The sequence below is a fragment of the Spirochaetota bacterium genome, from assembly GCA_017999915.1.
Classification (GTDB): Bacteria; Spirochaetota; UBA4802; order UBA4802; family UBA5550; genus RBG-16-49-21.
The window spans coordinates 230,686-288,356 of sequence record JAGNKX010000003.1; the positions used below are offsets into that span (position 1 = coordinate 230,686).

Here is a 57,671-nt window from a genome sequence, read left to right on the forward strand (position 1 = left end):
GCTGTCGCGGAAGGCAAGGTCCGTGGTGTAGAACCACCCGTCCGCATCGATGACCTTCGCCGTTTCTTCCGGCTTGTTGAAATATCCTTTCATGAGAAAGGGGCCCCGTACCGCGATCTCGCCGATCTCGCCGTCCGGCAGTTCCCGGCGGTCGCCATCGACGATCTTCAGCTCGAAGGGCGGGGCGATCTTCCCGGCGGTTTTGAGGAGCGTTTCCGTGTCCTCGCTCTTTTCGGTATAGGTGATGAACCCGCAGACCTCGGTGCTCCCGTAGCCGGTGAGGAGGAGGGCCCCCGTTTTCTGGCAGATCGGCGTCAGGATGTCGAGCATGATCTTCGGCGCCGCCGCGCCGGCCCACACGAAGGCCCGCACTGAGCTGAAATCGCACTTGAAGAATTCAGGCTGCCTGAATTCAAGGAGGAACATAACCGGGACCTGGCCGATATGGGTGATCTTTTCCTTTTCTATGACCGCCAGGGTCTGGAGCGGATCGAACTTGTCCATGCAGACGATGCAGCCGCCGGACATGATGGCGCCGAAGCCGATCTCGACGTCCGCGGCGACGTGGTTGATCGGGAAGTGAAGGATGCCCCGCGAATCCTCGTCGAAGTAGAACTTGCCCACCTCGACCTTGATGTTCGACACGATGCTTCGGTGGGTGTGGATGACGCCCTTCGGTTTTCCCGTCGAGCCGGAGGTGTAGAGCAGCAGCGCCTCGTCCTCCTCCCTTACCTCGGAGGCCCTCTGCGCCAGCGCGGCCTTCAGGTTTTCCCGCGGCCGGTTCATAAAGGAATGGAAGTTCTCGGTCCCATCGACCGCCTCGCCGATGACAAGGACCTTCTTGATAAAAGAAAATTCCCTGATGAGGGTCCTGATCGTGTCCGACAGGTCCGCGCCCATGTATTCTCTCACGGTCATGAGCACCGAGGGGCGGGAGTCTCCGATCTGGTAGCGCAGCTCATCGATGGTGAATTTCGGCGACAGGCCGAGCCATACCGCGCCGACCTTGCCTGCGGCCATGTAGGTCGTGAGGAACTCGTTGCGCGCCATGGAGAGCAGGGCGACACGGTCGCCCCTTTGCACGCCGAGCTCGAGGTAGGCCAGGGCCACGGCGTCCATGCTGTCCTTGAAATCGCGCCAGCTCAGCCTCTCATCGCCGAAGACCAGGGCCTCGGCGCCGGGCCGCTTATCCGCCCACTGTTCCACGAAATGCCAGGTTTGATTCAGCTTGTTCCAGGTCATGGTGACCTCCTTGTTTATTTCAGCCTGATATGGCCGTCGCTGATGGCGCGCTGATCCTGCGAATTCAGGACAACGAAAAAGATATCCGTTCCTTCGGCCCCGTTGATTTTCCCGGTGCAGCGGACCCTGATATCGGAGCCGGGCATCACCATCCCGGTGAAACGGCAATAGAGCGTGTCCAGCCGGGTGGAGTCGCCGCCCGCCTCGCGTGTCATGATTTTGCGCACCGCCAGGGCGAGGGTGGATGTGCCCTGGTGGATGATTCCCGGGAGCCCAACCTGGCGGGCGAATTTGACAGAGGTATGTATGGGAAAATGGATGTTGGTGCAGCCGTCATAGATAAACGGGGCCAGGGGATCGATGGGAACGACGGATTCCCATTCGGGCCGGCCCTCCTCGGGGCGGCGTGGGACCGGGGGAATGGCGTCCTTGCCCCTGCCGCCGTCGCCGCAGGTCACGCCGCGCATCATGGCCCCGATATGCTCCGTGAAGACGGCCTTGCCCGCCGCGTCCGACGCGTCGAACCGTATCACCACATGGGTCCCGGCCCTGTGGGGGAGTATGGTCACGATCGTTCCCTTGACGGCCAGATTGTCGCCGGGGACCACGGGCCTGTGGATGCGGAGGTGTTCGGTGTAATGGACCTGGGTGAACACCACTTCCTTCGGGAAGGTTTCCGCCTCGATGTAATCCGCGATCCTTTCTATCACCGGCCAGGTGACCGCCACGGGGAACACCGGAGGCGCGATGATGCCCCCGGATCGTTCATCGTTGAAATAGAGAGGATTGGGATCGCCGATGGCGGCCGCATAGTTCATGGTCCAGCGGGAGCTTATATTGCACGAATAGTCTTTCAGCCTGATGCCCACGAAATCGGAGTTGAGATTCATAGGTAGCCTCCATTGCGTACATTGAGGGAACCGACTGAATTGTAAAGAATAAAATGGAGGATTTGGGTATACTTCTGCCCCAGTATTTACCTGGCGGTAAATATACTTATTGACATAAGGCCTTTTCACGGCATATTCTTCTATTCGGGACGGCGTACAAATTTTCAATATGCGAGGATAGCCCCATGAAACGCGCGATACTGTTTTGCGTTATATCGATGCTGATGGCCGGTTCACCATCCCTCCATGCGGATCCCAACGGGGACCTTATCGGCTCGGCCGCCATGGGCAGCCTCGATGACATGAAATCGGCCCTGAAATCGGGAGCCGATATAAACTACCGGGACCCCTCCAACCAGGGAAGGACGGCCCTGATGATCGCGTGCCAGTTCGGGAACTTTGAAAAGGTGAAATTCCTCATCTCGGCGAAGGCGAACCTTAACCTTAGGTCGGAGGACGGGGCAAGCGCCCTGGCATACGCCATCGGCGGCGGGCACCTGGATGTGATGGAGGCCCTGGTTAAAGCCGGGGCCGATGTGAATGCCCGGGAAGGAAGCGGCATGACCATGCTGATGCTTATCCCCTGGATGAACGCGATGGAGGCGGACCGGTTCCTGAAGGCCGCCGGACTGCTCCTCGCGGCGAAAGCCGACGTGAACACCGCAGACTCAAAGGGGGATACCGCGCTGATCGCAGCTTCCCGGGCCGGCATGGTGGAGTTGGCCGGGTTACTGGTCAGGCATGGGGCGAAGGTCAACGCAAGGAACGCGGAAGGCCGCACCGCCCTCATGGAGGCCCGCCTGAGCGAGAATGCAGCCCTTGCTGATATGCTGATAGGATCCGGCGCCAAGGACATCGCCAACCGCGAGGATGAGCTCTTTCTCGCGGTGAAGCATGGCGATACTGCCGCGGCCAGGGAGGCCCTGAAAGCAGGGGCCTCGGTGAATAAGCCTGGGTACGATTATCTCCATCACGCCTGCGCCAATGGCAGCCTCGAAATGGCGAAGATACTGGTCGACGCGAAGATCGATGTGAACACGGCCGGCTCGTCCGGCGAGACCGCCATCATGTCCGTCCTTTCTCCAAAAGGCATTGACATACTCAAACTGCTCATAAAGGCCGGGGCCGATGTCAACAGGGCCAGCAAGGGCGGACAGACGCCCCTCATCCTGGCCTCCCAGAACATGTCCGGAGAGGACCAATACCGCGAGATCGTGTCGCTCCTTATAAAGGGAGGAGCGCGCCTGAATGATAAGGACGAGAAGGGAATGACCGCGCTTATGTGGGCGTCAGGGCAGGGCGGACCGATCGTGGCCCGTCAGCTGGTCTCGGCCGGAGCGGACGTGAACCTGAAAGACAAGAACGGGATGACTGCCCTGATGTTCGCAGCGAATTTTTCCCGGCCCGAGACTGTCGAAGCCCTTGTCAAGGCCGGCGCCCGCGTCAATGACGCCGATAATGCCGGCTGGACAGCGCTTTTTCACGCCATCAAGGGGGCCTTTGAGCCGGCCATGGCTGATCTGCTCATATCGAAGGGCTCCGATGTCAACAAGAAAGCGCAGGGCGGTTGGACCCCCCTCATGGAGGCTGCTTCAAAGGGAAAGCCTGACATAGTCAGGTCTCTCATCAAGGCCGGCGCCGATGTGAATGCAAGATCCGATGAAGGTATGACGGCCCTCAGGTATGCGGCATTCATGGTGATTGACGATCCTGAGTCGCCTTTTAAAAAGATTGTGGAGATACTCAAAAGAGCCGGATCCAAATAAACAGTAGACAATAAACAATATAACAGTCGACTGCCGACATGATTCATTGTGCTGTAAGTTATCCAAACTTTCCGCAAAAAATATTCCGCCTGAAAAAAAATTGTGAATATAATATTGACAGAATCGCATAACACAAAAAAGTTGTTAAATATTATATTTCATACAGGCGGAGCGATGAACGGAAAAATGAATTTGAAATTACCCACCTTCAAGGGTGAGATTAGCATACTGGATTTCGGATGCTGGCTGCCGGAAAATACGGTGGAAAGCCATGATCTCCAGGCCATCATAGATCATTTCCCTGAATACCGGCACTTCAACATCCGTGAAAAGGTCGGCGTCATCCAGCGGAGGATCTCGCCCCATGGTGTTACGGTTTTGGATATGGCGGAACGCGCCGCCCGGGATGTCATCGCCAGGGCCGGCGCCGGCTTCGACATTGGCGATATCGATACGATACTCTACTGCGCCGTCAGCCGAATGTATTCGGAGCCGTCCACGGCGGTTTTGCTCCAGAAGCGTCTCGGCATTCCTTCCGCCATGAGTCTTGACATCTCCAATGCGTGCCTCAGTTTTATAGACGGCCTGATCGTTGCCGATTCCATGATCAAGTCGGGAAGGTCGCGGTGCGCCCTTATCGTGAGCGCCGAGAAGGGAGGCACGGTGATGAGGAACAGCATGAGGGCGATGATCAACAGGGAAAAGGGCTCCGAATGTCTCGCGTCGCTGACCCTGGGCGACGGTTCCATGGCGGTCCTTGTATGTTCCCCCTCATTCAGGGCCGAGGCGCCGCTCCGTCTCAGGGCGTTTTCGCGGACGACCCTGAGCGAGTATGCCGAATGCTGCATTCTTCCCTCGGAGGATCACCCCATGAGCACCGATTCCCGCGCATTGTTCGAGGGAGCGCTCACCCATTTTCCTTCGATGGTGAAGAATTTGCTCAATGACCTTCAATGGAGTATCGATGATGTCGATGTCATAGTACCCCACCAGGCGAGCCTGAAAATAATAAAAAAGGGAATGGCCGCCATCGGGTTTCCAATGGAGAAATGCGCCGTATCCATTGACCGGTACGGCAACATGGCGTCGGTATCAATACCCTTTACGTTAAAGCAGGTCCTCGATGAGAGAGCCCTGAAAGAGGGCGACCGTATAGTCGTTCTCGGGTTCGGATCGGGTCTTTCCTTCTCGATGATGGCGCTCCAGGTGTTGAATGACGGAGCGTCAATCGCCAGGGCCATAGCATAATAACGCATAACGGCACGATTGCGTCACCCCGTAAAGTTCCCGCTCAATTCCGGCAAATTGGTGACCCATGTGCTGTTTCATGATGGAATATCCTGGGGCATCCTTGTTTTGGTCAACGACCAAGGCTGCGACAGCCGCAATGTGCAGTAAAACTGACCAAATGTTCAATTCGCGACATCAAGGATGAGAACCGGTTCTTGAATATTTACTCCCGGTCAATGGAATAATAATTGCTTTTATATTGACATCTCTAAAGATATCATTATAATAACGAAAATAATTCTTTCTAATACTCTTACAAATAATTAATTGCGGAAATATTTACCAGTGCGGGCATCCCTGTGTTCCGGCGCGGGAGCCAGCATAACAATAGTTGGGTTATAGTACCGAGTAGTAACCGTATGAAAACTGCGTCCGGCCTTCAGTCACTCCAGGAAAAATACGCCATCATTGATTTGACCGCGGAAAATCTGCACGAGATCAGCTATATCGGCACGGATAATTCGAACAGAAACGTAAGCATCAAGGCATACAAGACCGCAAATCTCACTTCTTTTGAATGGGTGCTATTCAAGCATGAATACGACATGATAAAGAAGCTTGATTGCGACGGCGTGATAAAGGTCTACGATATAGCCGACCATAACGGCATGCCGTCCGTCATCTATGAATTCATAGAGGGGACCTCTCTCCGGAACATCATGGACGGGGGGCGCATTGATCTCGCAAGGACGCTCAATATCGTCCTGCAGCTCGCGTCTTCCCTCGGCGTGCTCCATTCAAGCGACATCATACACCGCGACATCAGGCCGTCGAATATTGTCATAGCCGGCGAAAGCGCCAAGCTGATAGATTTCGGCATCTCCGTCATTTTTAACCGCATGATTGAAAAGATATACCTGCCCGCCGTCGCCAGTGAGATACTCCCGTTCATATCGCCGGAAATGACCGGCAGGATAAACAGGGACGTTGATTACCGGAGCGACCTGTATTCCCTCGGCCTGACAATGTACGAAATGCTGACCGGAGTCAACCCCTTGAAAAGGGATGATCCCCGGGAGGTCATCTACTGCCATATCGCCAGGAATCCCGAGCCTCCACACGTGATCAACCCGGACGTTCCGAGGGTGCTTTCCGCGATCGTCATGAAGCTCATAGCCAAGAATCCCGAAGACCGCTATCAGAACAGTTTCGGCCTCCATGCGGATATAATCAGGTGCATAAACGGCCTTGACGGCCTGGGGAGGATCCAGCCCTTCGCGATCGCCTCTGAAGACATTGCGAGCAGGTTCACGATGCCCCAGGTCTTCATCGGCCGCGAAAAAGAGCTCGAAACCCTCTTGACGGCTTTCGCGAAGGTGTGCTCCTCTTTCCGCCAGTCCGGGAAGAGTAACGGCGAGGGCGGCGTGGAGCTGGTGATGGTCCACGGACACCCCGGGATCGGGAAGTCGACGCTGATAGGCGAGATATCCAGGCGCATCATCGAAAAGAACGGTTATTTCATTTCCGGCAAGCATGATGAAATCAAGAGGAACGTCCCGTACAGCTCCATCATACAGGCCTTCCAGAGACTGGTCAGGGAGCTGCTGTCTGAAAGCGAGGATCGTATCGCGCGATGGAGGGATCTGCTCCGTGAAGCGCTGCACGATAACGGCCGGGTTATCACCGATGTCATTCCCGATGTTGAGCTTATAATCGGGAAGCAGCCTGAAGTGCTTGACCTGGGAGCCGAGGCCGCGATGAACAGGCTCAAGCTGATGTTCCTCGGTTTTATAAGAGCCCTTGCCACGGCGGATCATCCTCTGGTGCTTTTCATCGATGATTTCCAGTGGGCCGACTACGCGACCATGAATCTTGTCAAGTCGATCCTCGAGGACGACGAGATGCACAACCTGCTGATGATAATCTCCTACAGGGATAATGAGCCGGAAAAGCATCTTCCCCAGCATGAGGCCGTCAACTACATCAGCAACCTTGATGTTTCCATGCATTCCATCAAGGTGGAGCCCTTCGGTCTTGATGACACGATGCGGTATGTCGCGTGTTTCCTCAGGAAAGACGCGATCGAGGCCAGGACCCTGGGCGAGCTCGTGTATGAGAAGACGAGGGGCAATCCCTTCTTTATAAACCAGTTCATGAAATCCATTTTTGACGTCAATGTGCTGGCCTATGATCCGGCGGGCGGGTGGAAGTGCGATTTTGACGCGATACGGCAGATGCCGGTGACCAGTAACGTGAGCCATCTCATGATGCGGGATATCATGACGCTTCCGCCGGAGACGCTGCGGGTCCTGAAGATATGCTGCTGCATGGGGAGCAGATTCGAGCTTGAGATAGTCGCGGATGCCGCCGGCATTTCCCTTCAGGCCGTTCTCGCCGAAATGAGCCCCGTGATCAAGGGCGGGTATGTCACGATCGCCGGCACCACCTTCAAGTTCGCCCATGACCGCATTGTGGAAATGCTCTATTCCCTCATCCCGGAAGATGAACGGTGGAGAACCCACTACAGCATAGGTAACCTCATTCTACAGAGGACATCTGAAGACGATCTTGATGATTCCATCATAACCATCGTGAGTCAGCTGAACGCGGGCCTTCCCTGCATCGTGGCCGATGAAGAGCGCTACCGCGTGGCGAAGCTCAACCTGGCCGCGGCGCAGAAGGCGATGGCGTCCGCCGCCTACCAGTCGGCCCACATGTATTTAAAGACCGCGGCCGGCATCGTGGGAGACGATTGCTGGAATCGGGATTACGACTTCGCCCTTTCCCTGTTCACGAAGGGTGTCGAGGCGGCGTTCCTGGTGACGGATTTTGCGTACATGGATTCCCTGGCGAAAACCGTTCTCGCCAACGCGAGGGACATCCTTGATACCATCATCATACACGAGCGCGTTATCCAGATGCTTTATGCCCAGAACCGCCTTCGGGAGGGTCTGAGAGAAGGGCTCCAAGTTCTGACAAATCTCGGCATGCCGCTGCCGGACAATCCGACGAGGCTCCACATCCTGACGGCGCTGGTAAAGACGCGGCTTATGCTGAAATGGAAGCGGATCGAGGACCTGGAGAACATGAAGGAGATGGATGACCACAAGATGCTGGCGAGCGTCTATATCTTTAATTACCTGAGTGTCGCCATCTACAAGACCAAGCCCCGGATCCTCCAGTCCCTTTTGTTCAAAGCCCTCGAGGTTTCGCTCAGGCACGGTAATGCCCCGGAAACTGCCATGAGCTTCGCGGGATATGCCATGATCCTCTGCGGCGCCCTCGGGGACATAGACAACGGGTATGCCTACGGCCAGCTGGCGCTGGCGCTGAGCGAGCGTCCCGGCGGGAAAAAGCACAGTGCCCGGGTCCTGCATCTCGTCAAGAGCATGGTCTGGCACTGGAAAAATCATGTCCGGGAAAGCGTCGAATCTTTGACCGAGGCGTATCATCTGCAGCTTGAAATCGGCGATATCGAGCAGGCAACGTCGTCGGCGAACCTGTTCTGCCTCTACTCCTACCTGTCCGGCATGCCCCTTGACGCGGTGCGGCAGAGGATGGATTATTACTACCGGGTGATCAGGCAATTCAGGCAAACGACCAATTTCAATTATCTCGCCATATCGTACCAGGCGGTCTTGAACCTGTCTGGCGAATCGGGAGATCCCTGCTGCCTTCAGGGAGAGGCCTACAACGAGGAGACCATGGCGCCGGTCCATGAGGCCGCCAATGACCGTTCGGCCATCGCCCTTGTCCACATTCATGGGTTGATTGACAATTACCTGTTCCACAACTTCGAAGAAGCGATGCGGCATGCGAACGCGGCGCGGGAGAATCTCGACGGCCTGGTCGGAGTGTTCATCGTGCCTGTTTTTTATTTCTATGATTCACTGGCTCACCTGGCGGATTGCGAGAGGGCTTCAAGAATGGAACGCCGGCGCCGCCTGGCCCATGTAGCCGGGAATCAGAAAAAGATGCTGAAATGGGCGTCCCATGCCCCCATGAACCACCGCCACAAGTACTATCTCGTCGAGGCTGAGCGGTTAAGAGTGCGGGGAGACGCTATGGGGGCCATGCGCCATTATACAAAGGCGATCGAGGGGGCCCGGGAGCATGAATTCATGCAGGAGGAGGCGCTGGCCTTTGAGCTGGCGTCGCGATTCCATAGCGCCCAGGGGCAGGACCATGTCGCGGGGATATATCTCCGCGAAGCCCTGCGCCTCTATGACGCATGGGACGCCGCGGCCAAGGTACGGCATATGGGAGCCGCCTATCCGCAGCTTGCGTCCGCGGATACGGACAGCGACCGACGGCAGGATGCCCGTTCCTCCCTTGCGCGCGACCAGGATGGGAAAAAAATTGACGCAGCCGGCGCCCGCGCCCTCGACCTGGTAATGGTCGTCAACGCCCTGCAGGTCATCTCCCAGGAGATAGAGCTGGAAAAGCTCATAGAACGCGTTATGAGGCTCGCCATCGAAAATGCCGGGGCGCATCGAGGCGTCCTCATCATGCAGAGGGACGATGACCTGTATGTCGAAGCCGAGGGCCTCATGGGGGATACGCCCCGGATCCTGCTCAAATCGGAAGAATTGAAGAATTACAAGGCCATCCCGGTGTCGATTGTCAATTATGTAAAACGGACCGGCACTATCGTGGCCCTCAATGACGCTGCGCACCAGGGAGGCTATGAGCACGACCCGTATATCCGGGAGAATGAAACGCGGTCGGTCCTCTGCGTTCCGCTGATACGGCAGCAGGTCATGAAGGGCATCATTTACCTGGAAAACAATACGACCATCGGCGTATTTTCTCTGGAACGGATCGAGATGGTCAAGTTGTTCTCGACCCAGGCGGCGATTTCCCTTGAGAACGCGATCCTCTTTGAGAAAAGACATGTCGCGGAGAAGGTGCTCAGGGAAAGCGAGGAGAAATACCGGCTGCTGATTGAAACGATGAACGACGGCGTCGGCATCGTTGATGCCGGGGGGGTGTTCACCTATGCGAATAACACTTTCTGCGAGATGCTCAGGTATCCGCACGATGAGATTATAGGGAAGAAGCTCGACGATCTGCTTGATGGCGAGAACAGGATACTCCATGACAAGCAGATGGACCTGAGGCGTCAGGGCAAAAACAGGCCCTATGAGCTTAACTGGATCAGGAAGGACGGAGAGGTCATATCGACCATCGTCTCTCCCCGGGCGATCTTCGATGCGCGGGGCGGTTTTGCCGGCAGCTTCGGCGTGGTCACGGACGTTACCGAGAGAAAAAAACTACAGGAGCAGCTCCTGCAGTTTCAGAAGATGGAGGCCATCGGGACCCTCGCGGGCGGCATAGCGCACGATTTCAACAATCTTCTCACGACTATCATCGGTTACGGCGGCATGCTCCAGAAAAGGATCGACCCTTCCGATCCGCAGTACGAGATCGTCGACGAGATCCTTCAGGCCGCCAACAGGTCGGCATCGCTGACCCGGCAGCTCCTTGCCTTCAGCCGGAAGCAGATGCTGCAGCCTGTCCCGCTGGACCTGAACAGCGTGATCACCAACATGGAGAAGATGCTGCTTCGTATAATCGGCGAGGACATAACCTTCCATACGGACCTGGACAGGCGGGTCAAGATGGTAAAGGCGGACCTCGGGCAGATAGAGCAGGTAATCATGAACCTTGTCGTCAACGCGCGGGACGCCATGCCTTCCGGGGGAAGGCTGACGATCGATTCCAGGAATATCATGATAGAAAGCGGCGATGTCGGGGTCCCGGAAAACGTGTATCCCGGGGAATATGCCTGCCTTTCCATAAGGGACAACGGCGTCGGAATCGACAGCGCCATCATAAAGCAGATATTCGAGCCGTTTTTCAGCACCAAGGACGCCGGTGTCGGCACCGGCCTGGGGCTGTCGGTTGTATACGGTATCATCAACCAACATAAGGGCTGGATCGATGTCGCCAGCGTGCCGGGAACGGGGACGACATTCAGCATATATCTTCCCGTGTTCCATTCAAAGGCTGAAAAGGCCCATGATGAAGTGGGTGAAACGGCAGCCCGCGCCGCAGATTACAGGGGAATGGGCCAGAGGATCCTGCTGGTGGAAGACCAGGCCGATGTGCGGAAATTCATCATCACCGTACTGAAGGAAAGCAACTATATTGTTTTCCCCGCCGCCAGGGCCGGCGAAGCCATGGAGTTGTTCGAGAGGGAGAAGGGGAAGTTCGACCTGGTGATCAGCGATGTGGTGCTGCCGGACATCAGCGGACTCCGGCTCATTGAAAAGCTGCTGGCGATGAATCCGGGCCTAGCGGTCATCCTGAGCAGCGGTTATTCCGATCAAAAATCGGAATGGGAGCGCATTAATGATATCGGCTATGTTTTTTTGCAGAAGCCGTATGCCGCGGAAAAGCTCGTGTTGACGGTGCATGATGTGTTGAGGAATTCCCGGAGATAGGTATCGGATCGCGCTATTTGATCGTATATGACCTGAACAGGACTATGCCCTTTTCGTTCTTGAACTCGTACATCTTTTTGGTCTTCTTATCCTCATAGAGTATGCTCGTCAGGTTGTCGGTTAATTTCGACGATACCATGGTCAAGTAGTTCTTGCACTTGAATTTTTCCAGTATGAGCTTTCTCACCACGTCATTGTTGTATGACTGGTCGTTTTCCATTTTCACGATGTGCTTGAGGTATTTGGCGATTATCAGGTTCAGCACGATGCCGGTTTCGAACTTGAAAGCGAGGTCCTGCGCGGTTTCGCGTATCGTCACGTTGCATTGCTGGGTTTCGGCGCTGGCGCCATCCACGTTGTAATTGTAAATTATCTCCAAGGTGTAAAGGTTCCCCTGGTTCTGTGAAAGCCATGCCCGCAACGCGTCTTTTATTTCTTTTATTTCCCTGTCGGAGAAGTCAAAATCGAGGCGGAACCTGACTTCCTGCATCAATTCAGCCTTGACTTTGAGAAAAGTCCGCTTGTACATGGTGATGTTAAAGTCCATGGTAAAGACCTCCCTTGGAGCGCCGTCAGCTAACCTGTCCGATATTTAATACAGCCCGGTTAAGACTTTATATTATTTAAACTGAAATATAGGCAAGCAAAAAATGGATATGATGTCAGATAACATGGAGTATTCATGTGACCGCTCCGGTGTTAGAGCGGCGATAATAACGGGTAAATCTGGTTGACACGCAGCGAATTTGGCCGGATATGATATAAGGATAAGAGCCGGTTGGACAGGTCGCGCATGGCGCTGGAAGCTATTTTTCGGGGGTAGCCAATGGAAGGCTGGAACGAGGATGAATTCAGGAACAAATACCTGATGGCGCCGTGCGGCTTGTATTGCGGCACCTGCGGCGTGTACATAGCGACGCGTGACAATAATGAAAAGTTCAAGGGCGTCATGGGCGGCCTCTACGGTACAAAACCGGAAGATACCGAATGCCGGGGCTGCATGCAGCCGGAGCCGCCCGAAAAATTGTACGGCTTCTGCAGAATTTGCAAGATACGGCAGTGCGTGCGGTCCAGGGATTACTATTCCTGCCACCAGTGCGGGGAGTGGCCCTGCGCCATGATTAAAGAATTCGGATTCGCCACCGGCGTCAGGGTCATGAAAAGAACGATCCCGGTGTGGCGCCAGAAGGTCGCCGAGCTTGGCGATGAGAAGGGAAGCGTGGAATGGGCGCGATACGAGTGCGGCCGGTACCATTGTCCTTCATGCGGGAAGCCCCTCTTCCGGGGCGCCCAGAGATGCAGGGCCTGCGGCAGGTCCGTGGCTGACGAGCTGGACGGATCGCCCCGGCAGTGAGAGCGTAACGTGTCTTTTCCTCTTGAAATACCATATCTGGCAGAAGGGCTGGCGGCCGCCGTGTCGCTCCTCCTGGCGTTCCTGTATTACAGGGTAAGAAACCCGTGGTGGCGGAGGGTCATCAAAAGGGCCGTCGAATATCACCGGTACCACTTTTTGATCATCCGCAACGATAGGGACGCCAATGACAAGACCAGGGACCTGGCCTACGAAATGCTGATGGTCCTCGACAGGCAGTTCCGTGCGGACATGGAAGGCTCCCCGGGCATGAGGATGATCTTCAGGTCCCAGCTCGGGGAAAAATCGACCCTGCTGTCGCTGTATGAAATCTTTGAAAAGCTCTACCGTGACAGGGCCTTCACCGGCAGCTCCGAGCTCGACGGGAGGCTGGAGCGGCTCTTCCATACCATGTCGAGCATGATTTACCGCTACTACATGATGACGTCGGTTTTTGGGATAGTCGCGCTGCTCTACATGGACCTGGCGCTCCTCCTTTCCATAATCCGGGTGGATAGGCGCGGGTCGTCGCGCCTGTTCCGCGATATCGCCTCGGGCAAGGCCTGAAGCGTCATGGCATGGCGTTGACGTATTCGAGGATGATGTGCAGTATGGTCCACCGTTCGGGATAGTGGTCGTTGATCAGCACTGCCACGCTGAGGTCCTTCGCCGGAATGTGAAACACGAGGCTGTTGAAGCCCATGATGGTGCCGGTATGGCCCCACAGCTCCGCGCCGCTCCGGTGCCTCACGTACTCGATCCCGCACCCGAAGGTCCGTTCAGTGAAATAATCCGAGGAGACGGCGCCTGCCTTGAAAAAATCGGCGGCGAGATACCCTTTGGACCGCTGCAGCTGATAGTACTGCTTCACCCACCGCGCCATGTCGCCGGCCGTGGAGACCATGTTGCCGCAGGTCCAGGTCGATGAGTACATCGCCGTTGCGTCCTCCGTGATATAGGCGCTGGACTTGACCCAGTTTCCAAATATATCCTTCTCGTATCCGATCGCCATGTTGCCGGGGATGGACTTCAATCCGGGGTACGGATCAACGCCGGCCATATAGGTGCTTCCCAGCCCGAGGGGGGACAGGAAATACTCCGAGATAGACTCCTGGACCTTTATCCCTGTCGCCTGCTCGATAACCATGCCGAGGAGAATATAATTCGTATTCGAATACTTGAAGGCGTTATTTCCCCTGTTGGCGTTGTCATAGGTGTAATCGGGAGAACCGACGTAGGACAGGGTCTTGATATGATCCCAGGCCGAATTCGGGCTTGCGTAAACCGCGGTGTAATACGTTGCGTCTGCCAGGTAGTCCCTGATCCCTGTCCGGTGATACAGGAGGTCCTTTACTCGTATGGATGGATTGATCCTGCTTTTATGCGAATCGCCGAGCATGCCCGTTTCATAGAGGAGCTTTTGAAGCGTGTCGTCAAGGCTGAACTTGTTCGCCTCTATCAACTTGAAAACGCTTCCGGCGATAAACATCTTTGTGCAGCTCCCGATGCTGAATCGCGTATCAATGGTTACCGGATTGGTCCCGTCAGCCGCGTTGGAAACGGCGCCTTCCGCTGTTCCGTCGCCGCGGATGATCATGGCGGAAATGCTTTTTGTTTTCGTCACGGTACGGGCAATGTCGATGGCCTGGTCCAGAGACTGCGGCGGGGCCGACAGAAGGAGGGCCAGGGTGCGCGACTTGTTTTTGTTTTTATAATAGGAGCAGCACTGGGTGCAGAGGACCGCCAGTGCGATAACGGCGAACAGTGATTTGTTTGATCGCATCGGATACACCCCCCGATTGTGTAAACAGTATATATTATTAATTCCATGGGATGTCCAGTCAAAATCTGATCCATCACAGATCATCCCATCGTTTCTTGGATCGTATCCAGTATACAGAGGAAAATAATTCTAGCGGTTATAATCCGGCAATGGATTCGCGGACTTTTTTAGGGAGCCCCCCGAGAACAAGGCTGTAGGAGTGGTCTATCATTTCCAGGATTTCCCCATCCGGTATGGCGCCGTCGACAAGGACGGTGTTCCAGTGCTTCTTGTTCATGTGGTAACCCGGGGTGACCTGGGGATACCTTGACCGCAGCTCCAGGGAGAGGTAGGGATCGCACTTGAGGTTGATCGATAGTTCTTCCGCGTCGATGTCGGTGAGAGCGTACATCTTTCCGCCCACCTTGAACACGAGGGTCTGGAAGTCGAAGGGGAAATCCTCGGCGCTCCCTTTCTTTGCCGCGCAATGGGCCCTGATGTCCCGGAGGGTCAGCATGGATTAATGCAAGCTCCAACGGTTGGGGAATCCGGCGTTTTTCATCGCCTATGACACGTCCACGTAGGAGCTTATTCTCCGGAGAACATCCTCATGGAAACGGGGATTGTCGAGCCTGATCGAAACCGCGCCATTGGGACAGTACCGCTCGCACCTGCCGCAGCCGCGGCAGAGATCGCCATGGACGGCCTTCCCGTCCCTGATCGTGATCGCCCCGAAGCGGCAGTACCGGAGGCATTCGCCGCAGCCTTTGCAGTCGCCGGAGACTTCTATGGACAGTCCCTCGATGGGCCTCATAACCTCGTTAAGATGGCGCGGGTGGATATGACGGAAGTAGCCCATCATGCAGCAGCAATGGCAGCAGAAGCACACGCTGAGGAGCCGGCCCCGGTCCCGCTCCAGGAAGATAAAATTGTCCACCCTGATCTTGCCGATGACCGGCGTGAGCCCCAGGGAAACGGCGGTCTCAACGTGTCGATGGGCTTCCTCGGGCGATACCCGTTTCATGGTGCCCGGGGATAGTGCAAGGGCCGTGGGGCCCATGAATAGGCACCCGATGGTGTCCGGGAAGTGCTCGCACCCCTGGGCCAGGCGGCACCCGCAGGTCTCGCTCACAACGTGGTATGGCGTCATGTCGATGAAGTCGTGAATGATCTTCGGCGGCAGGGGAGCGGACCCGACGGCGAGGCCGGCATTGATGGGGATGTAGGTCATCTCGTTCTTCCGCGGATCCATCCAGGGGTTCATCCTGCGGATCAGCGGGATCTTTCCGAGGCGGTACAGGTTTTCGAGGAGCGCCATGCCGGGACGCATGACCGCGCCGCGCCTGTAGAGCCATTTCAGAAAATGTTTCTTTGGCTTCATCCTCTTCCCTCCGGGGACCCGGGCGCCGGCCCTTTCCCCGGGCCGAAGCGTTCAAGGAGCCGTTCCAGGTATACCGATTTCATCTGCCTGCTCGCCATGATCCGCTTCGCCGGCGGGAGCCGGAGGATGGCACCGAAAAGGGCCGCCATGGCCCGGTGGCTGAAGAGGGCCCGGTTATCGAAGATAAGGTCCTGGAGCTTTCCCCGCTCGATGGCCATGAGGACGCTCCGGTGGGCCGTCGTCGCCGGGGTGATGACCCGCCGCTCCCGCGCCGTCATGGATATGGAACGGGACTGGCACACCCTGGCGCAGACCCCGCACCCGAGGCAGATCTCGCCGTTCAGAAGCGCGGTCTTCGCCTTCGGCCTGGCCGGGTCATTGGCCGACACCAGGGCCATGGCCTCCACCGGGCAGGCGTCGACGCATTTGCCGCAGCCCGTGCAGGCGCCCCGGTCAATGCACGGCAGGAAGTTTGTGGTGCTGACGGGCCTCAGGAAGGCGAATTTTCGGGCCGCGATAAGGGCCTCGCAGCAGCAGCCGCAGCAGTTGCAGATGAAGGCCGCGTCGTCCCTTACGTTTTCCGCGCACTGCACCAGGTTGAGGTCATGGGCCCTGGCCAGCTGGTCCAGGCCCTCGCTGACGCCGACCTCCCGGGCGAAGCCGTTCTTTATCAGCGACGCTGCGGTCCCGCCGAAGGTCATGCAGATGTCGAGGGGCGCCTTGCAGGCGCGGCCGTTGTGGAGCATCTTGTGCCTGCAGTAGCAGAGGCTGATACCCCTGTGGGAAGCACTCTTTATGGTCTCGCTCGCCCGTTCATAGTCGAGGATCTCCACCGCCATTGTTTCGGGGAGCACCGATTCGTTGACAAAGACCTTTACCATCTTGGTCTCTCCCCTGACGAAAAGATCCTTGATGAAGTCCTCTTCGACGTTGATGTACTGATAGAACAGTTCCGCCAGGGTCTTCTGGTCGATGTCCGTCCTGGTTCTCATCATGGAGAACTCGAAGAAGCCCGCCATGGGGGGCGGCAGGGCATACTCCTTTCTCCCGTTGATCTCCAGGTCGACGATGAGCGCCTTGGCGGCCAGGCCGTCCAGGTTTTTCCGTGCCGTGGCCGCGTCGGTTTTCCAGATGGCCGCCGCCTTTTCCACGGTGAAGGGCTTGAGCGGTAGCTGCGCCGCGAGGGACGCCTCTTTTTCCGTAAAAAGGACCTTTAATATATCGAACAGCAGGGCAGTGGGCGGGGCTCCCTGGGGAAAGCGGTTGATCCGCTCCGCGAGGTTTTCGTATACTTGATTATTTCTTTTTATTTCCATAATTCTTACATTATTAACCGAAAGTCGGTCGGCTTGTTTGCGAGGGGGCCATAGCCCCGGGTTTAAACCCGGGGCTATGGCCCCCTTCGCGCTCCCCTCTCCGGGTCGCTCAGGCGCCGCGACCGGCTAGGCTTTACTTAAGAAAAAACTTATCCTGCTCGGCGTTCGTATGCGGCCTCCTGCGGACGAACGCCTCCCGCGGCATCCCTGCCGCGGGTCTTAGCGGTGTATTATCCTTAAAAAAAAATTTCCTGATAGTAATTATTTCCTTTAAATCCATTTTTCTCATACCATTCGTATGAATTTTCATTTGAAATCAGACTTGCTTTGCTGACATTGTTTTCTTTAAAAAAATTTATTATTGCCTTAATTATTTGTGTTCCATATCCTTTTTTTCGGTATTCCTCCTTTGTGTTCATGTTGAATATATAACCTTCTAAACCAGGGTTGTCCAAGTTGACTGGTGGTTTATGTATTATTGCACCCATTCCAATCGATACTATTTCTAACGTTGATTGATTTTCATAAAAATAAATTATCATTGTATCTGATAGCAAATTACTTTCAAAGTAATTATAATTAATTTCAAACATTTTATTAAATTCATAGTCGGATTTAATTTTTCCAACTTCTTTCCACAAGTTTAGCCGTAAATTAATAATTTTCGGCAAATCTTTAATTTCCGCTTTTTTAAAAAATAATTCATTCATTTTGTTAAATGATTCCGGGCTTGACTTGCGTCCAGTTAATATATGAGATCAGCATTATTGATTGTTGTTTTTTAATACATAATGTCAATGCTATTCTCTGCGTGCCGCCATTTTACAGATTAACAGGAAAATCATCACCCCGACCGGAACAACCATCCACCAGTCCCCGAACCTGGTGTAGACCGTTAACATTTCACGGTTGATCGGCACGTCCAATACCTGGAATCCCTTCGTCTCCGGCGCGGTCATGACCGGGCCTGCGAGGGGAGTAACGTACGCGCCGGTCATGTCGATGAAGCCGGCCGCGCCGTTGTTCACTGACCGCACCAGGGCCCTCCGGGTCTCGATGGCGCGGATCCGGGCCAGGGCGAAGTGCTGGTAAGTTTCGATGGTGTTCCCGTACCACCCGTCCTGGGTTATATTGACGATGAAATCGGGATTTCGCTTGTCGGGGTTATTGAAGAAGGAGCGTACATGGTCCGGCAGGATCGATTCAAAGCAGATGAGGGGGAGAAAATATCCGTCCGGCGAAAAGGCGCGGCCTTCGGGGAATTTCTTCTCGAAATCGCGGGGGCTTGTGCCCCGTACTGATTCGTACCCGAGGATGTCCGCTGTTTGAAAGGGCTTATCCCTGTTCACGACGCTGTAGGCGATCAGGTTCGATACGGCCCCGCTGCTGAACCTCGACGCGCCGATGATCTCCTGCGCCGCTTTCTTAAGGCCCAGGTGCCGAAGCAGGCCCTCGCCCGGCATGTATTCGCCGAAGGCGAGAAGCCTTCTCTTCTGGTACGTGTCGCGGCGCTTCCCGTCCCTGGAATACAGTACCGAGGAATTGAACATGGCCATTTCCTTTCCGCCGCGCCCGTCCGGCACAAACCGGAAGGCGGCCTCGTTAAGGAAGATGTCCGCGTTCCAGTTGTAGGCGAGGAGCTGTGCCATGAGCTCCGCGTCGGGCGAATATTCTTTCATGCGCCTGCTCGCCTCCGTGTCCTCGGCGCACATGAAGGGAACGGCCGATTCCGGGAGCACGATCAGGTCCAGGCGCCCCCCGGAGGCCCGGGCAGCTTCAGCGACAAGGCCGGGAATGGTGTCGAACATGAGCTTGTTCAGGATTGCGGCGTTGACCAGTTTCTCGTCCTCGGGGGGGGCGTTGGGATTGATAATGGCGACCCGCACCGACGGCAGGGTCTTCTGTATCTCCGTCATGCGGTGTATCTGTATGGCTCCGTAGGAAAGGCAGAGAACCAGGAGGAGGGGCATGGGCCAGAGGCGCTTGACGGCAAAGGGCCGTATTAGCGTCTTCAATGATGCGGGCGCGGACTTTGTCCGGATCCCCTCCGAAAGGGCAAGGGCTGCCATGCGCGCCAGGCGGTACATGACATAGCTTATTCCGAAGAGTATCGGCGTGAGCCCGTATATTCCCACCAGGTCCGTCATCTGCGCCATCCACCGGTTCCCTGCGACGAAGTTGCCCCATGTGTAGGGGAAGAGACGGGGGACGCAGTAATCGGAGATCAGGGCCAGGAGCGCCGCCGTAAACCAGCGGGGACGCAGGTATGGCCTGAAACGCCTTCTGAGGGAAATTCCGAAGAGGAGGACAAAGGCCGGTATCTGCAGGTTGAAGAAAAATGCGAAGGGCACGAAGGCCGCCATGGAGGGCCCAAGGCCGAGCCCGGCGAAATTTCGGAAGAGATCTATGACCCAGTAAAAGGTGAACACGCAAAAGAAGAGGGAGCATGAGGCGCCGGCCAGGATAAGCCGGAAAGCCGATGACCGGTAGCGTCCGGCCAGGTAGAAAAAGGGCCACGGCATGAGCCACGCCGTGAGGGGAGCGTTGAAAGGCTCGAGGGACAGGGCAGTGAGAAGGCCCTGGATCAGGCCGAGCAAGGGAATGATCGCCAGGTCGTGCTCAATAAATCTCTTCATGGCTGCGGCTCTTCTTTTTCCTGCCCTGGATCTTTTTATCGTCGAGCCTCTTTTCCTTCTGGGCCCGGCTTACCCCGGTGGGAACGCGTTTTTTCGGCACAACCAGGGCCTTCCGTATAAGGGCCGCGAATTTTTCCAGAACCCGCTTCCTGTTCGCGGCCTGTGAGCGCTGCGATTCCTCATGAATCACGATGGAGCCGTCCCGTGTCATGGCGTTTTTCAATTTTTCCCTTATGCGGCTTTTCTGCTCCGCCGTGAGGCGGCCCGATCCATCCACGCTGAACCTGAGGGTCACCTTGGTCGAAACCTTGTTCACGTTCTGGCCCCCGGGCCCGGAAGAGCGCGATGCGGTGATGGTTATCTCATCGTCGGGGATCGATAGGCGGCTGCTTATTCGTACCATGATGTAAACAAGTATATCCGCATTGAAAGGATGTCAAGCATGTTGCGATGGAACTGTTGGCCGGCGCCGGCTGATCGAATTTTTGCTCGGCGTGTCAGGCGTTCGGTTCGGCGGGCCCGGGATCGGGGTCTTTTTTCGCCAGCAGCTCTGACCTGGTCAGCTCGAACCCGATCTTGATGAAATCCGGGTAGAAAACCACCTTGAGCGGATCGTGATCCAGGGCGTAATTTCTTAAAATGCTCAGGATCAGGTTCAGTCCGAAACCGGCGCCCTCTGCGTAATCGGGCTCTTCGCCGAAGGAATCCTTGTTCTGGTAATCGCTCTTTTTGAGCTTTTTCAGGAGGGCCTGCTTCTCGATCAGCGATATGTTCTGGCTGTTGGTGACCCATATGGCGATGGAGTCCAGCGATGACTGGAACGTGATGTTGATGAAGCGGTCTTCCTGGCGGGCCAGCTCGATGAGGCGCCTGTTCCCGTGTTCCTCGATTTCCCCCTGGAACATGCGCAGGAAGTGGAAATAGTCCCTGTCCTGAGAGACGTTCTGCGGGCGGGCGATGTACTTCTCGAAGAGTATCTTGTAGTTGGCCTTGCTGGCGTTGATGGCCAGCTCCTTGAGGCAGGCGTAGAGCTCGTGCGTGTAGTTTTGTAAATTCTGTCTCGTCAGGAGCATGCCGAGGATCTTCCTGATGAGCTCCCCGATCTTAGGCTCGAGGTCGTAGAGGCGGATCGTGATGCGCCACTCGAGCTCCTTGACGCTCAGCTTCGAGCTCGCAGCCTGGATATCCTTGATGATGCCGGGAATATCCACGTCGTGGCGAAGGTCCAGGATGCGTATCTTTTTCAGAAAATTGATCTCGCGTTCATAGAAGGGATCCAGGAGGAAGCGGTTGACCTCCGGATCGTAAATCCATTTGTTCTTAAGGAGAAGGTTGATGAACTCCTGTTTTCCCCAAACTTTGAGGCGGTTGTTATAAAAACGATTTCCATCGTTTTCGAGCATGATGGTGAACAGGCGGACTATATTTTCTTCCGATTTGAAGTAGTTTATCAGGACTTCAGCCGCGGTCCTCCGGGGCAGTGGCGCGTTTTCGGGAAACCCGGACACCTGGTAGACATTGAATCTCTGGTCCAGGCGTTCTCCGAGGTAATTGGTCTGGCCGGTATCGAGGGAATTCGTCAATACCTTGAGAAACAAGTGGTTGATTTCGATATTCATAACGGTCTCTATCGCGCGCATCCATGATACGCGCTCTATATTTATTTTGTTTTGATAACCGAGAAATCCGGCGTCGTTATTATGAGATTAAAATAGCGTCACCCTGTATAATATTAATAATACCGCTCAATACGTTCAACAACATTTTTAATTGCCCTGCAAAATAGTCGTGATCGGCTCTTTTTAATGCAGCGTTATAATCGGATTTATGTTCCCCCGTAGCTTATATTTTTTTCCGGAGCTCCTCAGGCTCCCGGATGGTTATTTTGTGCTTTTTTAGAAATTCTTTGAAGCCATAGACCCTGGTGCCGAGGAAGTTCATTTCAACCGCCCCAACCGGGCAGTTGTTGACGCAGCCGATACAGGCGATGCAGGCCTTTGTGTTCACGGTATGGCCTGATATATCGATCGCCCCCACCGGACACTTTTCGACGCATATCCCGCATTTGGTGCATGTGTCCTTGTCGATGGTATGCCTGGTTATCATGGCCTTGGTGAATTTCACCTGGAAGGATCCCCTGAGGAATTCGCCGGCGTAGAATTCCTTCGTGATGGATGGGGCGGCTCCGCTCCGGACTGTCGCCAGTACCTGTTTTGCGAATTCACGAACCTTGTCGTATATCTCCTCGTTGGGGCGGTCCCTGTACTTGAGTATTCTTTTTTCGTTCCCCATGGACCAGGTGGGCGCGAAGGTGGACATATTCCCGAACGTCGCGATCCCGGCCGGTATGCCGCCTTTTCCCGCCAGCAGCTCCAGGAGGTACCATGCCGTGTTGTACTGGTTGTCGCCCGGTCCCCCGAAGGTTGAATAGGCCGCCACCGGGGTTCCCTCAATCGATGGGACCGACGCTAGCCATTCCCTCACATTTCCCGGGACGTCGAGATAATATACGGGCGTCCCCATGATGATGAGATCAAAACGTCCCATCGTGGATTCGTCGCATTCGCGTATGTCAAGGGCAGTGACGGTCAACCCGAGCTTTTCCAGGGTCCTGGCGATGAGCCTGCCGTTCCGCTCGGTATGGCCGGCCTGGCTATACCATAGGACGAGGGCGGTTTTCGGCTTCGTGGTTTTCATGGAGTTCCCCGGGGTCTTGATCGATTCTTTGGCGCATCCTGGCACGGCGATCAATGCCGCGGCGCCGGCGCTTTTCAGTAAGAAAGACCTTCTTGTATCCATGGTTTCGGCTCCTGTATGGGTATGCGTGATATTATCCAATCAGCGATTCCCCTGTCAATTGTTTATCGCAGGGAAGGAAAATCCCCATGCCTGTTCAATTGAATGAATGTCGGAGTTTTCTCAATGTGGATTGTGGGCCCATAATTACTTGAATAATAATTCTTATAATTCTTGACATGATCAAGGATTTTCATTTACTATTCTGGCAGGATGGCTGTATAGAATAATAATTACAGGAAGACCCATGAACATATATGATTTCGTACATAATGTTCACACCCAGCAATTCAAGTCGGGCGATGTGATCTTTTCGCAGGGCGAGCAGTGCAATGGCAGTATGTATTTCATATTCACCGGGGAGGTCGCCATCATAAAAGGCCTCGACAAGGCCCAGCGCGAAGTTCGCCGGATGCGAAGCGGGGAGTTTTTCGGAGAAATGGCCCTCATCGGCTCAGAGCCCCGGGCGGCCACGGTGAAGGTCACGTCCCATGAAGCCAAGCTGGGCATAATCGACGAGCCCATATTCTATAAGCTTGCCAAGAACAGCCCGGAATTTCTTTTTGCCCTTCTCAAGGCCGCTATCACGCGGATGGTCGAACTGGATAACGCGCTTGATGAAGCCCGGAGGAACGAGCCGCAGGCATGAGACGGTTTGCGATCGCGTCATATCGTACATTTCACAGATAAGAGGTCATATGGGCGGTATCGATAAAAAAGCAATTAACGATCTCATCAGGAAGCGGCAGCCTTTTTCCCTTTCCTTCAAGTTCGCCGATCTGAATACGATCATGACCATCGACGGTATCTACGCGAAGATTCTAACGGCCCATGACCAGCTTTATCTTCTCAACTCGGTCATCTCCATCATGAGGGAGGTGACGGCCAACGCCCAGAAGGCCAACGCCAAGAGGGTATATTTCATCGGCACCGGCCTCAATATCAAGGATCCCGGCGATTACAATAAAGGAATGGAATCATTTAAAAGCCAGATCATGCAGAAACCCGATGAAATGAGCGCCCTTCTCAATAAGAGCGACTTTACGGTCACTTTCAATTTCGGCATTTCCGACAGAGGCATCAGGATAAGCGTCAAAAACAACGCCGCGTTATTGCCCCGGGAGCTTGAGCGGATCAATCTCCGGCTTGAGGCGGCGCGCAAGTATCAAAACCTGATGGAGGCTTTTAACGATATCGAGGACCCGACCGAGGGGGCCGGGCTTGGAATAGCCCTTGTCGTGGTTACGTTGAAAAATATAGGGATCGACCCGGCTCTCTTTAAAATAGAGAGCGTGGCGCAGTCGACCGCCGTAACCCTGGAAATTCCGAGAGAGATCAAGCCGGGGGGCACCGTATCGGTCGTCAAGGATCGGATCCTCAAGGACATCACCGACCTGCCGCCGTTCCCGGCCAACATAGTCAGGATCATGGGGCTGTGCGACGACCAGGATTCCTCCCTTGACGTCATCGCGGAGGGCATCCTGTCGGATCCCGCCCTCACCACGAGCATTCTGAAATTGTCCAATTCCGCGGCCTTTGTCACGGCGAAGCGCAATGAAACCGTGAACGAAGCCGTCAAGATCCTGGGAATAAAGAACATCCGGTCCCTGATAATGGCGAGCGGCGCCCGCCGCATACTGGAAGAGCGCTACTCGATGTACGAGGAGATATGGGACCACTGCACAAAGGTCGCCTGTTACGCCAGGCTCATCGCCCAAAAATTCCACGGCCAGGGCGCCGTTGAGCACGCTTCCCTGGCGGGTCTCCTCCACGATCTCGGCAAGATCATCCTGTTATCCACGGACCCGGCGACGGCCAAGAGGATCGCCGAAGAAACAAAAAACAGGGAGCTGATCACGGAAACATTCATGGAGGAAATAGCCATCGGCATCAGCCATTCCACCATCGGCGGACTGGTGGCTGAAAAGTGGAATTTCCCCGGCTACCTGGCCGAGGCGATACAATGCCACCACGACCCTCTGAAAGCCTCCCCGGCTAACGAGGCGGTCGTAAATTCCGTATACCTGGCGAACATGTTCTGCGGCATTGAGACGAGAAAATACGCCTTCCATTATATATACGGAAGCGTTCTGGAAAAATACCAGCTTTCCGATGAAAAAGCCTTCAAAGAATACCATGAATTTTTAAAGAAATCCTACAGCTCCTATCAATAATACGGGTGAAGCCCCCGGGATATGCGCTGAGGCAAATTATGACGTGAGAGAGAAACGCCCATGGCGTTGGCAGCAAAAAAGAACCTTGAATTCGGCGGACCCGCGGGGAATGTCCTTATAATGATAGGGCTTCCCGCATTGATCTATTATCTCTACTTTTGCGTCAGGTTCAACCATGGCGATGTCATTCCGGGGAGCGACATCGATTATCGCCCTTTTATTTCATTCCTCGACAGTATCATTCCCACCTGGAAGGCCGCGCTTATTTTCGGCTCATGGCTGATATTCCAGGCGCTCCTCCAGGCATTCCTGCCGGGGAGGACAGTGCAGGGCGTGAAACTGGAAGACGGCAGCCGCCTTGCCTACAGGATGAACGGTCCGGCGTCCTTCATTATAACCATCGCAATCCTGGGAATCCTGGCCGCTACCGGCGTTGTATCCGCTGATATTGTCTATGATAATTTCGGCGCCCTGATAAGCGTGATCGTCGTATTCGTGTTTATTTTCAGCTTGTTCTTATTCCACTATGGGAAAATGTCCGGGCAGGCGGGCAGGCCTTCCGGCAGCAGGATCCATGATTTCTTCATGGGGGTGTCCCTCAATCCGCGCATTCCGCCGGTAACCGGCTTTGACCTCAAGTTTTTCTGCGAGGCCAGGCCGGGCCTTATAGGTTGGCTCGCGGTGAGCGCATCCTTCATGGGCGTTCAGTTCACACGGAACGGCTTCGTCACCGAGGCCATGGCGCTGGTGGTGGCCTTTCAGTTCCTCTATATCGCCGATTATTTCCGGCACGAGGAGGCGATACTCACCACCACGGACATCGTCAATGACAGTTTCGGCTTCATGCTGTCCTTCGGCGACCTGGCCTGGGTGCCGCTGACCTATTCCCTGCAGGCCTTCTACCTCATTGAGCACACCCACGATCTGCCCGCCTGGGGGATCGCGCTGATGGTGATCCTGAACTGCGCCGGGTACTACCTCTTCCGAGCCGTGAACATCCAGAAGCACCGTTTCAGGACCGTGCCCGGGTACCGGATCTGGGGCAGGGAGCCGGAGTATATCCAGACGGGCCAGGGGAACAGGCTCCTCGTTTCCGGCTTCTGGGGATGGTCGCGGCACTTCAATTACGTCGGCGACATCATGATGGCCCTGGCCTGGTGCCTGCCATGTCTGTTTGACTCCCCCTTGCCGTACTTCTATGTTATCTACTTCACGATCCTCCTGGTGCACCGCCAGCGAAGGGACGATACAAAGTGCGCGGCAAAGTACGGCAAGGATTGGGATGAATACCGGAAGCGGGTTCCCTGGCGCATACTGCCGGGGGTATACTGATTGCATAGGGCCGGGAGTTGCTTTCGCATACAGGGGACAGGATGTCCCCGCCCGCCATAGTACATGGATGTACTATTTTGGCGGGTAAGCGAAAGCGGCTCTCGGCCCTATCATGCACTTACAATTGCCCATAACGAATTTACAACATAAAGGTGTAAAGATATATTACAAGGGGTAGATATAATAGTTCAAACGTATCGTATAAAATGGCAGTACGAAGGCGGGGTAAGCTGCCGCCTTCTTTAAATACAAAATATACAAAACGGAGGATTTGCCATGTCTGGTATCGATGTACTTCCCCTGCGGGAACGCAAGGGGGACTGGATCTTCATTGTCTTTTTTTCCTTCTTCGTATTTTCATCCTTCGCCTCTGACCTGGTCAACGGCGTGATGACCCCGTCGCCCCAGAGCGATTATTTCTGGGCCCGGGCCGTGTACAACCTCTACGCCGTCAACAATGATCCGCTCCTGATCGCCAACCCATCCTGGATGAGGGCCATGTGCTTTCTGTCGGCCTTCGTGTTCGGCCCCTTTTATGTGGTGCTGGTCTACTCGTTCATTAAGGGAAAGAACTGGGTCAGGCCCTTCGCCCTTGTGTACGCCGGGATGATCATTGAAAGCATGATCGTCATTCTCTTCGCGGAATTTGCCGGCGATGCGACCCTTTTCAGCCAGGTATGCCAGGGCGGGGTCAAGACGGCTGAGGAGCTGGCGAAGATCGGACTAAACCAGGACCTCAGGGTACAGGACCCCGTCAAGTTCCTGGCCTTCAATTTGCCTTACAAACTGGTCCCGTTGATGCTGGCGGTGCGGATGCGAAAGGAACATCCTTTCAGCCGTAAGTTCTGATCAGCCGGAATATATTCCCCGGCCGCGGCCTTCGGCCGCGACCAAAATAAGGATGAACATTGTGAGGCACAATACCCCGCAGCTTGCTGCGGGGTATTGTTTATTTTCCCGGGAAAAGGATTCTGTCGCATACGCATGCAATTATGAATGAAATAAAAAAACAAGATTAATGGCTGTTTCTCCCAAATCATTGTTGATGATTTAATCCGGCATCGCTACAATGACTCACCGGCTTTTCATTCTACTACTAAGAAGTGATGATCATGGCAAAAAAGAAGAAGACTACCAGAGAGAAAGAAGCGAAAAAGCCTTTGCTTAAGGGAAGGTTCAGGTTCACCATAGGATTCAAGATGATCACCATCATTTCGCTGATCATCGCCACCGCGCTCTTCGGCATATCCTACCTGGCCACCTATTTCTTCAGGCAGGATTACGAGCTCCGCATCAAGGAGAACAGCCATGAGATCGCGCGAACCATAGCCCTCAAGGTGCGGTCCGATTTTACCGCCATAGTCAGGCAGGCCGATTACCTGGCTTCAGTCCTGGAGGAGAGGGGGAGCGGGGACCATGAAAAGGCGACCCTCAAGGAGCATACTTTCGGCGAAGACAACCGCATTGTCTTCGTCGCCCTGGTGTCGAGGAACGGCGATGTCTTTTCGACGGATATCTACGCGTCCCACAAGAAATTCCTGGAGCAGAACAAGCTCACGGAAAACGATTTCTTCAATGCCATAAAGAACGATAAGAGCTCGCTGGTGAATGTCTTCAACGGCGACACCATCGTCAACAACGCTTCCCTGAACTTCAAGATTCCCATCATCAGCATCGGGGTGCCGTACCGCTACAGCGCTCCCTCCAAGGCTTCGACGATACTGGTGGTATACGTGCCGATGACGCTGTTTCTTGAATCGGTCAAATCGACGGGGATCACCAAGAGCATGATCGTCAACGGGTTCGGCGACGTTCTGGCCCACCATGACAGCTCCCTCGTCAGGGCCAAGACCAATTTCGTCAGTCTCCCCATCGTCGACGGCATGCTCAAGAGCAAGGCGGACAACGGTCTCCTGCGGTATGCCGACGGCAGCGGCAGCTATTTCCTGGGGGCCTTCTACAAGACCGGCTTCGGCGATACCGGCATCATCTCCACGGCCCCGGAGGACAAGGCTTTCGAGGCTCTCTACCGAATACTATGGAGGAATGTCCTCATAACGCTCATAGTGCTCAACGGCGGCATCCTGATCGTGTATCTCTTCTCCAAGACCCTAACGCGGCCCATCAAGCGGCTGGTGACGGCCACCCAGGAGATAGAGAAGGGCAATTTCCACGTTGACATTAAACGCACCGGAAGCGACGAGGTGGGCGACCTGACCGATTCCTTCGTCAAGATGGGCGTCGGGCTGGGCGAGCGCGAGCGCATCAAGGACGCCTTCGGCAAGTTCGTCAACAAGGAGCTCGCGGACAAGGTCCTGCGCGGCGAGCTCAAGCTCGGCGGCGAGAAGATCGTGGCGCCGGTGTTCTTTTCGGACATTCGGTCCTTCACGGCCATCTCTGAGAAAATGGATCCGGAAGAGGTCGTCGAGTTCCTCAATGAATACATGACGAAAATGGTGGACTGCGTCAACCGGACCGGCGGCGTCGTGGACAAGTTCATCGGCGACGCCATCATGGCGATCTGGGGAACGCCCGTTTCATCGGGTAACGACACGGAAAACGCCGTCAATTGCGCCCTCATGATGCGCCAGACCCTCATCGAACACAATATTGGACGCGGTGCCGCGAAAAAACCGATAATCCAGATCGGCTGCGGCATCAACACGGGACCGGTCATCGCGGGGCAGATAGGCTCTCACGAGCGGATGGAGTACACCGTCATCGGGGACACGGTAAACGTCGCTTCCCGCATCGAGACCCTCAACAAGCCCTTCGGCACCGACATCCTTATCTCCCAGGACTCGCACAAGCTGGTCGAGGGCATCTTCAACACCGTGTCAATGCAGAAGATCATGATCAAGGGAAAAAGCAAGCCCCAGCAAATATACGCGGTCCTTGGCAGAAAGGACGATCCGGCCGCGCCGAAGACGCTCCCGGCCCTGCGCAAACTGCTGGGCATCAAGGCACCGTCCATGAAAGAATTCGACCCGAACCAGAAAGAAGAGAAATATGAAATTATTCAAGACTGACAGAATCGTACCCCTTGTAACGCTAAGCCTGATCGTTGTCTTTTCCTTCATGCTCTACGTCGATTTCACCAGAACCTATACGAGGTCCAAGGCCGATGAGATCGGCGTCCTGACCTTCAAGCAACGCAGCGCCGAGCGACGCTTTGCCGAAGAGGTGCTGTGGGAAACCATCGAGCGCAACTCAAAGGTCTACAACTGCGACTACCTTCGGACCACCGAGGACTCGGGTGCCGTTGTCCGTCTCAAGGATAATTCAAACATTGAGATCGGCGAAAATACCCTCATCCTGGTCTGTTACTCCGACCAGGGCGTGCAGATCGGCCTGGACCAGGGCTCCATCGCGGCCCGGAGAACCTCGGGGAGCCGTGAAATGAAGATCACCTCCGGGAACGCCTCGGTCAAGATCAAGAAGGGCGTTCTCAGCATGAATAAATCTAAAGAGGGCATCGACCTGTCGGTCTCCTCCGGTAAGGCGGACCTGACCGTCGAAGGCAAAAAGGAAGAAGTTGATTCCGGCAGCGCGGCACGGGTGACCGGGAACAAGGCGACGATCGATAAGATCGGCGCGCGCCAGGTCGCTCCCGAGATCAACCAGTATTACGTCACGGCGGGAAAGGACCAGGCCGTGACCTTCACGTGGGAAACGGAAGGAGCGCAGCAGGTCCTTCTCCAGGTTTCAAAGGACAGGTCCTTCGCCACAATCGCCGGGAAAACCGGCGGCGCGGGCAAGAGCGCCGCCTTGAATCTCCCGGCCGGGACCTATTACTGGCGTCTTATAGACGGGCAGGGGAAGGCAGGACCGGCGCGGAAATTCAGCATCGTGTCGGATCGCCCGGCGCTGGCGGTGTCCCCCGCCGCGGGCCAGCAGTTCCTGTACCGCGAGAAAAAGCCATATATCGTTTTTAAATGGAAGGAGTCGCCATCAGCGTCGTCCTACACCGTTGACATCGCCAAGGACCCGTCGTTCAAGGATACGGCCCTTTCCCTTCCCAGCGACAAGGACTCTATCGCGACGAACGCCCTGTCGTCCGGGACCTACTTCTGGCGCGTCCGCAGCCTGTACGGATTCAGCGCCGATGCGGCCCTTGTAAGCCAGCCGCAGCAGTTCATCATTTCCCCGGCCGGCGAGCTCAGCGCTCCCGAGCAGTTTCTCCCGGGGAACGGTGAAACGCCGTCTGACCTTTCTTTCGAATCCGGTACCGCCCTGTTCAACTGGCAGGAGGTGCGGGACTATGCTTCGTACGATTTCCGCATCGCCAGGGACAGGGACTTCAAGGATGTCGTATATCAGAAGAAGGTGCCGGCCAATTACCATAAACCGAAACTATCCCTGCCGAAGGGCACCTATTACTGGTCGGTAAGCGGGGTGACGTCCTCCGGATCATCGTCTCCGCGTTCCGCGCCGCGGACCTTCACTGTCGTCAAGGCGCCGCCCCCGTCCCTCATCGGTCCCGATCAGGGCGCGGCCATCAATGCCATCGGTACGCGGGAAGTGGTTTTCCGCTGGAGCGGCGCCAACGGCGGCCAGCGCTACCGCTTTGAGCTGTCCAGGTACCGCGATTTCAAGTCTCTCCAGCGCGCCGACACGGTCACGGAGCTGACCCACGGCATCGCAATGCCCCCGACCGGCGTCTATTTCTGGCGCGTCAAGCTGCTGAATGGAACAGGCGGAGTCGTATCGGCGAGCGAATCGCGTCAACTGATCGTGACGGAAGATCTTTCTCCTCCTGCGGGGATCTATCCTGCCAGGAATCAGGTCGTATCCATAGAGGACAGGAGCGGCCTCGTCTTCAAATGGGACAAGGTTGAAGGCGCCACGCACTACCGGTTCGTCCTCAAGCAGATAGCCGGCGGGAAGGAAAAGGCGCTGATGGGAGCCACGGTGGACACGACCAGGTACAAGCTTAAAAAGATAGAGCTCCTGGACGTCGGCTCCTTCGTGTGGGAGGTGTCGGCCCTCAGGCAGAAGGGTGAAGCGGTATCGGCCCGAAGCAAGACGGAAAGGAGCTACTTTTCCATAAAGCTCGGCAAGAAGCTCACGGCGCCCAAGATCAAATCTGATATCATCTACGTAGAATAAGACCATGAAAAAACGCACATTCCGAGAAGCGATAGTGATTATAATCATGACGGCGGTCCTTCCCCTCGCCGCCGAGGAGACACGGCAGGTACGGATCGAATGGGAGGCCGTCAAGGGCGCCCAGGGATATGTCGTGCAGGTGAAAGACGGCGAGGGCAGGGAGGTCGCGAAAAAAACCGTGACGCCCAGTTACGCGGTGATCGACCTCGCTCCCGGCTCGTACAAGATAAAAATATCAGCCCTGAACGTTTTCCTGAAGCCGGGCAGTAGCTCGGACTGGGCCGATATAATCGTGAAAAAGAAGGAACAACCGAGGGATGATAGCGAGGGGGGCTCGTTGACCCAGATCGGCAAACTGGGTAAAGAGGCTCAGGATTCGTCAAATGAAGAGGCTTTAAAAAAAGAAGAGGCCGTCAAAAAAGCGGAGGCCCTCAAAAAAGAGGAAGAGGCGCGCAGGAAGTCCGAAGGATATCCCCGCGGCGTGGCTGGCCTGGGGCCCCTTGATATAGCCTTCGGCGGCAGCTTTCATTTCCCGGTCACCGGCTGGAAAAAGTATCTGAACTATTCCCCGGGCGGCCATGCGATGATATCGTACAGGCTGTCCGGCATTGAGGCGGTGAAGAATATTCCCGTGCTATCCAATTTCGGATTCGCCCTCACAATCGGCGTCGTACCCTTTGAAGGCAAAACCAGGGACCAGGCTAAGATGTCCCTGATGGCCATCTCTCCCGGAGCCGGTCTTTTCTATGATTTCAAGCTTGGCACCGTCAAATTGTGGGCCTTTGACCTGCGCCTGGCCGGTCTCGTGGGCGCCTCTTTCACGAACCTGAGCATACAGGGCATCTTCCCGAAAAATAAAATGATAACCAGGCTTTACTACGATCCCCAGCTTTCTTTCAGGTTCGCCTATGACGGCTATTTTTTCATGGAAGCGGGATGCGATTACCAATCGGTGCTCTTCAGCGGCGAGCCCCTGTCATCGGTCTATCCGTTCGTACGGTTTGGCTTCAGATTGTAGCGCGGGCCGGATGGAAATCGGTTCTATGGATCGGCGGTCTGAGGTTAGTTTGTTATGCAGGTCACTGTCACGTTGGTTATATTGACATTACGGATGGTGCCGTTCCCGTTTGTTGGGGTGCAGGTTTGAGTCGCCGGCTGTGAAAACACCGTGACGCTGTAGGTCACGTTCCTGTGAAGGGGAGTGACGAATTGGAAGGTTCCATCCGATGTAATGGTGATGTCATCGGCGCCGTTGTTCTGCAGCACAAGAGTGCCTGTGAGGCCCGTCACCGTGCCGCCGATGGTGAAGGTTTTCAAGTAATCAAAGATCAACGCCATCAAAAACACCTTGCCCCTGGGCGTGTCGACCGTATCCCAGGCGTTATCCCTGTCGCAGCCACCGGAAAACAGTATTCCCGCCAGCAGTGCCGCCGCCAGGAAAGCGCTTGTAATTTTATTGGTTGATTTCATAGTGCTCAGGTAGATTTTTTTATTTGGCCATTATGCGGTCACGCAATGCTGCGATCAGGCCTGTCATGGTGAATATGGTAAAAGAACCGCCAACAGGCATCAATTAAAATATATCATGACGAGGGCGATATGGAATATAACGAGTTGCTGATGAAGAGACGGTCGGTTCGGGCATACCTGGATAAGCCGGTTCCCACTGAGCTGTTGAAGGAAATCATAAAAGAGAGCACCTGCGCGCCCAGTTCGGGCAACAACCAGCCGTGGAGGTTCGTTATTGTGAACAATACGGCGAAGATGAAGCGTATCTCCGATGAAAGCAAGAAGAACCTGCTTTCGAGGATCGAGGCGGATCCGGCGATCTATATCAAGAGGTATGAACAAGCCCTGAGGAATGAGGATTACAACGTGTTTTATAACGCGCCCTCCCTCATCATCCTGGCTGGCCCGAGGGATTACCGGAATCTCAAGGTGGACTGCGCCCTCTGCGCGGCCTATCTCATGAACGCAGCCGCGGCCCACGGATTGGGTACCTGCTGGGTAAACCTCGGGTCGGATATAAGGGACGCAAACCTTCTCGGGGAGCTCGGAATAACGCCGGACCTGGCGATCGTGGCGCCCATCATCGTAGGGTATCCCCAGGGCATTCCTCCCATGCCCAAGAGGGAGGAGCCCGTCTTTTTAGGGATAATCGAGAGCTAATCAGGCGATTGCCATTCCTCCAAGGCGCTGTTTGAACCGTATCATTGGATCACTCCCTGAAATCACGGGGCGCCGGGGCGAAACCGTTGGCGGCGGGCCAGAACCTGTTTTCCCTTTCACAGGAAGCGATGCCTTTTCGGCAGAGCTCCTGGCGCCATTCATATTTCATGATGACCTTGTCGGTCATGGTCTGTTCGGGCTCGAAGGGGACCTCCCGGGCGGGGGAGTAGGTGGTTTCGCCGAAGCCGGTCCCGGCTTCACTTTCGGCGCTTGCCCCCTTCTGCTTTTCGGAATAGTTCCTCTTGCGGTCGCTCCGCGACCCTGACCGGTAATCATCGCGGTACGGTGTGACCGGCGTCACGTTGCACTGCTTCTCACGGTATACTCCCACGGCGATAGTGCCCATGGCGGAGCCGTCCGCGAAAGCCCTCTCCGCGTATGAATCCGACTGCTCGGTGAAATAGAACCGGTTCGTCCGCTCCATGGAGGTGCGCCAGCCATTGAAGGTGTTCGATGAATAGGGCTCGATGATGTACATCCGCTCGCTGTTCCGGAGGTATGATTTTACGCCGCTTATGATGTTCCTCCCGTCCACGGCGATGACCACGGCGATGCGACGACCCGTCCTGTTCGTCACCTCGATGGAATAGCGATCGCCCTTCACGGCCTCCATGTAGTAGTAGGCGCCGGCCCCGCACGTCCGGGGAAAGGCGCGATATCGCGGTAAAACTCCGCCACTGTCAGATATGACGCGCACGTCAATTGCTTCCTGAGCCGGCCTGGGGGAATATCCTGCAGCGGGCGCGATTATCATGATCGATAGAACAATGCACATTAATAGCTGTTTCATGATTGCCGTCTCCTGTACCTTTTCTTTGAGAGTATGACAGTCGAAACAGCGGGGAAGTTCTCTGTAAAGTAGCGGATCAATAAAAAAAGGGGCCTTTTCTGAAGCCCCTTTCATTTTAAGGAAGTATGATACCGGTTAGCACTTTTTCACGTTTGCCGCTGTGGAGCAGGACGATGTGCCGGTGATCTTGCATCCTCTGTTTTCGCAGGTTTTCCTGTCGGCCGAGGTGTCTTTTCCTGAGGGTGACGCGCACTGCTGGCAGGAGCTGCCGGAACCGCAGTTGAAGCAGAGGCCCGAGTCGGCAGTCACTTGCACCGGGGACGTGGAAATCATAAAAGCGGAAAGAATGACGAGCGAGGCGAATACGACGATCTTTTTCATGCTGTGTACCTCCGTTGATTTTTGATGACTATTGCGGATAAATCCGGAATTGTCAATAGTAAATTATTATGTCTTGATCAAAAAGAACCGGCAGGGAGGCCTCATACCTTGAAATAATCCACCGCCTGCTTCAGCGCCTCGGCCATGGAGGCCAGGTTTTCCGACGTGCCGGAAAGCTCCTCGGAACCGGACGCGTTGGCCTGGGTGAGCTCGTTGATGTTGGTCACGGATTTTACGATCTCGTTGACTGCATTTTTCTGCTCCTCTGTGGCGACACGGATATCGTTGGAGAGGCTTCCGGCGTATTCGGCCTTTTTGTTAACGTTTTGATTTATCTCGGTTTGGGCCCGCATGAATTCCGTGATGGAGCTCATCATCGACCGCATGGTGGTGACGCCCTCGATGATCATGCTGATGGTCTCCACGGTTTTCTGGGAATTGGTGATGCCGCGGGCCGTTTCCTCCGCGTTGTTCTTGATATGGCGGTCGATATCCTTGATCGAGGTGGCGGTCTGGTCGGCAAGCTTGGAAACCTCGTCCGCGACGACCGCGAAGCCGCGTCCCGCTTCACCGGCCCGGGCTGCCTCGATGGAGGCGTTCAGGGAGAGGAGGTTGATCTGCTCGGATATCCCGGTTATGATGCCGAGGATGTTGGTCATCTCGTTGGAGCTTTCGATGATCTTGGACATGCTCACGCTCATCTCTTTCAGGAGCTGTTCCCCGTCATGGGCCTTGCCGGCCACCCTGTCCGCAATGGAAAAGGCGTTCTGTATCTTCACGTTCATCTCGTCGATCTTGCCGGACAGGTCCGCCAGCTGCTTGCCGAGGGTGTCCATGCTCTCGTATTGTATGAGGGCGCCGTTGGTTACGCTGTCCATGCCGGCGGCCATCTCCTCGACGGTAGCGGTCACTTCTTCCGCTGACGAGGCCTGGTTCTGGGCGTTGTCCGAGAAGGTCATGACGGTGGCCGACATCTCCGTGGATGACGACGCCAGCTCGTCGGAAATGTTCTTGATGTTCCGCAGTGCGTGGCGGAGGCGCCGCATGAAGGAAATGAGCTTGATCGACATCCTTCCCACCTCGTCGTCGGAGAGCACCGTCAGCCGCTGGTTCAGGTCGCCCTGGGCGATATTTTCGATGACGCGGGAGTATGACTCCAGGGGCTCGAGCTTCTTGTTGATGAGAATGAACATAGATATCCCGACGGCCACAAGGCCGAGGATGGATATCAGAATCATCACGATGCCGGAACCCAGGATCCTGCCGTCTATGTCCGAGAGGTATATCGTTGCCAGGGTGTTGAAACCATACCGTTCGCTTTTTTTATTGAGCTGGATTTTGTGTTTTCCCTCCCATACATATTCAAGGATCGATCCGCTGGGGAGTTTTACCAGTTTTTTGCCCCAGTCGAATTTTTTCGCGTCTGTCATGAGAATCTTGCTCTGGGGATGGGCCATACACAGAAAGTCCCGGTCGACAATGTAGGTATAACCGGTGTCGCCTATTTTCTCCTGGCCTATGAGGCGCTTGGTCGCGGCGGCAAGGTCAAATGAGAGACCCATGACACATGTCGTCACCTTGCCATCCTTGATGGGGACGCACATGACCATTGCAGGCTTGCCGTTCACGGGCGACAGGTGGGCCCCGCTCAGGGTCGTCTCGCCCTTTTGGGACCGGGTGATGCAATCGGCTATTTCGGTTTGCGTTATCCGGCCGCCGGCCAGGGCGGGCGTGGAACCGCTGAGTATGGCCGGTGCCGCCCCGGCAGTGGCTATGAAGGCGTATTCGTAGTAATCGCTCTGGCTTACAAGCTTTTTAAGAAGGGCGCCATGGTTCCCGGCGCCCCGGGCGCGGCCGATCCCGGCGTCGGCGGCCAGGAGCTTCATTTCAGCCGCTTTCTCGTCAATGAGGGTTTCCACGTTCTTTTCTATCGTGGACGAGCTCTTCCGCATCTCCTCTATGAACATGTTCTTTATCAGGTTGTGGCTCAGGTTTAAGATCGCGCCTGATATGAATATCAGCATGAGCACGATATACGATATGACGATGTAGGTGAGGGGCAGCGATAGGCGTTTTTTCTTTTCTTTTGATGTATCTATGTCGCGGTTAAGGGCCCCCAGGTCGGCGATAGACTCGATGAACCGTTCCGACATGCGGTAATAGAGAATGGCGCTGAGGACCGTATTGAACAGCAGCAGCGCCACCATGTTAAAGAATTGCACGCCTGACACATCGGTGAGGAGATGGACAAAGATTATGAAGGCGGGCATGATGAGACACCATCGCAGGACCGCCATGAAGCTGTGCATGAAGGGAAAAGCGAAAAATGCCTTGCGCGAGGCTCGATATTCTTCTTCCTCTACCTGAATTCCGTTAACCCATTTTATGAACGTTTCCTTGAATCCCCCAATGGTGCGCCTGTTTATTATTACGGACGAAATCAGCGCCGCAACGGTCCCAACGGCAAGGGCGCCGATGAAGATAAGGTTTTTCTGAATTCCCATGTTGAGCTGGTACAGTAAGATCGCCGTTGTTACAGGGACCAGAATGCAATAACTGATACCTTCGGAATAGATCAACATCCGTTTCATGGCGGTGTTGAAGGAGGCCATTTTTATTTCTGATTCGTTCATTGAATTCTCCATTATATTCAACGTGATCTCTTGGGTATAGGTTATGAAGGGCTTGCTATACGGTTATCGTCATTGTATCAAGATAGTACAAGCCTGGCCGGAATAATAGTATTATTTGTAGCATATACTCAAATCTTACTATTTTATCGTTAATCGTCAAACTCTTTTTTTCTCATCATTACCGCTCACCTTGTTCCGGAACCGGGTGAAAATTTTTTACCGATGCCGGGGCATGATGATTATATATTTATTTGAAAGAATTTCAGGGTTTTTGTATCATTGGTTGTATCCGGTCCTTTTGAACGCATGGTTACCCTGGTTTGAGACGGCCCGTATCCACAAGAAGGCAGCCGGTGAGTAGAGCAATAAGCAAGGTCCATGATTGTATGATCTGATGATCTGATGCCATGAGGGAGAATAATGGAAAAGAAATTTCTATCAATAGCGGTACTCGCCGTATTTATTTCAGGCTGCTCCACCGGCGTTATAGAAGACGGCAGGAACAGCGGCGCTGACCGTTGCGTAAAGGGAAATTGCGTGAACGGCACCGGGACCTTTCATTATTCCGATGGGAAAATATATGAAGGGCAGTGGAAAGAGGGGAGCCCCGACGGGAAAGGCGTGATAACCCTTTCCGACGGCTCCAGGTACGCGGGGATGTGGAAAAACGGTTTCAAGAACGGCCAGGGGACCCTGACCAATCCCAATGATGACAGACTGTCCGGTATCTGGAAAGACGATAAGCTTCTCCTGGGCTATGTGGTCATCACCTTCCCGGACGGGACCCGTTATGAAGGCCAATGGAGGAACAGGGGGATCGGCGGCAGGGGTGTCATGGACTATCCCGACGGCGGCAGGTACGAGGGAGAGTGGAAGGATGGCAAGCGAGACGGTACGGGAACCTTCACGACCCGGGCCGGATTCAGCTATTCCGGGCAGTGGAAGGACGACCGGTGTCATGGAAAGGGAACCATGGAATCCGGGGACGGCAGCGTCTATTCAGGCCAGTGGCTGAACGGCGTGTTCAACGGGGAGGGGACCATGACCTATCCCGACGGGAGCAGGTACAGGGGCGGCTGGAAGGATGGGAAGTATGACGGTATCGGCGCCTTCACCAGTCCCCTCGGGGAAAGGCACACGGGGCAATGGAAGGACGGCAAACCCCATGGGAAGGGGACCCACATGCAGCATACGGGAAGGATGTACAAGGGTGATTGGAAGGACGGCAAGCCCCATGGATGGGGGGCTTCATATGACGCCAAAGGCAGGCTGGAATTCGAGGGACGATGGGTTAACGGCGAATTCGTGGGTAAATGATTTTTTTATCGAACGCTGGCAAAACATTATTCGACAAAATACCCCGTAGCTTGCTGGGGGGATTTTATCGTGCTTGACTTTTTCATAAAATATACGAAGCTATCAACATGAGGTTGCCATGGTAAAGAACTGTCTGTATAGATGCAGGGCCTTGTCTTTCTGTGCCATCATCTGTTTTGTTGCCGTTGCCGGATCGGGGCCGGGTACGGCTATGGGAGCCGCGGCCCGGCAGAGCGGGCCAGAGCCGCAGAACATAGCCTTCGATTTCCTGGACATGGAAAAGTCCTTTGGCGCCGGTCCCATCCACTTCGAGCGTATCAACGATATCATCGCGAAGGCGAAAGCGAGGCTTCCGCTCAAGTCCGCGTACACCAGGGACGAAGCCCTTGCGGTATTGAAGGGCATCGATTCCCTCCTAAAGGGTGAAGGCTTTGTGTTCAGAGATAACTTTCTCCTGTGCAAGGGCCTTGATAAAAAAACCATTGACTGTGACAACTACTGCACCGTCTACACGGCCATCGCGGAAGTGCTGAAAATCCCCATCGTGCCGGTCTATGCGCCCAATCACAGCTTTGTCCGCTTCTATCTCGATGACGGCGCCTATGTCAACTGGGAGACGACAAAGTCGGCGACTTATGATGATAACTATTACATCAGGATCCTGAAAATTTCCGATGTTTCCCTCAAGAAAGGCGTGTACCTGAAAACCCTCGGAAGGAACGAATTCATCGGCGTGGAGTTCAATAACATCGGCGCATACCTGATGTCGTCGAAGAAATTTCTCGAGGCGGTTCCCTATTTCAATTCGGCGCTGCGGCACTACCCGAAATTCTCATCAGCCTATCATAACCGCGGGACTGCCCTGTACGCGTTGGGCCGCACAAAGAACGCCCTCAATGACCTTTCGGCGGCCCGCGTCCTGGACCCGAACAGGGCCAGCACCCGCATCACCCTCGGCGATATTTACCTTGACCTGAAGGAGTATGCCCGGGCCGAGGAGGAGTACCTGGCTGCCGTCAATCTCGATCCGGGCAACTACATTCCCTATAACAACCTGGCCCTGATCATGAAGGAAACGGGCAGGGAGGAAGAATCGCGCCGATGGTTCAAGAAGAGCCTTGAGGTCAAGGGGCGCAAGAGATAAAACCAGGCCACAGGAGGAGGCTCCATGAGAAACATTTTCCATACCCTGGCGATGTATAACCGGAGCGTCAATGAAGCCATGATGGAGCTGCTGAACGGCCTCTCCCGCGAACAGATCATGGCGGACACGAAGGCCTTCTTCCATTCGATCTTCGAGACATTCATGCATAACATCGCCACCGACCTTGTGTGGCTGCGGAGATTCCAGGCGATATATCCTGACACCAAATGCCTTAAGGATAACGCGCTTCTCTCCCTGGACGATCACCAGATCAGGGAAAAAACCAAAGGAGACCTCCGGTACATATTTGAGCTCCGGAAGCAGGTCGACGCCCTGATCGAGGAATTCATCCATGAGATAAACGACCAGGATTTCATCCGCGGCATCCAGTATAAGAACATCAGGGGGGAGCAGATGGACAAGCTCCTCTGGCAGGTCCTGCTGCACTGGTTCGTGCACCAGACCCATCACCGGGGCAATATTTCGGTAATGCTCGATATGATCGGCGTGAACAATGACTTCTCGTCATTGATCTCAAGGGTGTAGTGCATCATAAAAAAGCGTCGAGGCCGCGGGGCAGGGTCCTGATCATTAAAGCAGGTCCACCCGCCGGCCTCCCGGCTTTTTTGCTGAATGACGGCGAATCCTATCCTATTTTTTTCGGTCTTCCATGCTGTACCGCAGTATAATCCGCCCCCAGCCCCCGCATTTTACGCCCACATCGAAACATCCGGCATGGTTGAACTTGATCCGGTTTGGATCGACGCCGTTGTACATGAGTTCATTGCTGGCGAAAATAACGGGCAGCATGGCCTGCAGCGCATAAATACAGACCTTTTTAGGGTTCAGTGCCGTGATGAGATTTCCGGCCCCATCGAAGTAAAATCTGTCACCGACCTTGTGATGGCTGTTGCATCCGTTGGATTCGATGACCTCGAAGACTATCGTTTTATTCATCAATTCGGGCGCCGTGGCAAGAACGGCTTCGTTGGCGGGATTCTTTTTGAACAGGACCATCTCCTCGTCAGTATAACCGAGATGTTTCTGCATTACCTCATACATTTTTTCGGGCGCATTCATGGTGCAACCTCCTTTGTGATTAGTTTGACATCAAACAATATGCCACGAGGCATTACGCCTCCATTGTTGAGTTAATCTTGGACAAAAGCGTTACCAGTGTCTCCTTCTCCCTTTCGCTGATGTTTTCATAGGCCTTTTTTCTCAGGGTCCGCGATATTTCCATGATGTCCGGCTTCAGCGCGTTCCCCTTGTCGGTGAGGCCGATCCAGGTAACGCGGTTGTCATCAGCGTCCTTTCTTTTTTTTACATAACCGAGTCGAACGAGCTTGTTGACCAGGGCAGTGATCGTTGATTTGTCCTTGTCGATATGGGCGGTGAGGCCCGTCATCTGGATCTCCCCGTGAAGTATGAGAGCGCCGATTATCTCGCCGTGGGACGGGGCCAGTCCCCTGATCCCGTGCTTTTTAAGCTCTGACTGCAGCAGGCGGTTGGCCTTGTAATTGATCCTTCCAATGAGGAATATGATATGATCCTTGTTCATGGATGCATTTAGTTTGATATCAAACAAATTGTCAAGTGTTTTTCATGATTCAAGCCTGTCCGGGCTTTTCCATGTTGATATGGAACTGGATGGAAATCAAAAAATTCTTTGTTATCATATATTTTATTGACAATACATTTTTTAAATGTTTATTGCATCAAGACAGCGGTTGATTCATTACGTATCATGGACCCTGAAGGCACGGTGGCGGATTATTTCTACCGATGAAATAAAGCCACGGAGTGACACATTTCTGTTACAATGGTGTTGTAGTAATCATAGAAACGGGTGCGCATATGAACATAATTGAAATGAAAAACATCAAGAAAGATTATCCCCTCGGTGAAACAGTGGTCCATGCCCTGCGGGGCATCGATCTTTCCGTCGAGGAGGGCGGCTTCATTTCCATAGTGGGCCCTTCCGGGAGCGGCAAAACTACGTTGCTGAATCTCATTGGATGCATTGACACCCCCACGGTAGGAAGCGTGAAGATCGGGGGTGAAGAGATAACGACGCTTGACGATAAGGCCCTCACCAATATACGGCTTTTCAAGGTGGGATTCATCTTCCAGACGTTTAACCTTATTCCCGTGCTTAATCTTCTTGAAAACGTGGAGTTTCCCCTCCTGCTCATGAAGGAGCAGAAGCTGTCCAAGGAGGAGATACGGGAGCGCGCGACAAAGTGCATCGAAGAGGTGGGCCTGAAGGAATACATCGAGCACCGGCCGGCGGAGCTTTCCGGCGGGCAGCGCCAGCGCGTGGCCATTGCCCGGGCCCTGGTCACGAAGCCCCAGATCGTCCTGGCCGATGAGCCGACGGCCAACCTTGACTCCGAGACCGGGGCCGCCATCCTTACCCTGATGAAGCAGCTGAACAAAATAGAGAAAACCACCTTTATTTTCTCCACCCATGATCCGGATGTCCTCCAGTACGCGACGGACGTGGTGAAAATACGGGATGGGCTTATCGTCGACAGGACAAAAAGTTCGAAATTCCTTAAACAGGACGGTGTCAAAAAGAAAGCTCTCGCCAGGAGCGGCGGTTCTTCGCCGAAGAGGAAAAAATAGATGGACCTCATCTTTAAAATAGCCTGGCGCAACATCCAGCGCCACCGCGGGAAGAGCATGGTTGTCGGGATCATCCTGTTCCTGGGAGCCACGGTCATGACCATCGGCAACGGCGTAATTTCGGCCATGGAGAAGGGGCTCAGGGAAAACATCATGAACCGCTTCACGGGCCAGATCGTCATCATGTCGGACAAGCAGGAACAGGACAACGTCATCTTCACGCCCCTGGGAAAGGACGTGGAGATCATAACCGGCTATGACAAGGTGAAAAAGGTCCTCTCGTCCCAGAATTACATCCAGCGGTACCTGCCGGTGGGCAAGGGACTCACCCTGATATTGAACGACAACGGCGACGTCGGATACGCCCTGGTCCTGGGCGTCAGGTTCGAAGACTACCAGAAGATGTTCATGAATAACGTGAAGCTCGTTGAGGGACGGTTCCTCAAGAACGACGAGCGAGGGATCCTGGTGTCATCCGGCAGCAGGAAACGGGTCTACGAGGAGCAGGATTTCTGGCTTCAGCCCGAAGGGGTCCCCCTGTCTGATAAGAACCTCACGCCGGAGGCACTGGCCGACAAGAAGCGCCTGGACGTGAGGAACGGCATCGTAATGATGGGAACGAGCTCGGAAAACACCACCATGGACATCAAGATGGACGTCACGGGCATTGTCAGGTACGCTTACCTGGACGAGTTCTGGAAGAATTTCAACATCATGGACATCGAGTCGTTCCGGGAGGTGTTCAATTACGTGACCGCTGCGGACGCGGTGACGCAGGTGCCGCAGGAGAAGCGGAAGCTCCTGGAGCAGGACAACTTCGATAACCTCTTTGGCGACACCGTGGTGCAGAAAGTGGATACCGGAACAACACGGTACGACGTGACAAAGCTGATCGGGAAAAAGGCGGCCCGAAGGAAGGCCAATGTCGATTCAGGCGCCTACAATCTTGTTTTCGTCAAGCTCAAGGATATCGGCGCCATCGACAGGTCGGTGGACAGGCTCAACGGCGCCTTCAAGGCCGCCGGCGCCGAGGCGCGCGCCGTGTCGTGGAAGAAGGCCATCGGGCAGCTCGCGGACATGGCCATGATCATGCGGGGCGCCACCGTCGGTTTCGTCATGCTGATCTTTTTCGTGGCCATTATCATCATCATGAACACCCTGAGCATGGCGGCCCTGGAGCGGGTGAGCGAGATAGGCATGATGCGGGCCGTGGGGGCCCAGAAGTCCTTCATAGCCGGCATGTTTTTCGCGGAAACCACGATCATATCCTTTGTTTCAGGCGGAGCGGGCATTATCGCAGGCGCCATAATCGTCGCGATCCTGAACTCCCTTAATATAACGTCGGATAACCATATCCTGCAGCTCCTGTTCGGCGGCGACGTGTTCAAGCCGGCCCTTGACGCCCTTGATATCCTCATCGGGGTGATCGAGCTTTCCCTGGTGACGGTCCTGGCCGTCGTGTATCCCCTGAAGGTGGCGCGGAGGATAACCCCCCTTGACGCCATCATGAGGGACTAGGAGATTCCCATGAAACTGATACTGTCATTGAGCCTGAGAAACCTGCTGCGCCAGAAGAGGCGGAATTTTTTTCTCGGCACCGCCATCGGTTTCGGCATGATGATCCTCGTCATGGCCAACGCCTTTTCCTACGGCATTTCTGACACGCTCTTCAACAGGCTCATCGTGTTCATGGTGGGCCACATGAACATCACCGCCATGGAGGACAGCAACCGTCAGAAGCGCGTCATAAGAGACAAGGATCGTTATATCAAGCTCATAAAGAACAATATAGACGGCATCGACAAGATTTTCGAGGCCATAGGCGTTTTTTCGAGGGTCATCGGCAACGCCAAGGGGGACAACGCCATCATCGTCAATGCCGAGATCGACAAGGAGTTTTACGATTATTTCGGACAGAACGTTGTCGAGGGCAGCCTCAAGGACTTCGCCGGCGACAGGTATGAAAACCCGGTGATCGTCTATTCATCCAAGGCGAAAACCCTGGGGGTGAAATGCGGCGACACCATCAAGGCGCGGATGAGCACGGTTTCGGGACAGCAGCAGAGCGCCCGGCTCACCGTGGCTGCCATCATCAGGTCGAGCAACATGTTCGAGGAAATGGTGATGTTCCTCAGGCACAAGGATATCAAGAACCTCCTTGGCTACAGGGACCATGAAACAGGGGCGCTCTACATTAATTTCAAGAAGCTCAACAATCCCGCGGTGGTGATCAGGGCGGCGGACAAGCTCCATGCGCTGATGAAGCCGGGGACCGCCGTGATATTCGGGGACGCCGCCTCCGGAAAAAAGAGCGCCCCCGCCACGGCCCTCGGCTATTCTCGGGGAACCGAAGCGGCCCCGATCATGGACAAACACGTGACAATACTGTCCGGCGCGCTGCCGGAAGAGAAGAGCGAGAAGGGGGTCCTGGTCGGCAAGGGCCTCGCCGCATCCCTCGGCATAAAAAAAGGCGATGCCCTGACCTACAGGTATAAAAACAAGTTCGGCGGCGCCGTGACCGAGAACGGCTATGTCGTTTCAGGCGTCTTCGACTCCGGAGTTCTGCCGGAGAAGAATATCATGCTTCTGAACGAAAAGACGTTCTATAAGACATACCTGGAGAACCTTCCCGCGGATCCCCGGGGCATGAAGGACGCGTACATCCCTGGCGCGAAATCCGCGCTGGCGAAGGTTTTTGCCCCCGAGTGGAAGCTCCTCCCCAGGACCGCCACCCAGGAGGAGATGAAGAAAAAGCTTTCGTATATGACCAAGACCAGGTGGAAGGGGCCTTCCTTCGACATCAACACCATGTACGAGACCGCCGATGACATTCTCAAGCTCGAGGCCGCCCTTAACCTGGTGGCCGTTGTCGCCGGTCTTATCCTGTTTTTTATCATACTGATCGGGGTCTTGAACACGCTGCGGATGACCATCCGGGAAAGGACCAGGGAAATAGGCACCGTCCGCGCCATCGGCATGCAGAGGGTCGACGTGAAATACCTTTTTATCACCGAGATCGTGCTCCTTACCTCAATGGCGTGCATTGCAGGCATCATCATGGCCTTCATCATGATGTGGATACTGGGGCTTTTCACTATCAATACCGACAGCGTTCTTTCGATACTGCTGGTGAACCATCACCTTTATTTTTACCCGACGGCGAAATCGATCATCGGCAGCTTCACGCTGATAATCGTCATGGCCGCCCTGACGGCCTATTTCCCGGCCAGGAAGGCCTCCAATCTTTCGGCGGTAGACGCATTGGGACATTTCGAATAGCGTACATGGAGAGGATCATGAGAAAAATCGTTATCATCCTGCTGGCTGCCCTGTTCCTTGCGGGGCCCTCAGTCCAGGCCGCGCTGAGGGCCAGCGAGATCATGAAAAAGATGGACGACATGATGGAGCAGATCGGCGACATATCGGTCAAGGCGACCATCGTGCAGAACAAGGCGCGGCAGGGCATCAAGAATTACGCCTTCCTTTACTTCAGGCGGGACATCACCGACGAATTCCTCATCGTCGCCCTGGAGCCGGACACCGAGAAGGGGAACGGCTACCTCAGGGTCGGCGAGAACTTCTGGATGTACCGGCAGAACACGCGCACCTTCCAGCACATCAGCCGCGACGAGAGCATCATGGGGACCGACGCCAAGGGCGGCGACTTCGAGAAGCGGAAGCTGGTCGACCTGTACCGGCCCCTGACCGGCTCCGGCGGCGCGGAGATCGTCGAGGAGGAGATGCTCGGCAAGAAGCCGGTATACAAGTTCACCCTCCTGGCCAAGGTAAACGATGTCACCTATCCGAAGCAGGTTTACTGGGTCCAGTGGGACAATTTTCTCATGCTCAAGGTGCAGTCCTATTCCCTGTCAGGGACCCTGATGCAGACGGCCTATTATCCGAAGTGGACCCAGATCGACGGGAAATATATCCCGATCCAGCACATATATATCGATGAGTTCGAGAAGGGAAATAAAAGCATAGTCGAGCTTTCCGGCATTTCCACGAACAAGCTTGACCCGAGGATTTTCACCAAGGCATATCTCGAAAACCTGAGCAGGTAAGGGGCGATAGGGGCATGGATGGACGAAAACGTGCTGTAGGGGCGCTCATGGCGGTTTTGCTCTGCGGGATGGCGGCAGCGGCGGGCCGTCATGCCCGGGCGACCATGGTCGATAATGAATATTTTTCCCAGTCGGTGAAAGAGGACGCCCCGCAGAAAATCTCGAAAGAACAGGATGGCACTAAAAGCTCAGAAGATGATATATTCGGCGGCGGCGACACTGTCACGCCGAGCGAAAAGGTCAAGGATGACACCCTGTCAGACACGATGGAGAAGAAATCCGTCACCCTTACCGGCTTTCTCAACGCGAGGACCAGCGTCAACTACAAGAGGGCCAGCATCCTCCGGGATATCGATATCATTGACGGCAGCAATTTCCTTTCCTACTTCCAGGGCAATTTCGGCCTCGACGTGCGGCTTCTCAAGGGTATACGGGGCTACTTCAACCTCTCCGCCGACTACTATCCGGCGGGCCTGCCGCAATCCCGCGTATTCCAGGTTCCCCTGGCGTACCTGGGGATCCCCGCCTACTTCACCAAGGCGGACCTGATGGTTGCGGAAAAGGTCAACGCCGTGTTTTCGATAAACGAGATATTTCTCGATGTGAACATCGCCCGGCGCGTCTACTTCCGCCTGGGCAAGCAGGTGGTCAAGTGGGGCGTCGGGTACCTGTGGACGCCGACCGACCTGGTCAACATCGAAAAGAAGAATATCCTTGACTCGTCGCAGGTCCGCCAGGGCACCTACGGTCTCAAGATACACGTGCCCTTCGGCACCAGGGCCAACATCTATTCGTTCATTAACATGAATACCGCCCGCCACCTGAGCGACATCAGCATGGCCAACAAGGTGGAGGTCCTCTTCCTGAATACCGAGATGGCGCTGTCGGTGCTGCTCAAGAACAAGAACGTGCCGGTTTACGGCTTCGATTTCACCTCACGGATCCTTACCCTGGACATCCACGGCGAGGCGAGCCTCTCCTACGGCGACAATACCAGGCGCCTCAGGAATTATCCCTGGTACGTGATCGGCGTGTTCCCGTCAATGCCCGTGGAATGGCTCTACCTGTTTCCCCGCAAGTCCGATCTGATGGATTACCGGGTCCGGGGCAGGTGGATACCGAAGGCGAGCCTCGGCTTCGGCCGGGGCTTCGAGGTCCTTGACGTCAAGGACCGGATACGCTTTGACGTGGAGGCATTTTACAACCATGCCGGGTACGACCGGAACGTATTCGAAAAGGACTTCTTCACGTCGAGCTATTTCCTCTCAAGCGGTCTCTACACGCCGAACTACTACGGGAAGTGGTACGCTGGCCTCTTCATCACCATACGGCAGATGTTCGTGGAGGAGCTTTCGGCCATGATCAATGGAGTGGTCAACATCCAGGACCAGTCCTCGATCGTGTCCGGCATGATCACCTACGCGCCCTTTTACGACCTCTCCCTCACCCTGATGGTCAACGGCTTTGTCGGCAAGACCAACCGGGAATACACAGTCTACGGGAATTACTTCACATCGGAGCTGTCGATAAAGCTGGTGTTTTAGATATATTCCTTTTCATTCTTTCATATGCCCTCATCCCCCGTCCCCTTCTCCCATGAAAAATTGAAGAAAGGAGAAGGGGAGTGTTGATAAAGACCATTAATGCGGAAACCCTCTCCTTTTTTCAGAGCTAAATGGGAGAGGCTCCCGACAGGAGGTCGCAGTGCCGAGCGCGGCCAGGATGGCCGAAAAACGCTCGGCGTGCCCCGGCTTGTCCCGAGCGTCGTCGAGGGAAGGGGCGGGTGAGGGTAAAAGAAAGGATACAGCGAGAGGCACTCCCGGCCTGTAAAATAACGGCCTTCCTTTTTCAATATCTAGTCATCCTTATGTTCTTGACACTAAATCGGGCATTTAATAGAAAGAACGTCTGTTTTGTTGATATTATTGATTGAGGATGCTGATGATGAAACACGACAAGAACAGCTGTCCGGGCAAGGAGCGCTATCTATCTGGAAAACGGATCCTCCCCAAATCGATATCCAAAGATACGGACATCGTAACGCTGATTGACAATATGGACGCCTACAACGGCGGGCGCCTTCGGGCGGCCTGCCAGCTCTTAAAAGATCGCTATTCCCACGAGGACGTTACCGTGGGCATGAGCCTTGCCGGCGCCCTGACGCCGGCTGGCCTGGGGCCGTCGGCCATCATCCCCCTCATGAACCACGGCTATGTCGACTGGATCGTGGCCACCGGCGCCAACATGTACCATGACCTGCATTTTGCCTTCAACCTGCCCATGTTCCGGGGAAGCCATACCGTCGACGATACGGACCTGCGCGACAAGGGCGTCACCCGGATCTACGATATCCTCTTCGATTACGAGGACGTCCTCATGGAGACGGACCGTATCCTGAGAAGGATCATGGTGCGGCCCGAGTTCCAGAAAGAGATGGGCACCAGGGAATTCTACCATCACCTGGGCAAGATCTTGAACGAGCACGAGCAGAAGAACGGGCTGGGCGAGGTGAGCATCCTCGCGGCCGCCTACCGGAACGGCATCCCCGTGTTCACCTCGTCGCCGGGCGACTCCACCATCGGCATGAACGTGGCGGGGCTCGAGCTTCTCGCCGAGGCGGCCGGACTTGCTGATAAATTCAAGCTGAAGATCAACCCGACCATCGACGTCAACGATTCCACCGCCATCATCCTGAACGCCAAGAATTACGAGAAGGGAAAGACCGGGGTTATTCTCATCGGCGGCGGCAGCCCGAAGAACTTCATGCTCCAGACTGAGCCGCAGATACAGGAAGTGCTGATGATCCCGGAAGTGGGGCAGGACTACGATATCAACATCACCGACGCGCGCCCCGACACCGGCGGGCTTTCCGGCGCGCCCCCCAGCGAGGCCGCCAGCTGGGGCAAGATCGATCCTACCAAGCTGGACGAGACCGTGACCGCCTATCTCGACGTGACCGTGGCGGTCCCCCTCATGGTCGCCTACGTGCGACAGGCGGCGAAGCCGAAGAAGCTGAAGCGCCTCTACGACCGGGGACAGGAGCTTCATGAAAAGCTCATCAAGTCCTACCTGGAGAACAACAGGGAAGTGGAGGATCTGAAGAAGCTCATGGCCGCGCTCCAGGCATAAATGATATAAAAAGGAACAGGGACAGATGAAAAAAGACATACTTCCCCTCGTAAGGAAGCACGGCACCCCTCTATTCATCCTCGACCATGGGAAGATACGGGAGAACTACCGCGCCTTTAAGAAGAACCTGCCCCGGGTGCAGTGCTACTACGCGGTCAAGGCGAACTCAAACCAGGAGATCATCAAGACCCTCTTCAACGAGGGGTCGAGCTTCGATGTCGCTTCCTATAACGAGTTCATGCAGGTGTACGAGTACATCAAGAATTTCAATAAGAAAGATAAGCATTTCTATATCTGGGACAAGATCATTTTCTCCAACACCATCAAGGACCGGGACACCCTGCGGAAGATCAAGCGGTACCGGCCCCTGGTCACCTTCGACAATATCGATGAAGTGAAGAAGATACGGGACCACTGCGAGACCGCCGGCCTGGTGCTGCGGCTCAAGGTGCCCGACATAGGCTCCCAGGTGGAGATGAGCTCCAAGTTCGGCGCGGAGCCGGGGGAGGCCCTGGGCCTGATCCGCCGCGCCGCGGATATGGGCCTGGATGTGGAGGGCCTGAGCTTCCACGTGGGGAGCCAGTGCGTCAACTTCGACAACTACACGGCCGCATTGGAGATCACCTCCGGGATCTTTCATGACGCCAGGAAAAAGGGACACCGTCTGAACATCGTCGATATCGGCGGCGGGTTCCCCGTCCCCTACGACGCCCACGCGCCGCGCTTCGAGAACCTGGCGAAGGTGCTGAACGCCGAGTTCGGGCGGCTTTTCCCGGACGACATCGAGATCCTGGCGGAACCGGGGCGGTTCATGGTGGCCACGGCCGCGACCCTGGTGACCGAGATAATAGGAAAGGCCCGCAGGGACGGCAAGCTCTTCTATCACATCAACGACGGCGTATACCATACCTTTTCCGGCGTCGTGTACGATCACTGGATCCCCAATTTCGAGTCGCTCAAGCGGGGCAAGCGCGAGGTCTGCGCCGTGGTCGGCCCCACCTGCGACAGCTTCGACAAGATATCCCTGTCGGTGCACCTGCCGGGGAACCTGGAGATCGGCGACTATCTTTACACGACCAACATCGGCGCCTACAGCACCGCCTCTTCGACGAAGTTCAACGGCTTCGACGGCGCGAAGATCATCCATGTTAAGTGAAGAACCCCCTCACCCCCAACCCCTCTCCCATTAAGAATTGAAAAAAGGAGAGGGGAGCGAAATTCATTATAACAGAAACCCTCTCCTTTTTTCCAAGCTACATGGGAGAGGGTGCGCAGAGCGCGGGTGAGGGATATCTCTGTGTTACTTGGTTGCAAACGAACGGTCGAAGAGTTCCTCGATGGCCTTTTTAGCGTCGTCGGTGAGGTTCCGAGTGCCGGTGCCGCAGAAGGTCTTGTGGGAGATCACCGGCGTGTCCTTCACCCAGGCGCTGTCGGTCCAGGTGAACCATGATTTCTTTTCCTGATCGTATACGCTCACGGGACGGTTGAAGAGCTTCGCCAGCTCCACGCCCCAGCCGGTGCCGCCTTTCACGGTATTGTCCTCGTTGATATGGCCCACGGAAAAAACCTGGAATCCCCTGTTGACCATGTGAAAGATCGACTGGATGACCTTCCGGATCATATCAACCTCGGAGAAGTTACGGCCCATCCGCATGGAAACGATTTCCATGCTCACGTTGCCTTCGGCGAGCTCCTTCGGGCCCAGGACCTGGATGCCCCTGTTGCGCTCCATCTTGTGGCCTTCAAAGGAGAAATTGACTTCCCTGAGGCCGTATTTCTCGGCCTGCCTGCCGAATTCAGCCTCGGTCCCCCTGTGACCGCCGCTGTACAAAATAAATTCAGATACGTCTGCCATTTGCAACTCCTGTTTGTTCTTTAAATGTAAGCTTGGAAATGCCGCTTTGCCTGAAAATAATGACCTTTCACCGCCGAAGACAACGGCCCGTTATACCTGCCAATATTCAAGACAATAAGCACTCTGCTATAGTGTGGTTATTCGAGGTATGCTGCCGCATGGATCCCATGAAAATGTCCACTGTTCCGGACACAGGGGATGGAATGACGTTTTTTGTCAAATAAATAATTGGCGGCTCTAAAAATTAGATTTTTCAATTCAGGATCATTATCCGGGGGTTGCCCCGTGGGCACAGGGAAAAAAAGTTGAAGATTCGCCGGAATTATAGTATGATAGTAATACGTATGAAGGTCCTGATACAACAAGTAATCCGCAAGCACAAGGCTTTGATACTCCATGAAGCGTCCCTTATCCATGGCTTTCTGAGGCTGTTGATGAAACAGATCAATACCAATGAAAAGTGGACCAGGGAGGAAAGACTGGAATTGAGGCATCATATCAAGCATCTTTCACTATACATCCCGGCGCTGATCATCTTCTGCCTGCCCTTCGGCATGCTCCTTGTCCCTGTCCTTGCGGAAACGCTTGACAGGCGGTCGGTGCGGCGTCCCCGGTAGATTATATTAAACAAATGGAAGTATAAATCAATGCAGAAAGTGAAGAAACAAATGCTTCCCTTCCTGGCAGGGGTAATGGCGCTCTGTTCCTGCGCTACTTCGGGCTGGCTGTTTTCCGCCACAAAATATGATTTTCGGACAGCGCGGATCACAACCCGGGGATATGCGGCGAAACGGCCGGTTAGAACGACCCTGGCCATTGAATGCGCTCCCGGCAAGGATGGCGCGGTAACTTTGAACTATACGGTCTTCGGTGCGGGCAAAATTGAAGGATTTGACTTTGACGCTTTCGAGTGCCCCTATGCGCCGGCATCCCTTGTGAAACTGGCTGATATAGACGTGGTGACGCAATCGGGAACGGCAAAATACCAGACGGCCATTGCGGGATCATATACCGGCGCGGATGATTTCAGTTTTTCAGTGAGTGCCATGAACAAGGACAGGAGCGTTGTCAGGACAATTGCCGAAACCCTTGCCGCCGGGGCTGACAGGATCGTCATTACGGTACATGACATGAAGAACCGGTCCGCCACAGTCAGGACCGAGTTCCCCGCCGGGGACGCTGGCGCCGCCGTTGGCAAAGCAATTCGGGGCTGCTGCAGGTAATCGTGATGCCGTCAGGCGCCGTTCCCTTGACTCAGGCGTCGGCCTTCCATTTAAGGTAATTGGGGACACCGCTGTGGTGAATATAGCAGGCGGGATCCTCGCCGAGGGGATCGCCCGTCGCGGCGTAGGCCTTGCCGCGGCAGCCGCCGCAGATCTCCCTGTTCTCGCACTCCCCGCATTTTCCCTTGAGGCGGTCCCTGTCGGAAAGGCTTGTGAAGATCTCGCTTTTTGACCAGATATCGCTGATTCTCATCTCGCGCACGTTGCCGCCGCTTACCGGGACAAAGGGGCAGGGCCACACGTCGCCGTTCGGCTTGATATAGATGAGTCCCCATCCAGCGGCGCAGCCGTGGAAGACGGGCCCCCGGGCCTTCGGCTTACTGTCGCTGTTGTCGCGCCCGAGGAGGTGCGGCCAGTACTGGGGCGCGGCCACCGGCTCGATGATGGTCATGGAATTCTTCTGGAGCTTCTTGACCGTCTTCACAAGGCTCAGGCTGTCCTCCGGCGAAAGGACCGAATCAAGGATCGCGCTGCCCCGGCCCATGGGCACCAGCTGGTAGCAGAGCATGATGTCGGCGCGGATGTCGTGGCAGAAACGGATGACGTCCGGCAGGGTGGCGATGTTTTCCTGCATGGCGGTGAAGTTTATCTGGATGACCATGCCGGCGGACCTGCACGCCTCGATGCCCCGGAGGGCCCGCTCGAAGGCTGTCGTGTTCTGCCTGATATGGTTATGGATCGCGCTGTCGGTGGAGTCGAAGCTCACCGCAATCCCCTTGACCCCCAGCTTTTTCAGCTCCCGCGCCCGGGCGCCGTCTATGAGGGTGCCGTTGGTCGCTATGACGTTGACGAGTCCGAGCTTCCTGCTGCGGGCCAGGAGCCGGTCGATATCTGGACGCACCAGGGGCTCGCCCCCGGAGTAGGCCAGCATCCTGAAGCGCTTCATCGACGCGAGCTGTGCCAGCATGGCGTATCCTTCCTCCGTGGAAAGCTCGTCCGGACCCGCCACGGATGACGTGGCGTGGCAGTGGCGGCAGCGAAGGTTGCACGCCTCGGTCACCTCCCACACGGCGTGGTATCCGAAGCCGATGCACCCCATGCCGACGGCGCCGGCCGATACCGGTATCGATTTGAAGGAAGACGTTCCAAGCCACTGGAGGAAACTGCTCCATCCGGTCGTCCTGCGCAGCAGCAGGGCGGCACGAAATTGCTTCAATAGGTTGCCGGCGGCCAGGTAGTGTTTCAGCGCCATATCGCGAGCACTCCCACGGTGATGGATGAGAGATGGTTCAGCACGATGGTGAGGCCGCAGATCGGCTCCAGCGTTTCGAGGCTCCGCCAGCGTCGGCGCACGGCCACATTGACCGCCAGGACCAGGCCGAGAATGGCGGCGGGAGCCGCCGCGAGAAGGTGCGCCGGGGACCAGCTCCTGAACAGGGCCCAGAGGACGATGATTGAAATAGATGTCAGGACCGCAATGACGGAATAGAGGACCGCGCCTGCGTTCTTTCCGATGCGGACCAGGAGGTTGAGCTTGCCGGAATCGCGGTCCGCCTCGTAATCAGGAAATTCATTGATAAGGATGACATTGAAAATGGTCAGGGCCACGGGTATGCTGAAGTAATAGCTGTACGGCGGTATGGAGCCGGAGGCGCAGAGGTGCCCGGTGACCAGGGTGAGCCAGCCGTAGCAAAAGGCGATGAAGAGCTCGCCGACGCCGCGCATCACCAGGCGTACCGGCGGCATGGAATAGAGCACCGCGCTGCCGATGCCGAAGGCCCCCAGGGCGAGCAGCAACAGGCTGCCGTGAATTGCGTATATGGCCAGGCCCATTAGGGCGGCGGATGCGAAGAGCGATATGGCCAGGAACATAACCGATCGTTCGGAGAGGGTCCCGCTGGCCACCATCAGGGTACCGCCGGAGAATTTCGTCCGCCCGTACAGGGCCGTTTTGGAATCCTCCTGCTGGTCATAGATTTCACCGATAAGATAGCAGCCGATGCAGATAAACAGAACGGCCATGATTCCGAGCAGGGCCGAAAGCCATGAAACAGGACGGCCATGGGCATAGGCCAGGTACACGCCGACCCCGAAGGGGACAACGGCGACCGTGGTGAAGGGAAGCCTCATGACGTTGGCCCAGTTCTTGACTGTTGCAAATCGTTTATCGTTTATTGCCTGTTGCATTTGGATTTTCCTTATCTGGAAATATTTTGCCAAAATTGGCGACTTTGCCGGTTAATGCAATTACATTTTTCATGATCCTGGTTATTATCATTAACTGGGACGATGTCATGGACCTCGGCAGGCCCTTTGCATCGGGAACGGCGCTGAAGAACCGGTATTGCCGGATTTTTTATAAAATAATTGATTTACTTTTTTATGCAATTGAGTTACTTTAATCATATGCACGGTGATACCGTATTTATGCTTGGAATGAATATTATCGCTGCCGTAGCACTTTCCTTCATTTATGGCGAGGGGATCCGCCTCGATCGATGCTTTAAATGCGTCAATGCCGCTTTTTCTTTTTCTCGGCCGCCTTATAATGCACAATCTTCATGGTAACTGTCTGGATTTTATTACTGTATTAGGTGATACATAGTTTTTATCCATATCTTCGTTAGCAAGGATATATGACAGCACAGGAAAACAAAACAATTCTTCTTGTTGAAGATGATCCGATTTCGGCAATGGCCGAATCGGAATCGATCAGTCGTTTCGGATACAATGTCCTTGTTGCCGGAAACGGCAATGAAGCGGTCCGGATAACCACGGGCCCGGCCATTGTGGATCTGGTGCTCATGGATATCGACCTCGGCAAGGGGATGGACGGAACAGAGGCTGCGAAGCGGATACTTGAAAAGAGGAATATCCCCATCGTGTTCCTCACGGCCCACGGGGAGCGGGAAATGGTGGAGCGCGTCCAGGGAATAACACGGTACGGCTATGTGATCAAGAATTCCGGAGATTTTGTTCTGCAGTCGTCCATCGAGATGGCCCTGGAGTTGTTCGATGCCCATCAAAAAATCAGCGAGAGCGAGGCCCGTCAGCGCACCCTTGTGCAGACCATTCCGGACCTGGTCTGGCTCAAGGACGCGGACGGCGTGTACCTGGCCTGCAATCCCCGCTTCGAGGATTTTTTCGGCGCGCGGGAATCGGAAATTGTGGGTAAAACCGACTACGACTTTCTGAATAAGGAGCTGGCAGATTTTTTTCGCGACCATGACCGCAGGGCCATGGCAGCGGGAAAACCCACCGTGAACGAGGAATGGATACGCTTTGCCAGCGACGGCCGCAGGGCCCTGCTGGAAACCATCAAGACGCCGATGTTCGGAAAGGATGGGAAGCTTATCGGGGTCCTGGGCATCGGACGGGACATTACGGAGCGCAAGAACGCCGAAGAGGCCCTTCGATCCAGCGAGAGGAGGATGAAGGCTATCGTTGACGGGTCTCCCATTCCGCAGTTTGTTGTCGATAAGGACCACCGCGTCACCCACTGGAACAGGGCACTGGAGGAGTACAGCAAGATCAGAGCTGAAGATGTGATCGGCACAAGCGATCAATGGAGGGCTTTCTACAGCAAAAAGCGTCCCTGCCTGGCCGATTTGATAGTGGATGGGAAAGTCGATATGATACCCGGCTTGTATATGGATAATTATCGAAAGTCTCAATTGGTCGATAATGCCTATGAAGCCATAGATTTTTTTCCCGCCATGAAGGGAGGTTTGTGGCTGCAATACACGGCGGCGCCCATCATTGATGATGACGGCGAGGTCGTAGGAGCGGTGGAGACCCTTAATGATATAACCGAAAGCAAGCGCGCCGAGGAATCCTTGCGTAGGAGCGAATCAAATTACCGCAGTGTCATCGAGAATATACAGGACGTCTTTTACCGGAGCGATGCGAAGGGCAACCTGATCATGGCAAGCCCCAGCTGGGCGCATCTTCTCGGATATGAAACCCTTGAGGAATGTCTTGGGAAGCCCATTGCGGGAACATTTTATTATATTCCCGAGAAACGCGCCGAGTTCCTCCAATGCCTGCGTGAAAGCGGGAGCGTCATGAATTACGAGGTAGTGTTAAAAAAGAAGGACGGCATGCCGGTAACAGTGGAAACGAGCAGTCATTTTTATTATGATAGCGACGGCCGGATAGCCGGTGTTGAAGGCATTTTCAGGGACATTACCCTGCGCAGGCAGGCGGAGGATGCCTTGAGGATCAATGAGCTCCGTTTGAAGCGGGCCCAGGAAATAGCCCATGTCGGCAACTGGGAGTATAACATTCAAACAGGGGATTTCTGGGGATCCGATGAAGCAAAGAGGATTTATGGATTTGAAATCGGACAGCACGCTTTTTCAACTGATGAAGTCGAAAATTGCATTCCGGAAAAGGGAAGGGTCCATCAGGCCCTGGTTGACCTGGTCGAATCGGGAAAGGAATACAATCTGGAATTTGAGATATATCCCCTCAATTCCTCAAAGCCCAGGATCATTACATCTATAGCCGAATTGCAGCCGGATGAACAGAGCGGTCAATTGAAGGTTGTCGGGGTTATCCAGGACATAACCGATCGCAAGCGGGCTGAAGAGGCGCTTCGCTTCAGCGAGAATCACCTGAAGGCTATTGTCGACGGTTCACCCATTCCGCAATTTGTCATAGACAGGGAACACCGCATCACCCACTGGAACCGGGCCCTCGAAGAATACAGCGGCATCAGGTCCGAGGATGTAATCGGCACAAACCAGCAGTGGCGGGCGTTCTATCCCTATGAGCGACCCTGCATGGCCGACCTGCTGGTGGATGGCCTTACGAACAGGATATCCCAGTGGTACGCAAGCAAATAC

At 55.0% G+C, this 57,671-nt stretch carries 46 protein-coding genes and 1 pseudogene (2 of these 47 only partly in view); 26 read left to right on the forward strand and 21 right to left on the reverse strand.

What is annotated here, in order from left to right:
* On the reverse strand, nt 1-1,242 hold the 5' portion of the coding sequence (locus KA369_06675; GenBank protein MBP7735642.1) for an AMP-binding protein. 354 nt of this gene lie to the left of the window's left edge; only the first 1,242 of its 1,596 coding nucleotides appear in the window; its start codon is at nt 1,240-1,242; its stop codon lies beyond the left edge, outside the window.
* A gap of 14 nt (nt 1,243-1,256) precedes the next feature.
* A complete protein-coding gene (locus KA369_06680) occupies nt 1,257-2,132 on the reverse strand; it encodes a MaoC family dehydratase N-terminal domain-containing protein (protein ID MBP7735643.1) in 876 nt (291 codons plus the stop codon).
* 185 nt (nt 2,133-2,317) lie between these two features.
* Between KA369_06680 and KA369_06685 the strand changes: the two genes are divergently transcribed.
* The 3 genes from KA369_06685 (at nt 2,318) to KA369_06695 (ending at nt 11,574) form a co-directional block, all read left to right on the forward strand.
* Entirely contained in the window at nt 2,318-3,898 is a 1,581-nt protein-coding gene (locus tag KA369_06685; protein MBP7735644.1) for an ankyrin repeat domain-containing protein, read from the forward strand.
* A 186-nt stretch (nt 3,899-4,084) separates the two neighbouring features.
* Entirely contained in the window at nt 4,085-5,146 is a 1,062-nt protein-coding gene (locus tag KA369_06690; GenBank protein MBP7735645.1) for a ketoacyl-ACP synthase III, read from the forward strand.
* Between the two features lie 401 nt (nt 5,147-5,547).
* A complete protein-coding gene (locus KA369_06695; GenBank protein ID MBP7735646.1) occupies nt 5,548-11,574 on the forward strand; it encodes an AAA family ATPase in 6,027 nt (2,008 codons plus the stop codon).
* A gap of 13 nt (nt 11,575-11,587) precedes the next feature.
* Here the strand turns inward: KA369_06695 and KA369_06700 are convergent, their stop codons facing one another.
* Nucleotides 11,588-12,121 (reverse strand): hypothetical protein, encoded by a 534-nt coding sequence (locus KA369_06700; protein MBP7735647.1) that lies wholly within the window; start codon nt 12,119-12,121, stop codon nt 11,588-11,590.
* A 279-nt stretch (nt 12,122-12,400) separates the two neighbouring features.
* Here KA369_06700 and KA369_06705 point away from each other — a divergent pair, with 279 nt between their 5' ends.
* Nucleotides 12,401-12,928 (forward strand): DUF3795 domain-containing protein, encoded by a 528-nt coding sequence (locus KA369_06705; protein MBP7735648.1) that lies wholly within the window; start codon nt 12,401-12,403, stop codon nt 12,926-12,928.
* A 9-nt stretch (nt 12,929-12,937) separates the two neighbouring features.
* On the forward strand, nt 12,938-13,492 hold the full coding sequence (locus KA369_06710; protein ID MBP7735649.1) for a hypothetical protein: 555 nt from the start codon (nt 12,938-12,940) through the stop codon (nt 13,490-13,492).
* A 4-nt stretch (nt 13,493-13,496) separates the two neighbouring features.
* Here the strand turns inward: KA369_06710 and KA369_06715 are convergent, their stop codons facing one another.
* The 9 genes from KA369_06715 to KA369_06755 form a co-directional block, all read right to left on the reverse strand.
* On the reverse strand, nt 13,497-14,708 hold the full coding sequence (locus KA369_06715; protein MBP7735650.1) for a beta-lactamase family protein: 1,212 nt from the start codon (nt 14,706-14,708) through the stop codon (nt 13,497-13,499).
* 136 nt (nt 14,709-14,844) lie between these two features.
* Complete coding sequence (locus KA369_06720; protein ID MBP7735651.1) at nt 14,845-15,204, reverse strand: MmcQ/YjbR family DNA-binding protein; 360 nt, start codon at nt 15,202-15,204, stop codon at nt 14,845-14,847.
* Between the two features lie 48 nt (nt 15,205-15,252).
* Nucleotides 15,253-16,068 (reverse strand): 4Fe-4S binding protein, encoded by an 816-nt coding sequence (locus KA369_06725; GenBank protein MBP7735652.1) that lies wholly within the window; start codon nt 16,066-16,068, stop codon nt 15,253-15,255.
* On the reverse strand, nt 16,065-17,384 hold the full coding sequence (locus KA369_06730; protein ID MBP7735653.1) for a 4Fe-4S dicluster domain-containing protein: 1,320 nt from the start codon (nt 17,382-17,384) through the stop codon (nt 16,065-16,067). Before KA369_06730 ends, KA369_06725 begins: the two co-directional genes overlap by 4 nt.
* A gap of 236 nt (nt 17,385-17,620) precedes the next feature.
* Complete coding sequence (locus tag KA369_06735) at nt 17,621-18,094, reverse strand: GNAT family N-acetyltransferase (protein MBP7735654.1); 474 nt, start codon at nt 18,092-18,094, stop codon at nt 17,621-17,623.
* 90 nt (nt 18,095-18,184) lie between these two features.
* Nucleotides 18,185-20,020 (reverse strand): apolipoprotein N-acyltransferase, encoded by a 1,836-nt coding sequence (locus KA369_06740; protein ID MBP7735655.1) that lies wholly within the window; start codon nt 20,018-20,020, stop codon nt 18,185-18,187.
* Entirely contained in the window at nt 20,004-20,423 is a 420-nt protein-coding gene (gene arfB, locus KA369_06745) for an aminoacyl-tRNA hydrolase (protein MBP7735656.1), read from the reverse strand. The genes KA369_06740 and arfB overlap by 17 nt, the downstream gene beginning before the upstream one ends.
* Before the next feature lie 94 nt (nt 20,424-20,517).
* A complete protein-coding gene (locus KA369_06750; protein ID MBP7735657.1) occupies nt 20,518-21,639 on the reverse strand; it encodes a hypothetical protein in 1,122 nt (373 codons plus the stop codon).
* Nucleotides 21,640-21,862: 223 nt separating this feature from the next.
* Nucleotides 21,863-22,819 (reverse strand): EFR1 family ferrodoxin, encoded by a 957-nt coding sequence (locus KA369_06755; GenBank protein MBP7735658.1) that lies wholly within the window; start codon nt 22,817-22,819, stop codon nt 21,863-21,865.
* A gap of 244 nt (nt 22,820-23,063) precedes the next feature.
* Here KA369_06755 and KA369_06760 point away from each other — a divergent pair, with 244 nt between their 5' ends.
* The 7 genes from KA369_06760 to KA369_06790 all read left to right on the forward strand — a co-directional run bounded on the left by KA369_06760 (nt 23,064) and on the right by KA369_06790 (nt 32,449).
* Nucleotides 23,064-23,465 (forward strand): cyclic nucleotide-binding domain-containing protein, encoded by a 402-nt coding sequence (locus KA369_06760; GenBank protein MBP7735659.1) that lies wholly within the window; start codon nt 23,064-23,066, stop codon nt 23,463-23,465.
* A gap of 49 nt (nt 23,466-23,514) precedes the next feature.
* Complete coding sequence (locus KA369_06765; protein MBP7735660.1) at nt 23,515-24,990, forward strand: HDOD domain-containing protein; 1,476 nt, start codon at nt 23,515-23,517, stop codon at nt 24,988-24,990.
* A gap of 60 nt (nt 24,991-25,050) precedes the next feature.
* A complete protein-coding gene (locus KA369_06770; GenBank protein MBP7735661.1) occupies nt 25,051-26,322 on the forward strand; it encodes a DUF1295 domain-containing protein in 1,272 nt (423 codons plus the stop codon).
* 276 nt (nt 26,323-26,598) lie between these two features.
* On the forward strand, nt 26,599-27,171 hold the full coding sequence (locus KA369_06775) for a DUF2781 domain-containing protein (protein ID MBP7735662.1): 573 nt from the start codon (nt 26,599-26,601) through the stop codon (nt 27,169-27,171).
* Between the two features lie 263 nt (nt 27,172-27,434).
* Nucleotides 27,435-29,351, forward strand: coding sequence for a HAMP domain-containing protein (locus KA369_06780; protein MBP7735663.1), 1,917 nt, complete (start codon nt 27,435-27,437; stop codon nt 29,349-29,351).
* Nucleotides 29,332-31,431 carry a FecR domain-containing protein gene (locus KA369_06785; GenBank protein MBP7735664.1) on the forward strand — a complete coding sequence of 700 codons (2,100 nt, stop codon included), beginning with the start codon at nt 29,332-29,334 and terminating at the stop codon, nt 31,429-31,431. Before KA369_06780 ends, KA369_06785 begins: the two co-directional genes overlap by 20 nt.
* 4 nt (nt 31,432-31,435) lie before the next feature.
* Nucleotides 31,436-32,449, forward strand: coding sequence for a hypothetical protein (locus KA369_06790; GenBank protein MBP7735665.1), 1,014 nt, complete (start codon nt 31,436-31,438; stop codon nt 32,447-32,449).
* A 44-nt stretch (nt 32,450-32,493) separates the two neighbouring features.
* Here the strand turns inward: KA369_06790 and KA369_06795 are convergent, their stop codons facing one another.
* Nucleotides 32,494-32,901, reverse strand: coding sequence for a hypothetical protein (locus tag KA369_06795; protein ID MBP7735666.1), 408 nt, complete (start codon nt 32,899-32,901; stop codon nt 32,494-32,496).
* A 129-nt stretch (nt 32,902-33,030) separates the two neighbouring features.
* Here KA369_06795 and KA369_06800 point away from each other — a divergent pair, with 129 nt between their 5' ends.
* The gene (locus tag KA369_06800) at nt 33,031-33,600 is read left to right on the forward strand and encodes a nitroreductase family protein (protein ID MBP7735667.1); all 570 of its coding nucleotides are present in this window, start codon (nt 33,031-33,033) and stop codon (nt 33,598-33,600) included.
* A gap of 49 nt (nt 33,601-33,649) precedes the next feature.
* Here the strand turns inward: KA369_06800 and KA369_06805 are convergent, their stop codons facing one another.
* The 3 genes and pseudogenes from KA369_06805 to KA369_06815 all read right to left on the reverse strand — a co-directional run bounded on the left by KA369_06805 (nt 33,650) and on the right by KA369_06815 (nt 37,464).
* Nucleotides 33,650-34,450, reverse strand: a complete 801-nt coding sequence (locus KA369_06805; protein ID MBP7735668.1) for a hypothetical protein — start codon at nt 34,448-34,450, stop codon at nt 33,650-33,652.
* Nucleotides 34,451-34,588: 138 nt separating this feature from the next.
* Nucleotides 34,589-34,783 (reverse strand): annotated as a pseudogene (locus KA369_06810) (hypothetical protein).
* A gap of 149 nt (nt 34,784-34,932) precedes the next feature.
* Entirely contained in the window at nt 34,933-37,464 is a 2,532-nt protein-coding gene (locus KA369_06815) for a methyl-accepting chemotaxis protein (protein ID MBP7735669.1), read from the reverse strand.
* 420 nt (nt 37,465-37,884) lie between these two features.
* On the opposite strand from KA369_06815, the gene KA369_06820 reads away from it, so the two are divergent.
* The 3 genes from KA369_06820 to KA369_06830 all read left to right on the forward strand — a co-directional run bounded on the left by KA369_06820 (nt 37,885) and on the right by KA369_06830 (nt 40,471).
* On the forward strand, nt 37,885-38,781 hold the full coding sequence (locus KA369_06820) for a molecular chaperone Tir (GenBank protein ID MBP7735670.1): 897 nt from the start codon (nt 37,885-37,887) through the stop codon (nt 38,779-38,781).
* A gap of 118 nt (nt 38,782-38,899) precedes the next feature.
* A complete protein-coding gene (locus KA369_06825) occupies nt 38,900-39,925 on the forward strand; it encodes a tetratricopeptide repeat protein (protein ID MBP7735671.1) in 1,026 nt (341 codons plus the stop codon).
* A gap of 24 nt (nt 39,926-39,949) precedes the next feature.
* Nucleotides 39,950-40,471: a DinB family protein gene (locus tag KA369_06830; GenBank protein MBP7735672.1), complete on the forward strand. Its 522-nt coding sequence runs from the start codon at nt 39,950-39,952 to the stop codon at nt 40,469-40,471.
* A 105-nt stretch (nt 40,472-40,576) separates the two neighbouring features.
* On the opposite strand, the gene KA369_06835 is transcribed toward KA369_06830, so the two are convergent.
* Together KA369_06835 and KA369_06840 are read right to left on the reverse strand one after the other, a co-directional pair.
* Nucleotides 40,577-41,005: a TIGR04076 family protein gene (locus tag KA369_06835; protein MBP7735673.1), complete on the reverse strand. Its 429-nt coding sequence runs from the start codon at nt 41,003-41,005 to the stop codon at nt 40,577-40,579.
* Between the two features lie 52 nt (nt 41,006-41,057).
* Nucleotides 41,058-41,486: a winged helix-turn-helix transcriptional regulator gene (locus KA369_06840; protein ID MBP7735674.1), complete on the reverse strand. Its 429-nt coding sequence runs from the start codon at nt 41,484-41,486 to the stop codon at nt 41,058-41,060.
* Between the two features lie 296 nt (nt 41,487-41,782).
* On the opposite strand from KA369_06840, the gene KA369_06845 reads away from it, so the two are divergent.
* From KA369_06845 to KA369_06875, 7 genes are all read left to right on the forward strand, one after another.
* Nucleotides 41,783-42,553 carry an ABC transporter ATP-binding protein gene (locus KA369_06845; GenBank protein ID MBP7735675.1) on the forward strand — a complete coding sequence of 257 codons (771 nt, stop codon included), beginning with the start codon at nt 41,783-41,785 and terminating at the stop codon, nt 42,551-42,553.
* Complete coding sequence (locus KA369_06850; protein ID MBP7735676.1) at nt 42,554-44,071, forward strand: FtsX-like permease family protein; 1,518 nt, start codon at nt 42,554-42,556, stop codon at nt 44,069-44,071.
* A gap of 9 nt (nt 44,072-44,080) precedes the next feature.
* Nucleotides 44,081-45,832, forward strand: coding sequence for an FtsX-like permease family protein (locus KA369_06855; protein MBP7735677.1), 1,752 nt, complete (start codon nt 44,081-44,083; stop codon nt 45,830-45,832).
* Nucleotides 45,833-45,849: 17 nt separating this feature from the next.
* Nucleotides 45,850-46,617: an outer membrane lipoprotein-sorting protein gene (locus KA369_06860; protein ID MBP7735678.1), complete on the forward strand. Its 768-nt coding sequence runs from the start codon at nt 45,850-45,852 to the stop codon at nt 46,615-46,617.
* 14 nt (nt 46,618-46,631) lie between these two features.
* Nucleotides 46,632-48,161, forward strand: coding sequence for a hypothetical protein (locus tag KA369_06865; protein MBP7735679.1), 1,530 nt, complete (start codon nt 46,632-46,634; stop codon nt 48,159-48,161).
* Nucleotides 48,162-48,561: 400 nt separating this feature from the next.
* Nucleotides 48,562-49,746, forward strand: a complete 1,185-nt coding sequence (locus tag KA369_06870; protein MBP7735680.1) for a deoxyhypusine synthase — start codon at nt 48,562-48,564, stop codon at nt 49,744-49,746.
* 25 nt (nt 49,747-49,771) lie between these two features.
* Nucleotides 49,772-50,902, forward strand: a complete 1,131-nt coding sequence (locus tag KA369_06875; protein MBP7735681.1) for a type III PLP-dependent enzyme — start codon at nt 49,772-49,774, stop codon at nt 50,900-50,902.
* Nucleotides 50,903-51,046: 144 nt separating this feature from the next.
* Here KA369_06875 and KA369_06880 read toward each other — a convergent pair whose 3' ends face one another.
* Complete coding sequence (locus tag KA369_06880) at nt 51,047-51,601, reverse strand: hypothetical protein (GenBank protein ID MBP7735682.1); 555 nt, start codon at nt 51,599-51,601, stop codon at nt 51,047-51,049.
* Nucleotides 51,602-51,930: 329 nt separating this feature from the next.
* Between KA369_06880 and KA369_06885 the strand changes: the two genes are divergently transcribed.
* Both KA369_06885 and KA369_06890 read left to right on the forward strand, forming a co-directional pair.
* Nucleotides 51,931-52,218 carry a hypothetical protein gene (locus tag KA369_06885; GenBank protein MBP7735683.1) on the forward strand — a complete coding sequence of 96 codons (288 nt, stop codon included), beginning with the start codon at nt 51,931-51,933 and terminating at the stop codon, nt 52,216-52,218.
* A gap of 30 nt (nt 52,219-52,248) precedes the next feature.
* A complete protein-coding gene (locus tag KA369_06890; GenBank protein ID MBP7735684.1) occupies nt 52,249-52,824 on the forward strand; it encodes a hypothetical protein in 576 nt (191 codons plus the stop codon).
* A 31-nt stretch (nt 52,825-52,855) separates the two neighbouring features.
* On the opposite strand, the gene KA369_06895 is transcribed toward KA369_06890, so the two are convergent.
* Together KA369_06895 and KA369_06900 are read right to left on the reverse strand one after the other, a co-directional pair.
* On the reverse strand, nt 52,856-54,076 hold the full coding sequence (locus KA369_06895; GenBank protein ID MBP7735685.1) for a radical SAM protein: 1,221 nt from the start codon (nt 54,074-54,076) through the stop codon (nt 52,856-52,858).
* Nucleotides 54,067-55,011 carry a prenyltransferase gene (locus tag KA369_06900; GenBank protein MBP7735686.1) on the reverse strand — a complete coding sequence of 315 codons (945 nt, stop codon included), beginning with the start codon at nt 55,009-55,011 and terminating at the stop codon, nt 54,067-54,069. Before KA369_06900 ends, KA369_06895 begins: the two co-directional genes overlap by 10 nt.
* Before the next feature lie 449 nt (nt 55,012-55,460).
* Between KA369_06900 and KA369_06905 the strand changes: the two genes are divergently transcribed.
* Nucleotides 55,461-57,671, forward strand: partial view of a PAS domain S-box protein gene (locus KA369_06905; GenBank protein MBP7735687.1) — the 5' portion only. Its footprint extends 1,326 nt past the window's final position; 2,211 of the gene's 3,537 nt are visible here — the first part of the coding sequence; the start codon lies at nt 55,461-55,463; its stop codon lies beyond the right edge, outside the window.

Coding starts and splice junctions, on each gene's coding strand:
- KA369_06890 (MBP7735684.1), top strand. CDS start 52,249: ATGCAGAAAGTGAAGAAACAAATGCTTCCCTTCCTGGCAGGGGTAATG.
- KA369_06825 (MBP7735671.1), top strand. CDS start 38,900: ATGGTAAAGAACTGTCTGTATAGATGCAGGGCCTTGTCTTTCTGTGCC.
- arfB (MBP7735656.1), bottom strand. CDS start 20,423: ATGGTACGAATAAGCAGCCGCCTATCGATCCCCGACGATGAGATAACC.
- KA369_06740 (MBP7735655.1), bottom strand. CDS start 20,020: ATGAAGAGATTTATTGAGCACGACCTGGCGATCATTCCCTTGCTCGGC.
- KA369_06705 (MBP7735648.1), top strand. CDS start 12,401: ATGGAAGGCTGGAACGAGGATGAATTCAGGAACAAATACCTGATGGCG.
- KA369_06895 (MBP7735685.1), bottom strand. CDS start 54,076: ATGGCGCTGAAACACTACCTGGCCGCCGGCAACCTATTGAAGCAATTT.
- KA369_06800 (MBP7735667.1), top strand. CDS start 33,031: ATGGAATATAACGAGTTGCTGATGAAGAGACGGTCGGTTCGGGCATAC.
- KA369_06860 (MBP7735678.1), top strand. CDS start 45,850: ATGAGAAAAATCGTTATCATCCTGCTGGCTGCCCTGTTCCTTGCGGGG.
- KA369_06720 (MBP7735651.1), bottom strand. CDS start 15,204: ATGCTGACCCTCCGGGACATCAGGGCCCATTGCGCGGCAAAGAAAGGG.
- KA369_06685 (MBP7735644.1), top strand. CDS start 2,318: ATGAAACGCGCGATACTGTTTTGCGTTATATCGATGCTGATGGCCGGT.
- KA369_06780 (MBP7735663.1), top strand. CDS start 27,435: ATGGCAAAAAAGAAGAAGACTACCAGAGAGAAAGAAGCGAAAAAGCCT.
- KA369_06690 (MBP7735645.1), top strand. CDS start 4,085: ATGAATTTGAAATTACCCACCTTCAAGGGTGAGATTAGCATACTGGAT.
- KA369_06840 (MBP7735674.1), bottom strand. CDS start 41,486: ATGAACAAGGATCATATCATATTCCTCATTGGAAGGATCAATTACAAG.
- KA369_06785 (MBP7735664.1), top strand. CDS start 29,332: ATGAAATTATTCAAGACTGACAGAATCGTACCCCTTGTAACGCTAAGC.
- KA369_06695 (MBP7735646.1), top strand. CDS start 5,548: ATGAAAACTGCGTCCGGCCTTCAGTCACTCCAGGAAAAATACGCCATC.
- KA369_06715 (MBP7735650.1), bottom strand. CDS start 14,708: ATGCGATCAAACAAATCACTGTTCGCCGTTATCGCACTGGCGGTCCTC.
- KA369_06850 (MBP7735676.1), top strand. CDS start 42,554: ATGGACCTCATCTTTAAAATAGCCTGGCGCAACATCCAGCGCCACCGC.
- KA369_06820 (MBP7735670.1), top strand. CDS start 37,885: ATGGAAAAGAAATTTCTATCAATAGCGGTACTCGCCGTATTTATTTCA.
- KA369_06870 (MBP7735680.1), top strand. CDS start 48,562: ATGAAACACGACAAGAACAGCTGTCCGGGCAAGGAGCGCTATCTATCT.
- KA369_06835 (MBP7735673.1), bottom strand. CDS start 41,005: ATGAATGCGCCCGAAAAAATGTATGAGGTAATGCAGAAACATCTCGGT.
- KA369_06750 (MBP7735657.1), bottom strand. CDS start 21,639: ATGAATATCGAAATCAACCACTTGTTTCTCAAGGTATTGACGAATTCC.
- KA369_06875 (MBP7735681.1), top strand. CDS start 49,772: ATGAAAAAAGACATACTTCCCCTCGTAAGGAAGCACGGCACCCCTCTA.
- KA369_06760 (MBP7735659.1), top strand. CDS start 23,064: ATGAACATATATGATTTCGTACATAATGTTCACACCCAGCAATTCAAG.
- KA369_06885 (MBP7735683.1), top strand. CDS start 51,931: ATGATAGTAATACGTATGAAGGTCCTGATACAACAAGTAATCCGCAAG.
- KA369_06900 (MBP7735686.1), bottom strand. CDS start 55,011: ATGCAACAGGCAATAAACGATAAACGATTTGCAACAGTCAAGAACTGG.
- KA369_06680 (MBP7735643.1), bottom strand. CDS start 2,132: ATGAATCTCAACTCCGATTTCGTGGGCATCAGGCTGAAAGACTATTCG.
- KA369_06845 (MBP7735675.1), top strand. CDS start 41,783: ATGAACATAATTGAAATGAAAAACATCAAGAAAGATTATCCCCTCGGT.
- KA369_06700 (MBP7735647.1), bottom strand. CDS start 12,121: ATGGACTTTAACATCACCATGTACAAGCGGACTTTTCTCAAAGTCAAG.
- KA369_06765 (MBP7735660.1), top strand. CDS start 23,515: ATGGGCGGTATCGATAAAAAAGCAATTAACGATCTCATCAGGAAGCGG.
- KA369_06805 (MBP7735668.1), bottom strand. CDS start 34,450: ATGAAACAGCTATTAATGTGCATTGTTCTATCGATCATGATAATCGCG.
- KA369_06790 (MBP7735665.1), top strand. CDS start 31,436: ATGAAAAAACGCACATTCCGAGAAGCGATAGTGATTATAATCATGACG.
- KA369_06755 (MBP7735658.1), bottom strand. CDS start 22,819: ATGGATACAAGAAGGTCTTTCTTACTGAAAAGCGCCGGCGCCGCGGCA.
- KA369_06795 (MBP7735666.1), bottom strand. CDS start 32,901: ATGAAATCAACCAATAAAATTACAAGCGCTTTCCTGGCGGCGGCACTG.
- KA369_06770 (MBP7735661.1), top strand. CDS start 25,051: ATGGCGTTGGCAGCAAAAAAGAACCTTGAATTCGGCGGACCCGCGGGG.
- KA369_06730 (MBP7735653.1), bottom strand. CDS start 17,384: ATGGAAATAAAAAGAAATAATCAAGTATACGAAAACCTCGCGGAGCGG.
- KA369_06880 (MBP7735682.1), bottom strand. CDS start 51,601: ATGGCAGACGTATCTGAATTTATTTTGTACAGCGGCGGTCACAGGGGG.
- KA369_06815 (MBP7735669.1), bottom strand. CDS start 37,464: ATGAACGAATCAGAAATAAAAATGGCCTCCTTCAACACCGCCATGAAA.
- KA369_06855 (MBP7735677.1), top strand. CDS start 44,081: ATGAAACTGATACTGTCATTGAGCCTGAGAAACCTGCTGCGCCAGAAG.
- KA369_06725 (MBP7735652.1), bottom strand. CDS start 16,068: ATGAAGCCAAAGAAACATTTTCTGAAATGGCTCTACAGGCGCGGCGCG.
- KA369_06775 (MBP7735662.1), top strand. CDS start 26,599: ATGTCTGGTATCGATGTACTTCCCCTGCGGGAACGCAAGGGGGACTGG.
- KA369_06865 (MBP7735679.1), top strand. CDS start 46,632: ATGGATGGACGAAAACGTGCTGTAGGGGCGCTCATGGCGGTTTTGCTC.
- KA369_06830 (MBP7735672.1), top strand. CDS start 39,950: ATGAGAAACATTTTCCATACCCTGGCGATGTATAACCGGAGCGTCAAT.
- KA369_06735 (MBP7735654.1), bottom strand. CDS start 18,094: ATGAATGAATTATTTTTTAAAAAAGCGGAAATTAAAGATTTGCCGAAA.